Consider the following 57671-nt stretch of genomic DNA (forward strand, 5'->3'; position numbering starts at 1 on the left):
GTTTCACCGAGGACGAGATGACGGATCTGACCGCGAAGGAGCTGTGCGGCGGATGACCTCAGGACTCTGGGACCTCGTACTCAAGGGCGTCTGGGTCACGATCCAGCTGCTGGTGCTCAGCGCGCTGCTCGCGACCGCGGTCGCCTTCGTGGTCGGCATCGCGCGCACCCACCGGCTGAAGTTCGTCCGCTTCCTCGCGGGCCTCTACACCGAGGTGTTCCGCGGCACCTCGGCACTGGTGATGATCTTCTGGGTGTTCTTCGTGCTGCCCCCGGCCTTCGGCTGGCAGCTGGTGCCGCTGTGGGCGGGCACGCTGGCGCTCGGCCTGACCTACGGCGCCTACGGCGCGGAGATCGTGCGCGGCGCGCTGGCCGCCGTCGACCCGGCCCAGCGCGAGGGCGGTATCGCGCTCAGCTTCACGCCCGCGCAGCGGATGCGGCTGATCCTGCTGCCGCAGGCGGTGCCGGAGATGATCCCGCCGTTCTCCAACCTGCTCGTCGAGCTGCTCAAGGGCACCGCCCTGGTGTCGATCATGGGCATGGGCGATCTGGCGTTCAGCGGCAACCTGGTGCGCCTGGCGCTCCAGGAGAGCGCCGAGATCTACACGTACATCCTGATCATCTACTTCGTGATCGCCTTCCTGCTCACCCGGATCATGCGCGGTCTGGAGAAGAAGCTGAAGGCCGGCGTCGGAAAGAAGCCCGTGCCCGAACCGGATCTGGAACTGAAGCGGGCCGAGACGACCGGTGTCGGCGGGGGAGGTGCCTGATGAAGTGGGACTGGAGCGCCGTCTCCGAGTTCATGCCGTACTTCTGGGACGGTCTGCTGGTCACCCTGCAGATCCTGGTCCTCGGCTCACTGATCTCGTTCGTCCTCGGTCTGGTGTGGGCCCTGCTGATGCGGGTGCCGTCCCGCTGGGTGACCTGGCCGGTCGGCGGGGTGACGGAGTTCATCCGCAACACCCCGCTGCTGGTGCAGCTGTTCTTCCTGTTCTACGTGCTGCCCGAGTGGGGAGTGACCTTCTCGGCGCTGACCACGGGTGTCGTCGCCATCGGTCTGCACTACTCGACGTACACGATGCAGGTCTACCGCGCGGGCATCGAGGCCGTGCCGGTGGGCCAGTGGGAGGCGGCGACGGCACTGAACCTGCCGCTGCGCCGGACGTGGACCGCGGTGATCCTGCCGCAGGCCGTGCGCAGGGTGGTCCCCGCGCTCGGCAACTACGTCATCTCGATGCTGAAGGACACGCCCCTGCTGATGGCGATCACCGTGCTGGAGATGCTCGGTGAGGCCCGCCTGTTCTCCCAGCAGCACTTCCAGTTCACCGAGCCCCTGACGGTGATCGGCCTCGCCTTCATCGTCATCTCCTACCTGGCCTCCCTTGCCCTCCGAGCCCTGGAGCGACGCCTTGTCCACTGACAGCACCCAGCCCAGCACCCCTCCCGTCCCCGACGCCGGCACCGAGAAGGCGGCCGACCCGGCTGCCGGCACCGCCCGCGCCGCCGGCAACGAGCTGATCCGGCTGGAGAAGGTCACCAAGCGGTTCGGGACCAACACGGTCCTCGACGACCTGGACTTCTCCGTGGACGCCGGCAAGCACGTCACCCTGATCGGGCCGTCCGGATCGGGAAAGACGACGATCCTGCGGCTGCTGATGACGCTGCTGAAGCCCGAGGAGGGCACGATCACCGTCGACGGGGAGCAGCTGTTCCCCGCGCCCGAGAAGCAGGTCCGCGAGATCCGCAAGAAGATCGGGATGGTCTTCCAGCACTTCAACCTGTTCCCGAACATGACCGTGCTGCGGAACATCACCGAGGCGCCGGTCACCGTGCTCGGCCTGTCCAAGGACGAGGCCGAGGACCGGGCGCGGGAGCTGCTCGAGATGGTCGGGCTGACCGAGCACGTCGACAAGCATCCCGCGCAGCTGTCCGGCGGTCAGCAGCAGCGGGTGGCGATCGCGCGGGCGCTGGCGATGCGGCCGCAGGTCCTGCTCCTCGACGAGGTGACCTCGGCGCTCGACCCGGAGCTGGTCGCGGGTGTCCTGGACGTCCTGCGGGACATCGCCCGCTCCACCGACATCACGATGCTCTGCGTCACCCACGAGATGAATTTCGCCCGGGACATCTCCGACCGTGTCCTGATGTTCGACCAGGGCCGGATCATCGAGTCGGCCCCGCCGGAGAAGCTCTTCAGCGAGCCCGAGCACGACCGGACCCGGGAGTTCCTCAGCGCGGTCCTGTGACGGCGGGGCGAGGTCGGAAGGCGGGCGGTCTCCGGAGCGGGCGGCCTCCGGGGCAACGCCCGAGGTCCACGCGCCGGGGCATCCCCTTGGCATATGCCCGTGGACCGGCACCGCAGTTGGGGGAGCCGCAATCTCGTCAACACCCGCTCTCCGAAAGCCGCTTGACGGCTATCGTGGAGAGGATTCGCTGACCGGATTGCGGCACCATGAGCGAGCGCAGGGGGAAACCGTGGCGCTGAAGCACAAGCCGACCGCCCCGCACCACTCGGTCCAGGACGCCCTGCGCGTCCTGGACACGGTGGCGCGGCACACCACCGGAGTCACCGACACCCAGCTCGCCCGTGAGACCGGCCTCGGCCCGGAGCGACTGACCACGCTCCTGTCGATGCTGCGCCGGGAGGCCTACGTGGAGCAGAGCGCCGACGCCACGTACGTCGCCGGGGAGGCCTTCGCCCGCCTCGGCTCGGCCCAGGAACACGAAGCGGCGCTGCACGGCAAACTCCAGCGCACCCTGGACCGGCTCCGCGACCGTGTCGGCGCCGCCGTCTACATGAGCCGGTACGTGGACGGCGAGGTGAAGGTCACCCAGTACGCCGCCGGGCCGGCCGCCCCGAAGGTCCACGAGTGGGTGGACTTCCGCGACGCGGCCCACGCCACCGCCATCGGCAAGAGCCTGCTGGCCCAGCTGGACCACAACGGCCGGCGCGAGCATCTCGCCCGGCACCGGACGGTCCGGCTCACCTCGCGCACCATCACCAGCGACAAGGTGCTGCTCTCCCGGCTGGCGTCCCATCCGCCCACGGTGCCGGTGCTCGACCTCCAGGAGTACGCGATCGGCACGGTCTGCGCGGCCGTCCCGGTCACCGCCGGCTCCTCGGTGGGCTGCCTGGCCCTGTCCCTGCCCGTCGAGCACGCCCACCGCCTGCGCCAGGCCGCCGACGCCCTCAACCGCAACGCGGCTCCGGTGCTGCTGTCGCTGACGATCTAGGCGGCGGGGCGCCGGGAGGCACCGGGCCGGCGCGCGGTCGGAAGCACCCCTCGGGAGCGGGTAGTATTTTCCGCGTCGCCGACTGCGGAAGCGGACGGCGGGAGTCATGCGCCGCTAGCTCAGTTGGTTAGAGCAGCTGACTCTTAATCAGCGGGTCCGGGGTTCGAGTCCCTGGCGGCGCACAGTGAAGGGCCTCTCGCGGAAGCGGGAGGCCCTTCGTCGTGCCCGGCCGGGGTGCGGCGCCGAGGTGCGGTGCCGGACGGGCGACGCCGGGGAGCTGCGTCAGAAGGTGACGTCCGAGCAGGCGTAGAACGCGTTGGTCGTGTCGGCGACCGACCACACCGCGAGGATGACGTGGCGCCCGCTCAGCCCGGACGGGAGCGTGCCGCTGTGCGAGAGCGTCTGCGGCGGGCGCTGCCCGTTGTAGGGCACCTTCAGGAACGGGGTGAGGTTGAGGTCGGACCGGGCCAGATTGTGGTTCTGGTTCCAGCCCGGCTTGGTGATGTAGTACGAGAAGTCGCTGGTGGCGTGCATGGCCGTGAACTGCCACCGGAAGGTGTAGTTCTGGCCGCCCGACACCCTGGTGGTCGGCCAGGCGCCGCCCGAGGGCGTCTTGGGGCTGTCGAGCTGGGCGAACCGCGTGTTGTTGGCCGAACAGAGCTGACCGTCGGCGGCGCCGGAGCCGGGGAAGCCCTTCGGGCCCTCGACGCTCTGCGGCTCCCACTGGATGGAACCGCAGTTGGTGACGCTGCCGTTCTGGCAGAGCTTCTGCCTGCTGATGGGCAGATCGGTGTAGCCGTGGCTGCTGGCACCGCCGGAGGAGAGCACGAGCGCTCCGGTCGTGGCCAGCCCCACCGCGGCTGCGTACAGCTTGGTCTGTGTGCGCATGCTGCCGCTCCTGGGGAACGTGGGGGGAGTTTCGGTGAGCTGGTGCAGGTAGGTCTAGACCAAGGCTCAGATTAGGGCTGCCGCTTGATCATGTCCATACCAATAACCCAACCCGTTCGGCGCCTCCCCGCACCCGGCCCGCCCCGGCCGCGGCACGTTCTACGGCTCCCTCTCCCCCCGCCCCGCGCAGAACGCCACCGTCAGGTCCTTCACCAGCACCTTGCGCTCGTAGTCGTCCAGGTCCACCAGGCCTCGCAGGGTCAGCCGGGTCACCGTGTCCTCCACCGAGTCCACGACCGAGGTGAGCGCGCTCGCCCGCTGCCGGGCGTCCAGCTCGGCGATCAGGCGCCGGTGTATGGCGGCGGCCACCTCGGGGGCGTACTCCACCCGGACCGGCCGCACCGCGAACACCTCGATCCCCACCGGGCCGGCGTCCGCCGCGACCAGCCGGGTCAGCGCGTCCTGCGCCGTGCCCGCCGTACCGCTCGGCTCACCCGGCGCCTCCACCCGGACCCGGAGCAGCGCCGCCTCGACGCACTCGCGCACGTACCTCTCGTGGTCCTCGACGCCCAGGGCGGCCCGCGCGGTGTCGCGCACCCGCCACACGACCAGGACGACCGCCCGCAACGCCACCCCACCGCGGTCGGCCGCCTGCATCGGCTCACTGCGCCAGTGGCGCAGCCGCACGTCGACCCGGCGGCGCAGCAGCAGCGGGTTCACCCACAGCAGGCCGGTGCGCCGGACGGTCCCGCGGTAGCGGCCGAACAGACCGAGCACCCAGGCCCGCCCGGCCCGGCCGCGCGCCAGCCCGCCGAACCCGAACAGGCCGAGGGCCCCGGCCGCCGCGTACGCCGCCCACTGCGCGGGCCCGAGGCCGGCCGCTCCCGCCTGCGCCGGAAGCCCGAGCGCGACGGTCACCGCCGACGGCAGGACGCCCGCCCACCACGACGTGGCCACGCACCCGGCCGCCCCGCACATCCCGGCGAGCACCCCCGCACCCCCGGGCAGCACCCGGGCGGGCCGCTCCGCCAGGTGGGGGTCGACCCGCGGCACGGGCGACCGGGACGCCTCGGCGGCCGGGCGGCGGAACCACGGCTGCTCCCCCGCGCCCCGCCGGCTCCCGGCGACCGCGGGACGCGGCCGCGCGGGCGCCGGGTCGGGGCCGTCGCGGAACAGCAGATGGACGGGGATCTCGGTGGTGGACTCGGTGCGGATCACCCGCCCGGACCGCCCCGCCACCAAGCGCTCGCCCCCGACCGGTCGCCCGGGTCCGGGGGTACGGGAACCAGGGGTGTGCGGGCCGGGAGGACAGGCGTCAGGGGGGTGCGGAGGGTCGGGGACGTGGAGGGCGTCAGGGGAACGTGGAGGGTCAGGGACGTGGAGGGCGTCAGGGGAACGTGGAGGGTCAGGGACGTGGAGGGCGTCAGGGGAACGTGGAGGGTCAGGGACGTGGAGGGCGTCAGAAGTGGTCAGGGTCATGCCTGCCTCCAGTCTTCACGCCGCCGGCCGTCAGCAGCTCCTGGGTCAGCGAGCCCGGCAGCCCGCCCATGAGGGTTCCCCCGCGGGCGGAAGCGGTCACGCCCAGGTACCGGTACGGGACGTAGCCCGCGGAGTTGTTCCAGTAGGCGTACGGGGTGGATCGCCGGAGCGTGTTCGGGCGGGTCTGCTCGTAGGCGACGTAGGCGGTGCGCGTGCTGTCCGTCCAGCCGCCGAAGAGGGCGACGTGGGAGCCGCCCTGCGGGTCGGCCGCGTTGTGGAACAGCAGCATGTCCCCCGGCTGGAGTTCCGACTTGGTGATCTTCTGCGCGTACTGTCCGAGGCTTCCGGTCCACTCGTTCGCGGGCAGGTTCCACGCCATCGAGACGAAGCCCGAGCAGTCCTGCCGGTAACCGTCGGACCAGTACGCGGACACGCTGTACGGAACCTTCGCAGCGACCCATCTCTCGGCCCGTTCGATGATGTCCGCACGGGTGATCGCGCGGCCCGACGACGGGGGCGGGGGGTCCCCGGGGTCCGCGGGATCGGTCGTCCGGCCGTCGGGGCCGTACAGCGGCCCCCTCGGCCCCTGCGGGGTGGCGGGCCCCTCGTCGGCGGGGGCGCCCGGGACTCCGGGAAGGCCGGGCCGGACGGCGGTGTGCGGTGCGGCCAGGGCGGGGACCGCGCACGCGCCGATCACCGCCGACGCCGCGGCGGCCACGAGGAGGGGGCGGAACACCGCTCGCCGACCGGCTGTACGGACGGCCGGCGGGCGGGGAGGCGCGAGCGCACGCCGCCCGTGAACACAGCCGGGGCAGCCGCAGTCGCTCGCGGGGTCGAACTCCTCGAACACCGGGGACTCCATGCGCTCCATGTGCTCCATGCGCTCCATGCGCTCCATGTGCTCCCCGCACACCCCGCCGTCCGAGCGGTCCATGCGACCCCCCTCACGGTTCCGGCCACATGTCCGCTCACACGCCCGGTGAAATAAGTCACGTCTGTGCATAAAGATCAGCTTCTCAACCGCCCACGGGGCACGCATCCTGACGGTCCGAATGATGCAAGCGCGCCGGCACGGGCGCCGGCGGCGGGCGGAACCCGGAGCTCCGCCCCGCGGGGCGGTCGGAAGCACCTCGCGGGGTCCGGTACAGTTACGGGGTCAGCGAGCGCCGCTAGCTCAGTTGGTTAGAGCAGCTGACTCTTAATCAGCGGGTCCGGGGTTCGAGTCCCTGGCGGCGCACCGACAGCACGGGCTCCTCGTTATCGAGGGGCCCGTAGCTTTTGGCCGGAAATCCCCTCGCACCCGCTGAACGCCTCCCCTTCGCCACACGTATGGAACATGAGCCCCACGCGACTCCCCCAGAAATCACAATGGGACCATATGACCGGCGGGCACCGGATTTCCCACCTTGCGATCATGATGAAACCCGTCCAACCTGGTTCCTTCACGATGCCGCGGATTCGCGGCTGTTGGGGGGCGAAAGACCGGTTGCGGACGGTGCGGGACAAGGCGTCCCGCCCTCCGGGTGATGCCGCGGGGGACGCGTCACGCAACCGCAGGGAGCGCTGTGCCGTGTCTATATGGTGTGGGTGCCGTGGTGACAGCGATCCACCATTGACGCGCCCGGAAAGGTCGAGGGGGACCGGACACGGGCGGAAAGAAGCAACGAAACACGCGGCGAGACCGTGTGTGGGGGGATGACACTCATGACGTCGACGCCGTCGGGCGCCCAAAGGGACGACGACCCGTCCCAGACCACCCAGCTCAGGGTGCCTGCGCACCGGACCGGAAACACGGGCGCTTTCCGCCGGATCAAGAAGACGCTGCCGAGATACGACTACGAGCATTACAGCCGGCTCGCGGGGCCCCTCACCCAGCCCGATCCGAACAAGCCGTACACGGTGCAGTACCGCTCGCTGATCTCGCAGGAGCCGCACCGCATCCGCATCGCGCTGATGCTGGCCGCGGCCCCCCTGCTGTCGGTGGTGCTGCTGGTGTGGCTGCTCCAGCCCGCGCACTGGACGGAGCGCGACTACTCGGCGTTCGACTGGCTGCCCGCCCTCGATGTCGTGATGCTCGTCTCGATCGGTCTGATCGAGCTCTTCCGCTGCATGAACGTGCTGTCCAACGCGCACGCCACGCTGGTCGCCCGCGATCCGATCCCCGTCGTGCCCGAGACCGGCACCCGGGTCGCCTTCCTCACCTCCTTCGTGCCCGGCAAGGAGCCGCTGGAGATGGTGACGAAGACCCTGGAGGCCGCGGTCAAGATCCGCCACCGGGGCACCATGCACGTCTGGCTGCTCGACGAGGGCGACGACCCCGAGGTGAAGGAGGTCTGCGCGCGCCTCGGTGTGCACCACTTCTCCCGCAAGGGCGTCGCGAAGTGGAACCAGGCCAAGGGCCCGCACCGCGCCAAGACCAAGCACGGCAACTACAACGCCTGGCTCGACGCGCACGGCGACGACTACGAGTTCTTCGCCTCGGTGGACACCGACCACATTCCGCTGGCGAACTACCTGGAGCGGATGCTCGGCTTCTTCCGCGACCCGAACGTCGGCTTCGTCATCGGCCCGCAGGTCTACGGGAACTACGACAACTTCGTCACCAAGGCCGCCGAGTCGCAGCAGTTCCTCTTCCACGCGCTCATCCAGCGGGCCGGCAACCGCTACGGCTCCCCCATGTTCGTCGGCACGTCCAACGCTGTGCGCATCAAGGCGCTCAAGCAGATCGGCGGCCTATACGACTCGATCACCGAGGACATGGCGACCGGCTTCGAGATGCACCGCGCCAAGAACCCGGCGACGGGCAGGAAGTGGCGCTCGGTCTACACCCCGGACGTGCTCGCGGTCGGTGAGGGCCCCAACGCCTGGACGGACTTCTTCACCCAGCAGATGCGCTGGTCGAGGGGAACGTACGAGACGATCCTCAAGCAGTACTGGAAGGGCTGGTACTCGCTGCCGCCGAGCAAGCTCTTCAACTACACCATGATGATCATCTTCTACCCGATGTCGGCCCTCAACTGGATCCTGGCCGCACTGAGCTGTGCGCTGTTCCTGGGCCTGGGCGCCTCGGGTGTGAACATCGACCCCGCGGTCTGGCTGATGCTCTACGGCAACGCCTCCGCGCTCCAGATCGGCCTCTACATCTGGAACCGCCGCCACAACGTCTCCCCGCACGAGCCGGAGGGCTCCGGCGGCGTGGCCGGCATGATCATGTCCGCGCTGTCGGCACCGCTCTACGCGAAGGCGCTGATCGACTCCGCCCTGCGCCGCAAGAGCAAGTTCGTGGTGACGCCCAAGGGCGACTCGGCCAGCCCGGACACCTGGTTCGGCACCTTCCGGTACCACTGGTACTTCATCCTGATCTTCGGTGGCTCCATCGCCGCCGGCTTCGTCTACGGGCACGCGCACCCGGCGATGATCATCTGGGCGACGTTCGCCCTGCTGATCACGGCCGCACCCATGTTCGTCTGGCGGCACGGTATGCGCCAGGACAGGAAGAAGCCGCCCGGCGCCCATGCGGCGGGCCAGGTCCCGGCCGACCGGCCGGCGGCGGACCCACCGAAGGACTTCGCCCACGAGCCCGCGACCCAGCAGCTGCAGACGCTCCCGCGGGTGCAGCAGCAGGCGCAGGCCCCTGGTCCGTATCAGGGGCAGCAGTACCAGGCTCAGGCTCAGCAGTACGGGCAGCACGCCCAGCAGCAGCCGCACGCCGCGCACGGCCGGCAGGACCGGCCCAGCTGGGCCGCCTCCCACGGCGGACCGGCGGGGCAGGAAGAGCAGGGCGGCCCGGCGGGACCGGGTGGAGCGACAGATGCCGGGAACAGCTCCGGCAACGACCAGACGATGCAGATCGCCCTGGGTGGACTTGGGGGACGTAAGGAATGAACGACCGTGCAGGCCGCCGTCGCGCCCGTCGGATCGCGATAGGCACCGCGGTGGTACTCGCGCTGGCCGGCATGAACGGGCCCTGGCTGTACCGCGAAGGGTCCGAGAAATACCACCAGTACAAGATCAACAAGCCGGAGTACAAGGCGGAGAACGGCCGCTGGGAGATCGTCGAGTTCCCGGAGAAGTACCGCCAGAACACCATTCACGCGGCGCTGCTGCACACCGGCAAGGTGCTGCTCGTCGCGGGTTCCGGCAACAACAAGGACAACTTCGACGCCAAGCAGTACGACACGCGGATCTGGGACCCGGTCAAGAAGACCATCAAGAAGGTGCCGACGCCGAGCGACCTGTTCTGCACCGGCCACACCCAGCTCGCCAACGGCAACCTGCTGATCGCCGGCGGCACCAAGCGGTACGAGAAGCTCAAGGGCGACGTGACGAAGGCGGGCGGCCTGATGGTCGTCCACAACGAGAACCCGGACAAGCCGATCACCCTGCCGGCGGGCACCAAGTTCGTCGGCAAGGAGAACGGCAAGACGTTCGTCTCCAAGGACCCGGTGCTCGTCCCGCGCGCCAAGAAGAACTTCGACAAGGAGACCGGCGAGTTCCTGGGCAACACCCCGGGCTACGGCCGCACCTACGTCGAGGCGCAGAAGGAAGGCGCCAAGTACCAGACCGGCACGCAGGACAACTACACCGTGCAGGGTCTCAGCGGTGAGGACGCGCAGAACACGTACGGCATCGCCGAGAAGCTCGCCCTGGACAAGAAGGACTTCCAGGGCATCGACGACGCCTTCGAGTTCGACCCGGTGGCGGAGAAGTACATCAAGGTCGACCCGATGAAGGAGGCCCGCTGGTACCCGACGCTCACCACCCTGAGCGACGGCAAGATCCTCAGCGTCTCCGGCCTCGACGACATCGGCCAGCTGGTCCCGGGCAAGAACGAGATCTACGACCCCGAGACCAAGAAGTGGACCTACACGGACAAGGTCCGTCAGTTCCCGACCTACCCGGCGCTGTTCCTCATGGAGAACAGCAAGATCTTCTACTCGGGTGCGAACGCCGGCTACGGCCCCGACGACGTGGGCCGCGACCCGGGCATCTGGGACGTGGAGACCAACAAGTTCACCAAGGTCCCCGGCATGAGCGACGCCAACATGCTGGAGACGGCCAACACCGTGCTGCTGCCCCCGGCGCAGGACGAGAAGTACATGGTGATCGGCGGCGGCGGGGTCGGCGAATCCCCGCTGGCCAGTGAGAAGACCCGGATCGTCGACCTCAAGGCCGACAGCCCGCGCTTCGAGGACGGCCCCTCGATGGACAAGGGCACCCGCTACCCGCAGGCCTCGGTCCTGCCCGACGACAGCGTGCTGATCTCGGGCGGCTCGGAGGACTACCGGGGGCGCGGCGACTCCAACATCCTCGAGGCGCGGATCTACGACACGGCGAAGAACGACCTCAAGCGCGTCGCCGACCCGCTGGTGGGCCGCAACTACCACTCCGGCTCGATCCTGCTGCCCGACGGCCGCGTGATGTTCTTCGGTTCGGACTCCCTCTACGGCGACAAGGCCAACACCAAGCCGGGCACGTTCGAGCAGCGCATCGAGATCTACACGCCGCCGTACCTCTACGGCGAGAACGCGCAGCCCGACCTGGCGGGCGGTCCGCAGACCATCAAGCACGGCGAGTCCGGCACCTTCACCTCGAAGGACGCCGCGTCGATCAAGAAGGTCCGGCTGATCCGGCCGAGCGCCTCGACCCACGTCACCGACGTGGACCAGCGTTCCGTCGCCCTCGACTTCGAGACCGACGGCGACAAGCTGACGGTGACCATGCCGGAGAGCCGGAACCTGGTCCACGCGGGCTGGTACATGATGTTCGCCACCACCGCGGACGGGACACCGAGCAAGGCCCAGTGGGTGCAGGTGCCGTAACCGGACCGGCAGCCCGCGCCCGGCACGTACGGGCACACGCGTAGGGGGCGTCCTCCGTCACGGAGGACGCCCCCTACGCGTGTACGCGGTGTGCGGTACGTGATGTGCGGTGTGCGGTGTGCGGTACGCGGTGTGTGCTGGGCTGTATGGGCGGTGCGAGGTCAGTCACTGGCCTCGGCGAGCTTCACCGCGTAGTCCTCCCACCACGCGCCGGCCTTCGGGCCGCCCTTGCACTCGCCGTCCGACTCGCCGGGCCGCTTCACCCACAGGTACGCGTCCACCAGCGGGTCCGCGGTCTTGATCGTCGGCGTCTCGCCGAGGGCGCGGCCGGGCGGGTTGCACCAGCGCTCCTCCGCGTCGCCCCCGGTGTAGGGGCCGTTGCCGTTGCGGCTGGTGTCTACGACGAAGGGCTTGTCGCCGACCTTGGCGGAGAGCTGCTTGCCGTAGGCGATGGACTCTTCGGTGGAGTAGTAGTTGGACACGTTCACCGAGAAGCCGTCGGCCTGGTCGATGCCCGCCCACTTGAGCGGCTCGTGGATCTGGTCGGGGTTGCCCCAGCCGGCGTTGCCCGCGTCCAGGTACACCGTGGTGTTCTTCAGGCTCTTGAGCTTGGCGACGGCACCGCTGAGGACGTCGTAGCGCTCCTCGTGGAACTTCTCCGGCGTGCAGCCGTCGACCAGGTGGAGCACCGCGTCGGGCTCCAGGATCACGGTCGCCGCCCGGTCCCCGATGCCCTTGGCCACGCCGTCGATGAAGGCGCGGTAGGCGTTGCCGTCGGCGGCACCGCCCTGCGAGTACTGGCCGCAGTCGCGGTGCGGGATGTTGTAGAGGACGAGCAGCGCGGTGCGGCCCGCCTTGTCGGCCGCCTCGGTGAAACCGCGGGCCTGCTCCTCCGGGTTCTCCGGGCTGATCCACTCGGCGGCGGGCTGCTCCGCGATCTTGCGGATCTGCTCGGCCTCCGCCTTCTTCCCGTCCGCCCTCAGATCGGCCATCTGCTGCGCGGCCGTGCCCTCCGGGTTGACCCAGAAGGGGTTCGCGTCCTTGGGCTGCTGCGTGATCTCCCCGCCGGCCGTCCTGTCCGAGCCGTCCCCGTCGTCGCCGGAGGAGGAACACGCTGTCATCAGCAACGCCGCCCCGAGTACCGCTGCCGACGTCCGCCTCGCGGCGAACGCCCGGGCCCCCCTGCTGCCGTACATCCAACCCCCCTTGGGTGCACTTGTTCCGTGCGTGCCGAATCCCAATCCTGACATACGCGCCGCGACAGCCACGAGGCCGAGTCATTCTTGTCCGCGAGCTGTTACAGCTGTCGTACGGTGACAGGTCACCTGGGGCGATCACGGAAAGCGACCGGAAGCGGGGACGGCGTCGACCGCCCCGGAGCCACGTCCGGGGCGGGTGGACGGGATGCTCAGGGCGCTCGAGACGCCCGGAGTGGGGCACGGTTGCGCCCGGGGTGCTCGGGGTGGGGGCACGGTTGCGTCCGGGGCCGGGGTGCGGTGGTGCTCAGGCTGTGGTGCCGGTCAGGTAGGCGGAGACGACCACGTTCGCCGTGTAGCGGTCGCGTGCCGTGTCGAAGGCGCCGCCGCAGGTGATGACGCGCAGTTCGGCCCGGCCCGAGCGGCGCGGCCCGTAGGCCTGCTGGGCGTCGAACCCTTCGCGGGCCAGGACCTGGACGTCCTCGATCGTGAACTCGGCGACCCTGTCGTCCTCGCGGACCACCCGGATCTTCTGGCCGGGCTTCAGCGTGCTCACCCTGTAGAACACGGCGGGCCGGGTCTCGGTGTCGACGTGCCCCACCACCAGCGCGGTGCCGGACGCTCCGGGCGCCACCCCGTCCGCGTACCAGCCGACCACGTCGGGCCGGTCGAACGGGGGCGGATCCAGCGCGCCCCGTTCGTCCAGGCCGCGGGAGACCACCGGGGCCCGGACGTCCAGGCCGGGTATGTCGAGGCGCCGCGGCAGCGCCTCGCCCAGCGGGCGGTGGGCGGGCGGAAGGTCCGCCCGGGGCGGGCGGCCGGCGGCCGCCATGTCACCGGTGGAGGCCCCCGACCCGCCGAAGCGCAGGTCGAGGCCTTCCCCGCCCCACAGCCAGAGCACGAGCAGCAGCACCACCCAGGCCACACCGGTGAGCAGCCGCCCCGGCCGTACCGGTTGTCCCTGTTGATCCAAGTGCTCCGGTCGTCCCGGTCGCATCTCGTCGTGATCGGACACGGGCGGCCGCCTCAGCCGGTCGTTCCGCGGCTCCGTCGTACGCGACCGCGTACGACGGCTCCCGCGGCGACTGCCACGAGGAACAGTCCGGTCACCGTCTGCGCGGCGCCCGGCCCGCCCTCGCCGGCACCGGTCCCTGTGCCGTCGTCCGTACCGGTGTCGGCGGCGGCCAGCGGGGTGCTGCCGCCACCGCCCGCGTCGACGGGGGCGACGGGCGAGGCGTGGGCGGTCGGCTCGGCGGCCTCCGGCTTCGACGGTTCGGCCGTCCCGGAGGGCCGGTCGCGGGCGGGGGCGACCTTGATCGTGCCCTGGCGGGCCCGCTCGCCGCAGTTGACCAACACGGGGTACGTGCCCGCGGTGAGCGTGGAGCGGACCCGGCTCTCGCCGACGAGGACGCCGTCGGCGACGGTGAGCCGGACCTCGGAGACGAATGCCGAGGACACGGCGAGCGCCGTCCGCTCGGCACACTCCGCCACCTTGAGGGTGACGTCGGTGCCGGGGGCAGGGGTCACCGGTGTCACCGAGACGCCCGTGTCGTCCGCCGCGTACGCCGCCGGAGTGAACGCGGCGACGGCCAGGATTCCGGTGCAGAGAGTGAGTCGCAATGAACCCATCGTGTACCTCCAGACACCGGGAGCGTGCCCCGTCGGGTGGGGTACCGCATCCTCAGGGTGCGGTGATTGCTCCACACGGGTGACATCGGAGGGGGAGAGGCCGGGGCGCCCGGGTGACGCTCCGGGCAGCGCCCCCGGAAAGGTGTCAGATGAGGTCGACGAGGTCCGCGATGGAGTCCAGGACCTGGGACGGCCGGTACGGGAAGTCCTCGACCTGCTCGGGCCGGGTCAGGCCGGTGAGCACCAGGAACGTCTGCATCCCGGCTTCGATGCCGGCCAGCACGTCGGTGTCCATGCGGTCGCCGATCATGGCGCTGCTCTCGGAGTGCGCACCGAGGGTGTTCAGTCCGGTGCGCATCATCAGCGGGTTCGGCTTGCCCGCGAAATACGGCTGCTTGCCCGTCGCCTTGGTGATCAGCGCCGCCACCGCGCCGGTCGCGGGGAGGGGGCCCTCGGCGGAGGGACCGGTCTCGTCGGGGTTCGTGCCGATGAAGCGGGCGCCGTCGTTGATGAGCCGTACCGCCTTCGTCATGGCCTCGAAGGAGTAGGTGCGGGTCTCGCCGAGGACGACGTAGTCCGGCTCGTGGTCGGTGAGGATGTAGCCGATGTCGTGCAGCGCGGTGGTCAGACCGGCCTCGCCGATGACGTACGCCGAACCGTTCGGGCGCTGGTCGTCCAGGAACTTGGCGGTGGCGAGCGCCGAGGTCCAGATGTTCTCGATCGGCACGTCCAGGCCCATGCGGCGCAGCCGGGCGTGCAGGTCGCGCGGGGTGTAGATCGAGTTGTTGGTGAGGACCAGGAACGGCTTTCCGGACTCGCGGAGCTTCTTGATGAAGGCGTCGGCGCCCGGGATCGGCACACCCTCGTGGATGAGCACCCCGTCCATGTCGGTGAGCCACGATTCGATCGGCCTGCGGTCTGCCATGTGCGGGATCTCCTGCCTTGCGCGGTCCTGCGTGCGCTCCAGCCTAGACATGCCCGGATCTTGGGGGAACGGCCGGTGCGACTCGGCCCGGCCCGGTTCGGCTCGGTGCGGTGCGGGTGGGTGCGGCCGCCGGGCGGGACCGGGCAGGGCCGGGTCAGCGGCGCCTGCGGGCGGCCCGCAGCAGCGCCAGGCCTCCGACGAGCAGGGCCACCGCGGCTGCGGTGAGGACTGCGGCGAGGGTCCCGCCAACGGTGCCGGTACGGCTGCCGGTGCGGGCGAGTTCCTCGACGAGGGGGAGGGGGGACGGGGAGGGGTTGTCCCGGGGAGCGGGGGTGATGGGTGCGGTGGCTTCCGCGTCGGGATCCGTTGCGGGGCCCGTCCCGGGGCCCGTGGTGATGCGGAACCGGTACTCGTCCGACTGGCCGACCCAGTCGCCGTCGTCCTCGTCCTCGTGCCGCTGGACGATCGCGGCCGTGGTGACGACCTCGCTCGCCACGGCGTCGGACGTGAGGGCGAGCCGTAGTTTTACGGTGAGGGTCCGGCCGGCTTCGACGGTGAATCCCTCGAAGCCCGCGTCGTCGTCGGCGAGGGCACCGACGAGTTCGTCCTCGTCGGTGGTCTCGAAGCGGACGGTGTGGGGCAGTTCCCGGTCCGCCGTGTAGAACTCCAGCACCGGCTGCGAGGCCCGCAGCGCCCGCTTGTCGTCGAAGAGCACGACGACCGGGTGGATGCCGCCGCAGGAACGCTCGGTGGTGTTGGTGAGTTCGAGGTACCAGGTGCCGAAGCCGCCCCCGGCCCGGTAGGAGTCGGGGCCGCCGTGGATACGGATGGTCAACGGGAAGTCCGACTCGTCCGCGGCGGTGCAGGCGGGCGGCGGCGCTTCCGCGTGGGCCGGGGTCGCGGTGGGAAAAACCGCGGCCACCGCCGCCAGGAACAGGGACGCGGGCGTGCAGAGTCGCATGCCATAGGGCCTTGCCGTTCGGCGGGCGGACACCACCGGGGCGCCCCCGATCGCCCCCGCACGGCGGAACGATTCCCCCCGCTCGGCGGAACCCGCCGTCCCACCCGGCCACTCCGCCCGACTCCCCGAGCCCCCCAGCTCCCCGGCCCCCGAGATCCCGGGTCCGCGTCTCCTCCTTCTTATCCGTCCCCCCGTCCGAACACCGGGGCCAGTACCGACTGGGCCGCCCCTTCGGCGACCTGCTGCCCGCTCTCCCGGTGTCCCCCCTCCCCGCCGTCCCGTCCGCCGCCCTGCCCGCCGCCCGAGGCGATCCGTACCGGGACGGGGGTGTCCCCGGTGCGCCGGGCGCGAGCCTCCAGGACCTCGCGCACACCTCGTACGAACGTCTCCGGGGCCGCCTCGACGATCCGGCCGCCGAGCAGGACGCGGTCGATGTCCAGCAGGCCGACCAGGTTCGCCGCGCCGGTGCCCAGGACCCGGGCCGCCTCGTCGGTGTCGCCCCTGGCCACCGCTCCCAGGCACAGGGCTTCGACGCAGCCCCGGTCGCCGCAGCCGCAGCGCGGCCCGTCCAGTTGGAGAACCTGGTGGCCGAACTCCCCCGCCCCGGTCCGCGGCCCCCGGTGCACGCTGCCGCCGATCACCAGCCCCGCCCCGAGTCCCGTGCCGAGGTGCAGATAGGCGAAGGAGCCGCCCTCGCCGCCCACGGCCAGGCCCAGCGCCGCCGCGTTGGTGTCCTTGTCGACGACGACCGGCACCCCCAGCCGCCGCGACAGCGCGTCCCTCAGCGGAAACCCGTCCCACTCGGGGAACCCGGTCACCCGGTGCAGCACGCCCCGGGCGTGGTCCAGTGGTCCGGGCAGCGCGATCCCGGCGCCGAGCAGGGAGAGACGGCGGCGTCCGCGTACGGCTGCCCCGTCCCCCCGCGCTTTTGGCCCTCCCTGTTCTCCCGGCTCCGCGGGTGCCTCCCGCGGTATCCCGCCCCGTTCGACCCACAGTTCCTCGACGACTCCTGCCACCCTGGTCAGTACCGCGTCCGCGCCCGCGCCCAGGTCCAGGGGGGTGTTCCGCTCCCCCACGACCGTCCCGTCGAGGTCGACCAGGACGGCCCGTAGTTCGTCCCGGTCCAGGTGCACGCCCACCGCGTGCCCGGCCTCCGGCACCAGCCGCAGGACCGTCCGGGGCTTGCCTCCGGTGGACGCCCGGCGTCCCGCGTCCGCCGCGAGGCCATCCGCCCGCAGCCGGGCGGTGATCTTGCTGACCGCCTGCGGGGTGAGCCCGGTCCGCTCGGCGAGTTCGAGCCGGCTGATGCCCTCCGCTCCCGCGGTCCGCAGCAGGTCGAGCACGAGCGCGGTGTTGTGGCTGCGCAGGCCGAGCAGGTTGACCCCGGCCGTGGTACCGGTCCTGCCCGCCGTACCCGGCGTGCCCGTACTGCCCGCCGGGCCCGTACCGACCGTCGCGCCCCTGCCGTCCGGTCCGCCGTTCGTCCTGTTCACCCGCCCATTCTCTCCCGTGCTTGCACTTTGGCAACAGCGTTGCCAAAGTAGGACCATGACTGGTACCCCCCTTCGCGTCGGCCTCGTCGGCTACGGCCTCGCGGGCTCCGTGTTCCACGCCCCGCTGATCACCGCGACCGAGGGCCTCGCCCTCGACACGGTGGTCACCTCGAACCCCGAGCGGCAGCAGCAGGCCCGCGCCGAGTTCCCGGACGTCCGTATCGCGGCCACTCCGGACGAGCTCTTCGAGCGCGCCGGTGAGCTGGACCTGATCGTGATCGCGTCGCCGAACAGGACGCACGTCCCGCTCGCCACCGCCGCCCTGAAGGCCGGCCTGCCGGTCGTCGTCGACAAGCCCCTCGCCGGTACGGCGGCCGAGGCCCGTGAGCTGGCGGCGCTCGCCGAGGAGCACGGCCTGCTCCTCTCCGTCTTCCAGAACCGCCGCTGGGACAACGACTTCCTCACCCTGCACAAGCTGGTGTCCGAGGGCACGCTCGGTGACGTGTACCGGTTCGAGTCACGCTTCGAGCGCTGGCGGCCGGAGCTCAAGGGCGGCTGGCGGGAGTCCGGCGACCCCGCGGAGATCGGTGGTCTGCTCTACGACCTCGGCAGCCATGTCGTCGACCAGGCGCTCGTCCTCTTCGGCCCGGTGACCTCCGTGTACGCCGAGGCGGTCGTCCGCCGCGAGGGTGCGCGGACGGACGACGACACCTTCATCGCGCTCACGCACGCGAACGGCGTCCGCTCCCACCTCTACGTCTCCGCGACCACGGCCCTGCTCGGCCCGCGTTTCCGCGTCCTGGGCTCCGAGGCGGGGTACGTCAAGCACGGCCTCGACCCCCAGGAGGCCGCTCTGCGCGACGGTCTGCGCCCCGGTACCGGTTCGGGCGCCGATTGGGGCACCGAGCCCGAGAAGCTGTGGGGCCGCGTCGGTGCCGGGGAGTCCCCGATGACCGGCGGCGGGCGTGTCGAGCCGACCCTGCCCGGCGACTACCCCGCGTACTACACGGCCGTGGCGAAGGCCCTCCTGGAGGGCGGCCCCAACCCGGTGACCGCGCAGGAGGCGGCCGCCGCCCTGGACGTGCTGGAGGCGGCCCGCCGTTCCGCCGACGAGAAGGTGACGGTGACGCTGTGACGCAGCCCGCATCCACCCCCACCGTCGAAGAGCTGGAGGAGCAGGAACGCCGTCTGGTGTTCCGCCGGTTCACCCACGAGGACGCCTGGGCGCTGGGTTCCCTGCTGGTGGAGACGGCCCGGGAGCGGCAGGCCCCCGTCGCCATCGACATCCACCGGGCCGGCCAGCAGCTCTTCCACGCGGCGCTGCCCGGTTCGGCCCCCGACAACGACGCCTGGATCGCCCGCAAGCGCCGGGTCGTCGAGCGGTACGGCTCCGCGTCGTACCTGGTGGGCGCCCGGCACCGCGCCAAGGGCACGACGTTCGAGGAGTCCTCCCGCCTCGACCCCGACACCTACGCGGCCCACGGCGGTTCGTTCCCGATCGCCGTCGAGGGCGCGGGCGTGATCGGCGCGGTGACGGTCTCCGGCCTCCCCCAGCTCGAGGACCACCGGATGGTGGTGGAGGCGCTGGAACGGTTCCTGGCACAGCTTTAGTGCTCTCGGGGGAAGCCGGGGATTGTCCCGGGACGCCCTCCGGTCGGGACGTGCCGCACCCGTGACGATCGGGGACAGCACCCACCCCGTCCGACCGCGGCCCGGCCCCGCCGACCTCCCGTTCAGGCGCGCCAGATCAGCACGATCAGGCTGAAGAACGCCAACAGGCCCACCGGAACCAGGAAGGGGGAGACACCGGGCCGGCGGGAAGCCGAACGGGACAGGGCGGCGATGATCCTGGCGTTCGCGAGGGCCGCCGACAGCCAGAACACCGTCCACAACGGTTCGAACAGCCAGGCGGGCGACTCGTGGTAGAAGTTGTAGCCCAACAGCCACTCCTCGACGTGGCTCAGGGAGATCATCACGAACACCACGAACGTCCAGGGCATACAGAGGATGACGGTCAGGAACCGCACCGTCCAGTCGGAGTACACCAGGCCGAGGCTCCCGGCCGAGGCCCAGATCGCCAGAACGGCGACGATGCCGAGGTAGACCCGTGAGGTCCGGTCGCTTGTCGCATCCTCCATGACACGACGGATTTTCACTGCGCCGGTCACCGGCAGTCCCTTACTCATACTCAAGATGATCCCCTGGAGGCCACCCGGTGCCGGGTGGCCCCCAGGGCCGCTCAACGGTTTTCGGTGGACGCCCTGGCCACCAGATGTGCCGTCTCAGGTTGCCGGCCGGCTTGCTCCAGGTGTTGTGCGCACCCTTTCACTCCGCTGATGAAGTCTCCACGTCTCCGGAGAGCACAGGATCGGCGGTACCGGAAGGCGGCGGTCGGCATCCGTGAGAAGCCGCCACCATGACCCTTTCACGTACTGAACCGTCCCTCCACGGCCGGCCGTCCTTCACCGCGGGCCCGTCTCCGCGGACCCACGCCTCCACGAGCGCGTCACCGGTGGAGCGCGGCCCGTTCCACCACGCCCCACGCCATGCTGGTGACCACGTACAGCGCGGCGGCCAGCGGCACCACGGCCACGGTGACGAGCGTGAAGAACGACAGGAACGGCATCACCTTGGCCACGGCCCCCATCCCGGGCACCGCGACGGGTTCTGCGGCGCCCCTGCCAGTGCCGCTCCCACTGCCACTACTGCTACCGGCACCCGCACCCGCGCCGGTCAAGGCCGCGTTCGCCGCCATCGACCGCTTGGTCAGCCGGTAACTGAAGGCGGCGACCGCCACGACGACCGCGAACAGCCCTGCGTACACGAGCCCCGCCCCGCCGAGCGGCCCCCCGTCCCCCAGTGCGTCGGCCCACCGGCCGCCCAGCGGCGCGGTGAACAGCTCATGGCCGAGCAACTCGTTGGGCCGCCCGCCGATCGTGGTGTTCGAGAACAGGGAGAACAGGAGGAAGAAGGCGGGCAGTTGGAAGAGGCTGGGCAGGATTCCGGCCAGCGGCGACACCTTCTCCCGGGTGTGCAGGTCGAGGAGGGCCCGCTGAAGCTTCTCGGGGTTGCGGCCGTGCCGGCGTCGCAACTCGGCGATCCTCGGCTGGAGTCGGGCCCTCGCCTTCTGTCCGCGCGCCGCGGCCCGGGACAGGGGGTGGACGAGGAGGCGTACGAGCGCGGTGAACAGGACGATCGCGGCGGCTGCCGCGGAGAGGCCGAACAGCGGCTGGAGCAGGTCGGCCAGTTGCTCGACCAGGCTGGCGAAGACGGACATGGGTGAGCCCTCCGAGGGTCTCGTCGTGCCGGAGGCCCCGGGCGTACCGGGACGGGAGAGAGGGATGACGGCATGACGACCCACGCAGGGCGTGGTGGACGAAGGTGAGAACGGGTGCCCTACGCGACGGTCGCCGGGAGGGCGTGTCCGGGAGCTCTGGGGCGGGTGCGGCCTCTGGCGTCGGGGTCGCGCTGCGGCAGGAAGGCGGTCCGCCGGTCGCGGTCGCGGATGGCGGTACGCACCAGGGTGGGCGGCACGACGGGCGCGCTGCGCGCGAGGACGACGGCGCACACGGTGAGCGTGGCGGCGGCCGCGGTGGTCGCGGCGAGCGCGACGGTGCCGGAGAGTCCGGAGAGGCCGCCGGTGACCGGCAGCAGGAGCAGGACGACCTGAAGCAGCGGGAGCAGCACGGCGGCCGTGGCGAAGGCGGCGCGCGCGTCGCCGTGACCGGGCATCGCGTTGCGTAGCGCGGTACGGATCACCGACGCCCCCTTCCCTTCGCCTCGCGCCCGGTCGGAACCAGCACGATCCGGCCCTGCCCACCATCCCAACGTCCGGGACCGGCACAACAGTTCCGCACGGTTCCGCGAAGTTCGCAGGAGTTGTGTCCGCCGTCCGCCCTCCCGGTCCCGACCGTGCGGACCGGGAGGGCGAACCGGGAGGGCGAACCGCACCGCTGTCACACGGTGAACCGGTGGCTTCCCGATCCCACCTCGAAGACGGCGAAGCCGTTCTCCGCACGCACGAAGGTTCCGTGGGTGTGCTTGACGCGGTCGGGGTGGTCCGTCGGGATCCACACCTCGGCGGTGGTGTTCGCCGGCACGCCGCACGACAGCCGGAAGCCGCCGGACCGTTGCTCCCACGCGGTGGACACCGGGCCGTAGAGGGAGGTGAAGGTCGCCCGGGCGGAGGTGACCTCGCCGCCCGGGCGCGGGCGGATGACGATCTGCCGGTAGCCCGCCCGGCCCGGGGCGATGCCCGCGATGTTGGCGTACATCCACTCCCCCACCGAGCCGTAGGCGTAGTGGTTGAAGGAGTTCATGCCCGGGGACTGGAACTCGCCGTCCGGCTGGAGGGAGTCCCAGCGCTCCCACATGGTGGTCGCGCCCTTGTCCATCTGGAAACCCCAGCTCGGGAAGGTGCGCTGGTGCAGCAGGCGGTAGGCGACCTCGGTGTGGCCGGTGTCGGTGAGGACGGGCAGCAGGCGCGGGGTGCCGAGGAATCCGGTCGACAGGTGCCAGTCCCGTGCTTCGATCAGGGCGACGAGGCGGTCGGCCGCGGCCTTGCGCAGGGCGTCCGGGACCAGGTTCATGGACAGGGCGAGGACGTAGGCGGTCTGGGTGTCTCCCTTCACCCTGCCGTCGGCCGTCACGTACGCCGTCTCGAACGCGGTGCGTACGCGTGCGTGGAGGTCGGCGTAGGGTGCGGGATCCTTCCCCAGTTCCGTCGCGATCCGTGCCGCGAGGTCGGCGCTGTGCGCGAAGTAGGCGGTGGCGATGACGTCCTTGGGCGTCTCGTCGGACACGTTCAGCCAGTCGCCGTATCCCGCGGCCGGGCGCAGCAGGCCGGTGCTGTTCTTCTCCAGGTGACGCAGCCAGGCCTGGACGGACGGCCAGGCGTCCTCGAGGACCTGCCGGTCGCCGTATGTCCCGTACAGGGCCCACGGGACCGTGACCCCCGCGTCTCCCCAGCCCGCGACGCCCTTGCCGATGTCGCCGACCTGCGGGGCCACGTCCGTGAACGCGCCGTCGGACGCCTGTGCGTCGCGGAGATCGACCAGCCACTTGGTGAGGAAGCGGGCGGACTCCATCGTGTAGGTGGCCGTGGGTGCGAAGACGTTGATGTCGCCGGTCCATCCCAGTCGTTCGTCACGGGCCGGCGTGTCCGTCGGGATGGAGAGGAAGTTGCCGCGCTGCCCCCACGTGATGTTGCGGTGCAGCTGGTTGAGCATCGGCACGTCGGTCTCGAAGGTGAGCGTGAAGGGTGCGGAGGTGTGCATGACCCGCCCGGTCACAGCCGACGCCGGCGGCGTGCCGGGGAATCCGGTCACCTCGACGTAGCGGAAGCCGTGGAAGGTGAAGCGCGGCTCGTAGACCTCCGTGCCGGTCCCCTTCAGGATGTAGGTGTCCGTCGCGGCGGCCGACCGCAGGTTGGCGGTGTAGAGGGTGCCGTCGGGGTTGAGGACCTCGCCGTGCCGCAGCCGCACCGCGGTGCCCGCCTTGCCCGACACACGCAGCCGTACCGAGCCGACCATGTTCTGGCCGAGGTCGAAGATGAAGACGCCCGGCTTGGGTTCGGTGACCTTCTGGGCGCGGAGTTCCTTCTCGATGCGTACGGGGCCGTCCACCTGCGCGACGATCCGCGGCGGGGCGGCGGCGCCGGTGCCGCGTACCGGCGCCCAGGCTCCGTCGTCGAATCCGGGCGAGGTCCACCCGGCCGTCTCCTTGCGGGCGTCGTAGGTCTCGCCCGCCAGCAGGTCGGCGGAGACGATCGGGCCCGGGGCGGCACGCCAGTCGGGCCCGGTGACGATGCGCTCGCTCGTCCCGTCGGCGTACTCGACCTCCAACTGCGCCAGCAGTCCCGGGTGTTCCCCGTACTGGTGCGGTCCGAACCAGCAGAGGTTGCCCGCGTACCAGCCATGGGCGAGGTGGACGCCGAGGGCGTTGGCTCCCGGGCGGAGCGCGTCGGTCACGTCGTAGGTCTGGTACTGCACGCGCTTGTTGTAGTCGGTCCAGCCGGGCGCCAGTTGATCGTTGCCCACCCGCTTGCCGTTGAGGTGGGGTTCGTACACGCCGAGGGCCGTGGCGTACAGGCGGGCGCGTCCGACCTTCTTGCGCGGCAGCTTGAACTCGTGGCGGAGCTGGTGGGCCGCGAACAGCACCGGCACGACCTTGCCCCACGGCCCGGCGCCCCAGGCGGCGGCCACCCTGGCGGCCTGCCACCCGGTGTCGTCGAAGTCCTGCTCGCGCCAGTCGCCGGCCGGCTCCCGGTCGGTGGACCTCCACGCGCCGTCGGTGACGATCCTGCGCTCGCCGGAGGCCGTGGTCAGGGCGAGTACGCCGACGAGGCCGGCGGGGCCGACCGTGCGGTTGGTCGCGGAGACGGCCAGGACGTTCGTGCCGGGGCGTACGTGCGCGAGAACGTCGACGACGTCCGGGCGGCGCCATCTCGAGTCGTCCGTGTCCAGGGCGGTGCTCGCCACTTCGGCGCCGTTGACGGAGGCGACGTAGGCGTCGTCCGCGCTGAGCACCAGTGTGGCCGCGGTAATGGCGTCGGGGAGGTCGACGGTCAGACGGAACCACCGGGTGTCCGCCGGAACGCTCTGCGTCGGTTCGCCCTCGGGGAACCAGATCCACGAACTGCCTTCCAGGGAAGGGGGTTCCGTGAGGGAGGCGGGAGCGGATATCCACCGCGCGGACCACTCGGCCTCGTCCATCAGGCCGGTCTCCCACCAGGACGGCGCGCTCCACGGCGAGACGGCTCCGCCGGCGTCCCAGACGCGCACCGACCAGTGGTACCGCGTACGCGGCTCGAGCCGGGGCCCGTCGTAGGAGACGAGAACGGACTCGGCCGAGGCGACCTTGCCGCTGTCCCACACGTCCGGGCGGGACAGGCGGGCGACGCTCGACGCGATGCGCACCTGGTAGGCGCTCTGCCGTTGCCCCGGTGCGGTCGCGGTCAACGGCCAGCTCAGACGCGGTCGGGCCGCGTCCAGGCCCAGGGGATGGCGCACGTACTCGACGGTCGGAGAGGTCACCCGTAAGGCGCTCCCTCCCTTACGGGCGGCGGAGGGCGCGGCCATCGCCGGCGCCGCTCCCGCGGCCACGGCTCCCACCGTGGCCACGGCGCTCGCGAGAATGTTCCTTCTACTGATCACAGCGGCTCCATCGGAGAGAGGGTGCGTCGTAGAGGGTCGCAATCGAAGGTGAATCGATTCATGCGAACGTAAAGGGAACACGAGACACCGTCAATAAGCGTGCGCAGCTTTTCGTAAGACCCGTTGAGTAAACGATGGAAATAATGAGGATGGCCCGATTCAGCCAGGTCTAGAGAATTGAACCCTTTCAAGATGATCAAGAATGATGGTGCCGGCGACGGAAACGGCGCCCGAATGCCCCCTCCCCACCGACCTCCTCGACGGGTACGGGCACCGGCTCCGGCACATCGGCACCGTCTCCTCACCTGTCACCGGTCGGCAGTACGGTGTCATCCATGCGCCCCGACACGCCCGCCGAAAACGTCGACCACACCGCCGAAGCGGCACGCCTGGAGCGGACCGCCGGTCTCTATCCCGAGGACGCCGAAGCCCTGCTGCTCCGGGCCGCCGCCCATCTCGAGCTCTCCGGCGACCGCCCCGCCGCGGCCGCCCTCTACGACCGGCTGCTGGCCTCCGACGCGGAGCTGGAGAGCCCGTACCTGGTCCGCGCCCTGAAGGCCTCGAACCTCTGGGAGTACGGCCACGAGGCGGAGGCCCGCGCCATCATCGACGGCATCCTCACAGCGGCCCCGCGCGACGCGGCCCCCTGGGTGATCGTCGCGGAGTCCCTGGAGGCCCACGACGAGCTGGAGCAGGCGCACGAGACGTTCACGGAGGCGGTGCGCCTGCTGCTCACCGACGTGTCGGAGCCCCCGGCTCCCGCCCACCCGCTCCTCTTCGGCCGCCACCGCGTGCGCAGGATGCTGGGCGCGGCGCACGACGAGTGGGACGCCCTGGCGGACTCCGTCCACACCCTGCCCATCACCCTGGACGAGCTCCACGACCCGAAGCGCGTCTGGTCGCTGGGCTCGGAGAACCCGGCGGAGCTGGAGGCGGAGATCTCCCGTCTGCGAGCGGAAGTGGGCGCGTACCGGACGGCCCTGTCCCGCCCCTTCCCCGTGGCGGTCCTCCACTGGCCGGCGGACGAACTGACCGAGCTCCTGGAGGCGTATCCCTCCCTCGCCGCCGAGTACCCGTCGCACGCGGAGCACCTGGCCGCGATAGAGGCAGCCCTGCGCGAACTGGCCTCCTCGGGCACCCCCAACCTGGGCACCGTCCCCGGCACCGTCCCCTCGTACGAGGCCTTCGCCGCCTCCGAGGGCACCACCCCCGACGACGCCGACCTCCTCCCCCAGTACGCGACCACCCTGGCGGCCCGGGGCCGCGCCCTGCCCTGGCCCCCGCAACGGTCGGCCCCCTGCTGGTGCGGCTCGGACCGCCCGTACGGGGAGTGCCACGGCGCGTGAGCGACGGGCGGCCGGGGCGACAGCCCCGCCCCGACCGGCAAAGAACCCGACGACCCTCGTGAGGGATCGGGTCCAGGGCTGTCCCGTCAGCCACGGTGGGCCGGCGCGCGGCGTCGGATGCGGTGCATCGCAAGGCTCAGGAGCGTCCGCGTACCGGATGTACGCGGACGCTCCGACCACGGCCTTGGTACTGGTGGGCTCGCGTATTCAACTGTCGCCAGTTCTCGGATCCGACTCACGCGTCCGCTACGTTGAGTGACTGTGAGGGTGGTGTCACAGAGGCAACCGCCTGTGGCTTAGGTTCTGTCCGGCCGGTCTTGGGCTGTGGGAGGATGCCGTCTATGGCTTGCATCCGAAGGGGCCGTGCCGCGTAGAACACCAGCTTCACTTCGGCTGCAGGAACGTGGCTGGGGAAGACCCTGGGTGCGGTATCGCGATGTCCCAGGTCTGTCGGGGGCGGCGAATGCCGCCGTCCGTGTGCTCGAACGGGAGCGATTGTCTCCGGGCATCGTGTCAGCAGCGCTGAGCGTGTGGTCCGTGCGCGTCCACGGCACCAAGCGCCGGTGGAGGCAGTGGGAGGCTGAGTTCACCTGCCCGTGCTGCGGGGAGGGCTGGGCCCGGGACAAGCTGCAAGAGGCTCTGTTCATGCTGCCACCAAGGGCCGCCGCCGAACTCCGAGTGCAGATCGAGCGCCTGGACGTGGTGCTCCTCGGACGAACGCATCAGGAGCCGATGGCAGATACGGAGTTGGCGTGGTGGCATCGCAGGTGCTGACCGTATCCATGTCGTCCACTGATTCGTTGGCCGTTGTATGACCGGTCGGGGATGTGACAGAGCCGGAGCTGCAGCGTCTGTAGCCTCTTGCCGACGAGCAACAACCGCTGCGGGCGCGGCCTCGGTACTGATGGACTCTCGTATTCAACTATCACCAGATCCCCGAGGAACCCAACCCGCCGGTGCCCGTGTATGAGCACCAGCGGCGTATCGGCTCCATGTCCCGCCGGTCTCCTTGAGTAGGCGACTGGTGGTCTTGTTGTGGTTGCCGAGGGCGTCCGCGACAACGGGAGCGGGCATCTCAAGGAGTTCGGCCTCGGTACTGGTGCGCTCTCATATTCAACTGTCGCCAGTGCCCCGAGGAACCCAGCCCGCTGGTGACCGTGCTTGATCCCCGGGTGCGTATCGGCTCCATGTTCCGCCGGTCTCGGGGAATCACGCAAGATCGCCAGCGGGCTGGGCTCCTCGGGGAGCCGGCGACCGCTGAATACGAAGGTTCACCAGCAAGAACGTGCCGGTGGGCAGACGGATTGGCTCTCCTCTCAGTGGGCCTGCGGATAGCCGATTTCGGAGATGTCTTGGGCCAGGTCCGCCAGGGTGACCTCTACGTTCAACGACGACACGAGTTCCTGGTTCAGCGGCCGCAAGGCATACAGGTCACTCACCACTTCTAGATCCACAGAGACCTCGTAATAGTCCTCGGCGAAGCGCTGGAACGCTTCGGGTGAGCGGTCGACCAGTAGTTGGAACAGACCCGTCGCCCCATCAGGGTCGGCGCGGTTCGAGGGGAAGTCGATCGTGCCGTGGTGCCACTGATCATCCATCGCCTCCCGCCACAAGCAGACCGTCACGACGGGCACGCCGTCCTCGTCGGTGAACGCCGACTCCTCGACGAAGGGCTTGAAGACATCGGGAACGTCGTCGATCACTCCCGGCCAAGGCTCGCCATCCTGGCCATATGGGCTCATCGGCGATTCGTGGCCGAAGCCGCGGACATAGACCCCGGCCTCCGAGAACACGATGGAGTACTCGTCTCCTGACCCGTTGCGCATCGAGGCCATCTCCTCGCCTTCAGCCCAAGTGGCGTTGAAGGAGTAGTACCGGCTTTCCCAGTCCGGGCTCAGGATCGCGTCGAGCATCGCAAGCGAGCGGCACAAGTCCCGCAGGTCACCGGTGGCGGGAAGCTGTCGGGCTACGTCATAGACAGTCACGCGCTCATCCAACCGGATTCCTCTGACATCAACCCCACCCCTGCCAGACGTCACGGTCAGTAGCAGTTCCAGAGTCGGACGGGCCAACACGCGACAGTTGAATAGGCGAGCCCACCAGTACCAAGGCCGGAGAAGCCCGCGAGTTCGCGAAAACTGAAGGGTCCTCAGCGGGAACCCGAGGGTCTGTTGCCTGGATTCTGGGTTGTGGACCCTCGAGTTCGTGGTGAAGTCACGGTATCGGCTTCGGCGGACCGCTCAAGGAGCCGGCGTGCGGAGTTCGCGTAGCGGATCGCGGTCTTCTCGTCCAGTCCGGACACCTCGGCGAGGTGGGGCGGGTCGGGGCCGTGGACGAGTGCTTCTTCGAGCCGGCGGTCACGTGGAGCCGTTCCAGCGTGACGGTCTGGCCGCGAAGCGCCGCCGAGGCGGAGACACCGCTGATCGGGCCGGTCTCCAGCGCGGTCTGCGTGTTGATCAGCAGGTGCGGGCTGGGGGGTGTCGGGCCGGCGTCGGCGCCGGTGTTCCAGCCAGGCACCGACGGTTCGCCGTCGCGCCTCGAGTTACAGCAGGCGTGCGAGAGGCAGCGCCGCGATGTCGGGAGCGGGCCGGGAGACATACAGGTCGGTGTGGTAGTAGCCGTCCGCTTCCTTGTCTGCCGTGTGCAGTCCGTTCACAGCCAGGGCGTCGAACGCCGCGTACCGTTCGGCGCTGTCGGCGAAGCGCCGCTGCCGGAAGGTACGGGTGGGCAGTTTCTCCGTCACCAGGCCCGAGCGGGCGAGCAGATCGGCGATCGGCTGGTAGGGCACGGTGCGCAGCACGAACGCCGCGACCCACGGCGGGGTCGGCATGCAGTCGAGAAGCCTGGTGAAGGTCCGGGTGAAGACGTAGCCGACGCCGCCTGTGACGGTGATGAGGTCCGTGCCCGCCAGTGTGCGGCGCAGGGCGGGGCTCGGTTCGGTGACTTCGAGGTTCTCCGCGAAAGCGTGGTCGAGCAGGCCGACGGCGCGGGCGTATCCGACAGCCCGGGCTGCCGAGTCGATGCCTGTCGCCGTCGCGGCTTCCGGGCGGCAGCGCGCTGCGAAGAAGGTCCGGTCCTCGGCCGCGAGGTGCCGGGCCGGCAGGGCGGAGAGGTGGTGGGAGGTATACCGGGTGGACAGGTCCGCCAGAGTGACACGGTAGTTGAGGAGAGCTGTGTTGATCCCGTAGGAGCAGCACAGGTCCACCACGTTCAGTGGCGTCCGGTCGGGGTACAGCCGGCGCAGGGCATGGGCCAGTGCCCGGAAGACGGCCTGGCCATGGTGGGGTATCTGGTACTCGAGGGATCGCAGGGTCGCGAAGTACGGGCGGGGGTCGGGACAGTCATAGATGTCGTTGAAGTCCGCTTTGCCCCAGTCGGCATTCGCGGTGGTGTTGCTCGCTCCTGCTGCCATAGGCGGTCTCCTGACCTGCGTCGGCCGGCGGGAAAAACCCGATGGCCGCAGGGATACGGCCAGCGCCTGTGCGCTCGGCGGGCCGCGCCACGGTCCCACTCTGCCCTCTCCGGCGCCCGGCGGCAGCCTGGAGGAGCCGACAGGGCGATTACGGTCCGTGACCGGGGTCTTGGTGCAGCCGGGGCCGGCCGGGGCGGGGCAGGAGTGTGTGGCGTCCCGGTTCAGCTCCCGGTCCACGTCATCGAGGAAGAAGTGCCGCTCCAACCCGAGCCTCCTCGCCTTCGGCCGGACCGCAGATCGGTCGGACGAGATGAGAACGCTTCAAGAATCCCGAAATTACCTCACCGAACGGCAGAGCATGCGAAGGAGGAACAACCCCCTGGCTACAGGGGCAAGCATTCAACGGCGCTCAGGAGAACTCACGGAATGTCGCACACCACGCGGCGAGGTGCCGTAGCCGGCGTCGCGCGCCCGCCGGGGGTGACGGGGGCAGCCCTCAGTGCTGAAGCTTCGAGGTGAGTTTCGCCTGCATCTTCTGTGTCGCCTGACGCAGGGCTTGGGTGAGTGCCGTCTCGGACGGGGTGTCGGGGTCGTCGCGTGTGAAGCACAGACGTGCTTGCGGCCCCGAGATGGTGATGGCGATGGGCGGGTATCCCTGCGGGGTGGGGAGGGTCTGCGCGAGTGCCGCGATGCCGGGTTGGGTCTCCTCGATGTTGCGCGCGTAGCCGCGCTGCCGGACGTTCTCCAGTTCGGCTTCGAGGGCCGTGCGGGTCGGGGTGGTGGTCTTCGCCGCGTGCGGGAGCGGTTCGTTCGGGTAGATCCGGCGGAGCTGGTCGGTCGTGAGGGTGGCGAGGAGTGCGCGTCCGCAGGCCGCGGTGTGCGCGGGGAGGATCGTTCCCGCCCGGGCCTCGATGCGCATGTGGTGCTGTGAGGCGATGCCGTAGATGTAGCGCACCGCCTGCCCTTCGAGGACCGCGAACTCCACGGTCTCGCCGGTCGCCGCCTGCAGCTCGAGCAGGTCGTCCTGGACGAGGTGGGTGAAGTCCGTGTCGGCGTGGGCGGGGCGGGCACTGGTCATGGCCGGGCCGAGACGGTAGCCGGGGCCGTCGAGTGAGCGACGCATGAAGCCGTTCGCCTCGAGGGTGGCCAGGAGCCGGTGGGCGACGGAGGTCCCCACACCCAGTTCGTCGGCGGCACGGGCGAGGGTGACGACTGGCTCCTGCTGGGCCAGTGCAAGCAGTCGAAGTGCCCTGTCCACAGTTTGAAGAGTGTTCACGCCCCGATATTCCCACATACAGGGAATGATTGACTAGCCACTCCCTGATAGTGGATTCTCTCGATGTCCGCAGGCGAACGCACACTCGAACGGGTGTCTTTGCGTGGCGCGGACTCCTGGGCGCGAGATCACCCCCTTGCCCGCCCGTGGCGTAAGTGGCCGTTGAGGCGTGAACCGCCGGTCAGCTCGTGTGACGTGCCGCGCAGTGAGGACACCGAGGAGAGTGAAGCAATGAGAGTCAGTGGACTCGACGGGCAGGCCGAAGCGACTCAGCCGGACACGGCGCCGGAGGGCTCCGGGGGCCCGGAGGGCGGGAGCGGGACACCCACCGCCCGGCGCGCGGTCGTCAGCGGCGCGCTGGGTTCCGCACTGGAGTGGTTCGACTTCTCCGTGTACGGCGCGTTGTCGGCCACGGTGTTCCCCCAGCTGTTCTTCCCCGACCTCGCACCGGGCACCGCGCTGCTGGCCTCGTTCGCGACCTTCGGGGTCGGGCTGGTGGCACGGCCCCTGGGCGGCCTTGTGTTCGGCATGCTGGGCGACCGGCTCGGCCGCCGGAACGTCCTCATGTTCACGCTGCTGCTCATGGGCGCGGCATCGGTGCTGATCGGCCTGCTTCCGACCTATGCCACGGTGGGAATGGTGGCTCCGGCCGCGCTGGTGGTCCTGCGTTTCCTGCAGGGCTTCGCCCTGGGGGGCGAGCACACCGGGTCGCAGCTCATGGTGATGGAACACTCGCCGAGCCGGCGCCGCGGTGTCGCGGGTGCTCTGATGTCGGTGGGATCACCGATCAGTCAGGTACTCGCCACACTCACACTGACCGGACTCGCCGCGTGGCTCACCGAGGACCAGTTCACCAGCTGGGGCTGGCGGATTCCCTTCCTGATGAGCGTGGCGCTCATCGCCATCGGGTACTACATCCGGCACCGCGTCGAGGAGACTCCGGTCTTCCTCGCCAACGAGGGCAAGAGCGAGCAGCCGGCCCGCGGGCTGCTGAGGCAGCACCGGAAGACCGTGATGCTGCTGGTGCTCGCGTGGGCTGCGCCGGGAGCGCTGTACTACATCACCGTCACCTTCGCCATCAGCTACCTCACGGGCCAGCTCGGATTCGACAAGAGCTCCACCTTCGGGTTGATGGTCGTCGCGAACTCGATCTCCATCGGGGCCAGCCTGCTCGGCGGCTGGTCCAGCGACCGGATCGGACGCAAGCGCGTCCTCTTCACGGGTCTCGCGGTGCTGCTGGCCTTCCTCGTCCCGTTCTTCCTCATCCTCGACACGGGCAACTGGTGGATGGCCGCGCTCACCATCACGGGTGCGCTGTGCGGTGTGCAGTTCATGACCGGATGCCAGGGAGCCTTCTACGCCGAGGCGCTGCCGACCCCCGTCCGGTACACCGGATCGGCTCTCGGACTCACCGGCGGAAACATGCTGTTCGCCGCACCGGCGCCCCTGCTCGCGACGTGGCTGATGCAGATCTCGGACAACGGAACCCTGCTGATCACCGCCTACGGCCTGCTCACGATCCTGATATCCGCCGTGGCGATCCGCCTGCTCCCGGACCGTACCGGCCGGCCACTCGAGGCGTGACGGGGTCCGCACCCCGCCGCCGTACCTGCTCCCCCGTTCCCCTGTGTGCCCGAATCCCCCACCCGAGAGAGAGAAGCAATGACTGACGATGCGGCTCGCGCCGACAGCGTGGTGACCGAGGAGGACCTTCGCCTCCTGAGGGAACTGAAGGTCAAGGACCGGCTGCACGACCTCGAGGTCGCCTACTGCCGCGGGATCGACCGGCGTGACCCCGAGCTGCTGAAATCGATCTACTTCGAGGACGCCTTCGTCCGCCTGGGCGACATGAAGGAAGGCGGGGTGGACGAATGGGTGGACTGGATCATCGACGAGTTCAAGCCCCGGTTCGAGAACACCACCCACTACCTGCTGAACGAGTGGTACAAGGTGGACGGCAAGTCCGCCGAAGGTGAGACCCACCGCCTCTCGTACCACCGGTTCGGGGACCCGTCACGCGAACTGATCGCCGCCAGCCGCACCTTCAACCGGTACGAGGAGCGGGACGGCGTCTGGAAGATCACCTTCCGTGAGGTGATCCGGGACTGGATCCACGAACGCCCCGTGGACCGGGAGCTGTTCACCGGCGGGTTCGCGATGGAGATGAGCGAGCCCGGTCCCGCGGACAAGAGCTACGAGGTGCTCTCGATGTTCGGCCGCGGCCCGCTGCGGCCCGAGTGAACCCTGATTCCGTATCCGGCCACAGCCCCGCCGACCGCGGGACAGGCCCGGTGGGGGAGCCCCCACCGCCATGAGCACCGATGACCTCGCCCTTTTCCCCCGGGGGCGGGGTCATCGGCTTCCCGGCGCCACCATCCGCTCAGCCGTACCCCGGCCCTCCCCTCCGCCGTCTCCCTCCTGCGGGGGAGACGGCTCCCCCGCGCACGGGATCTTTCCGCCGCGTCCAACGGCTGTACTGGAGGCATCCGACGTCGAGGGAAGGACACCCGATGCACCTCTGGACGAGACGACGCCTGCTGCTCTCGACCGCCTCGGCGGCCTCGGCTGCCGGTCTCGCCGCAATGGCGTCCGCTCCCTCCCACGCCTTGACCGGGACGCCTCCCGCACCCGCCGACGACGACCTCGTGCGCCGTCTGGGCTCCCTGCCGGGTGTGCGGATCGTGGAGGAACGGCCCGGCGCAGAGCCGGGATACCGCTTCTTCGTGCTCGGGCTGCGCCAGCCGGTCGACCACACCGACCCCTCGGCCGGCACGTTCGAGCAGCGCCTCACCCTGCTCCACACATCCGCCGAGCGCCCCACCGTCCTGTTCACGACCGGCTACGCGGCCTCGCTCACGCCCCGGCGCACCGAACCGACCGTCCTCCTGGACGGCAACCAGCTCCACGTAGAACACCGCTACTTCGGCACCTCACGCCCCAGCGCCCACGACTACTCCCACCTGACCGTCCGTCAGGCCGCCGACGACCACCACCGCATCGTCCGCACCTTCCGCCGGCTCTACCCCGGAGCGTGGATCTCCACCGGCGGCAGCAAGGGCGGCATGGCGAGCGTGTACCACCGCCGCTTCCACCCCCACGACGTGGACGGCACCGTGGCCTACGCGGCCCCGAACAACGTCGACGACTGCGACGACTCCGCCTACCTCCGCTTCCTGGAGACCGTGGGCACGGCCGCCGACCGCGAGGCGATCAAAAACGCCCAGCGCCGGCTCCTGCTGCACCGCGCGGAGCTGGTCGCCCGCTACGAGGCCGCGACGACCGCCGCCGGGGACACCTTCCGCATCGTCGGCAGCGCCGACAAGGCGTTCGAGATCGCCGTGCTGCGCGTCCCCTTCATGTTCTGGCAGAACGGCGGCAGCGCGGCGGACCTCGCCGCCGTTCCCGGCCCGGACGCCACCGCCGACCAGCTGTACACCTGGCTGGACGACACGGCGGGCCTGGCCCTCTACGCCGACACGGTCGCCCGCGCGTACATCCCGTACTGGTACCAGCTCGGCACCGAGATGGGCTATCTCGACGTCCCCACCGCCCACCTGGACGGCCTGCTGCGCCACCCGGGCGCCATCGAGCCGCGCTCCTTCGTCCCCCGGGACATCCCCCTGCGCTTCGACCCGGACGCGATGCCGGACATCGACCGCTGGGTCCGCCGCAGCGGCACCCGCCTGCTGTTCGTCAACGGGACACAGGACCCGTCGACCGCCGAGCCCTTCCCGCCCGGCCGCCACGACTCCCGCGTCCTGTGGGTCCCCGGCGCCAACCACCACACCGCCATCGCCGACCTCCCCACCCTGGACCGCACCGAGGCCACCGCCATGCTCACCCGCTGGGCCGCCCGCGCCTGAGCAGCGGTCCTCGTCCCGGTCCCGCGGTCCCGCGTTCGTCGCAGAACCGCGGGACCGGGTGGCCGGGCGACCGGGACGAGGCCGGGGGGGCCGGGACGAGGCCGGGGGGGCCGGGACGAGGCCAGGGGACCGGGCCGTGCCCGAGCAAGGCCTCGGCGATCCGTCAGTCGAAGGACGCGCCGTACATGCAGCCCATCCGGCGGATCTCCTCCAGCGGGTAAGGGGTCTCCCTGCTCTCGCGCTCGAACGTGCGGAAGAAGTCCGCCATCACCGCGGTGAGCGGGGCGTGTCGGGCGAGGATCTCCGCGGCCTCCTCTGGGATTCCCGTGGGACGTTCGCCTTGCGCATACGCGCGCACCTGCGCCTCGCGGTCGTCCCTCCGGTATCCGTACAGGGCGGTGACCAGCCAGTTCACCAGGTAGCTGACCGAGTAGCAGCGGTCGTAGGTCCGATGCCGGTCGAAGAAGCCGGCCTCCTCCGGCGACAGTTCGAACCGGGAGGAGACCGCGAGCCCGTAGTCCGCGAAGAAAAGGCGTCGGCCGTCGGTCAGGATGTTCTCGAAGTGGACGTCGAAGTGCAGGAGGCCGCGGCTGTTCATGAACGAGGTCCCGGCTTCCAGCTCCCTCTCCACCATGGCGCAGGCCCGGTCGGCGGCCTCCCCGCCCGCGTCCATCCGCTCGCCCAGCCACTGGTGCAGATTCTGCGGGATGTACTCCAGGAACAGCGCGACACTCGCCGAGGACTGCTGGAGCGCCTCGATCCGGCGGCGCACCTGCGCCCCACCGCCCCAGTAGGCAACAGCCCGGTCGACGTCGGCCAGTTCCTCGGGCAGGGGCGTGGAATCCGGCAGTACCCGCCAGTGGTACATCAGGGGGAAGCCCCCGTACTCCCCCTCGATCACCCAGTTCGTCGTCATGGTGTGCACGGCGAGTTCCCGCCAGGCCCCGAAGCCCGGCGTGCCGATGGTGCCGATGCCGTACTGGCAGAAGGCCGGCAGCTCGAACAGGTTCGCCGTGGACCGGACGCCATCCGGTCGCCTCTCCAGATCGGTGAGGGGCACCCGCTTCACGAAGACCGGTGTTCCGGCGACCTCCAGCAGGGCCGACGTGCCGCCGATGCCGGAACCGAGCGGCGTGGCGCCCTCCACGAGCTCACGCAAGGCGCGGTCACTGCACCGGGCCAGGGTCGTGGAGACGGCACTATGGACGGCGCGACGCGCGTCAAACGACATGTCCGGGCACCTCAAGGCTGCCTCTCTTGGCCGTCGACCTCAGACCTCCGGTGGCTATGCGCTCCTGCCGAGCGTGACCGCAGCTCTGCGGCATGGCCTCGGAGCGGGTGAAGAGGGTCCAGAACGCGTGCGTGACGACAGACCTGAACACTCGCCCTCTTGCCGGCACTGTACGGGAAGAGCGACGCCATGATCAGGGGAATGCGATGTCCTTGCAGGCCCCCCTCCTCAGTTGGGAGGCGTTCGATCACCCCTATCGCCGACCGGTACTTGGTCGAGGCCGCCGCCCGCTGGGAGCACGACCTGCCGGGTGACCGGCTTCCCTGGAACGTGTGGGACGACGTGGATGCCCTGCACACCGAATGCGCGACGCGGCTGGTCCACCACGCCCCCTCACGGCTGCGGTCCCAGGACGTCCCCGAGGAACTCCTGCACCCGATACGACCGGCAGGCCTCACCGGCCCACCCGTCGGGAGGACCCGCACCGGTCTCACCGCAGCCACTGAGCCGACTTCACCACGTCGCCCGCCCGAAGTACCGATCGCGAGCACGAGAGCTGCTGTTAGCGTCCGGCCACGTGAAGGACGGCGGCGTGTACGTGGGCAACGCGGGCGAGGACGCAGCGCTGGACCGGGGATGGCTCCTGGGCCACTTCAAGGACGTCGGCGATCCGCGTCACAGCGAGGCAGTGGAGATCAAGTGGGGTGTCCACCCCCGCGGGGACGAGCGGCCGCAGTGGGTGAAGGGAGAGAAACGCACAGCTCTCCTGGTTCTCATCAGCGGCCGTTTCCGCGTGGAACTTCCCGACCGCAGCGTTCTCCTGGGACAACAGGGTGATTACGTCGTGTGGGGACGCGGAGTCGATCACTCATGGTTCGCGGAGGAGGAGTCGGTGGTGCTGACCGTCCGGTGGCCGTCCGTGCCCGGATACGCGGTGCCGAAGATGAGCCGGGCGTGACGGCACACCTGACCACGGAAGAGTGAGGGATACAGGGGCCAGGAGGCAGAAGCGCCCTGACAAGCACAGACCACCCAACTTTTCGGGCCGCTCCGGCAAAACTCCCGCTCGGGTCACGGTGCCGCTCTTCGGCTTTGATGAGCTGTAGCGGCGGCGAGGCAGGGGGCCTGATGACAGATCACTGACACGCCCTTCCGCCAAGACCCCGACTGCGAAAGCGTGACCGTATCTCCACGCGAGTGGTCACGCTTTCGCGGACCCCTCACCCGCACCACGCACTTCCGACCGGATCGGCCGACTACATCACAGAGCACGTGCCGGACTTCCCGTAACACGCCACACGCTCGCACAACCCGGGGCCCCTCTGCTCCCGTATGTTCCAGTCCAGCGCCCGCTCAACAGTTTTGGGACTAATCCCCCAACTTCACTACCCAACCGCCTTCATGTCCGACCTTTGCAGTACGGTCACACGAACCAGCCCGATCCCGAGGGCCGCCACTCACCGAGCAGGCCCAGGCCCGTGTATACGAGGACGCATAATGCCTTACGAGCCCGGCACCGTCTGGCAGTACGAGGTCCCCACGACCGGTAGCGCCCACCTGCCACCAGACGCCGGCTACGGCAAGGCTCTGACCAACCAGGGATACGGCTTCGAGGTCGCCATAGCCGACCTGATCGACAACTCGATCGATGCTGGCGCCGACAAGATCGTCGTGCACTTCCTGCGGGACGCCAAGCGCATCCTCACCTTGCTGGTGATCGACAACGGCAAGGGCATGGACGATGCCGACCTGGACGCCGCCATGACCGTGGGGCGGCGCCGCGACTACGGCGAGAGCGCCCTCGGCATGTACGGCACGGGCCTGAAAGCCGCCTCGCTGTCCCACGCGGCGTCCCTGACAGTGGTCAGCCGTACCAAGCGCAGCCGGACCGCAGGACGCCGTCTCACCGCGGAGGGCCTCGAAGACGGCTTCCGTTGCGACACCGTCGATCCGCGCTACGCGCAGGAACTCGTTGACCGCTACGACGGCGTCATCGAGTGGCACGGCACGATCGTGCGCTGGGATCAGGTGCGGGCCTTCGAAACGGTGACTGCCGGCCAGAGTGACCACTACCTGTCCAAGGCGATCGCCCGCCTGGAAACGCACCTCGGGCTCTACCTGCACAGGTTTCTCCAGAACGGCCTCAAGCTCGACATCGCCGTGTGGGACGTCAGCAGTGGCGAAGGGGCACTCGGCGAGGAAGTCGACCACATCGCCGTCGAGGCGCTGGACCCCTTCGGTTACAAAGTCCCGGGGAAGCCGCGCTACCCCCGTACGTTCACGGCCCCCGTGGAGGGCTTGGGGGACGTCGAACTGACCGCGCACGTCTGGCCCGCCAAGTCGAAGCAGGCCGGGTTCCGGCAGATCGGACCTCTCGCCGACCGTCAGGGGTTCTACTTCTACCGCAACGACCGTCTTGTCCAAGCCGGCGGCTGGAACGGTCTTCGCAACCCTGAAGGACACCTCGCTCTTGCCCGCGTGGCCGTCGACCTTCCGCCCCGTGAGAACAGCGTCCTGAGCCTTGACGTGAAGAAGGAGAGCGTCACCGTCACACCTGCCTTCACGCTCGGTGTCGAGAAAGCCGTGGACGCCTCCGGAAACACCTTTCACGGGTACATCGGCGACGCCGAGGTCACCTACCGGGAGGGCGCGAAGCGCACGGAGATCGTCCGCAAGCCCGTGACGCTCCCGGGTAAGGGGATAGACCCGAAGATCAAGCGGATCGTCAAGGAGGAGCTGCCCGAGAAGCCGGGGGAGGAGCCCATCTCGTTCACCTGGGTCTCACTTCCCGGCGACAAGTTCTTCGACCTCGACCGCGAGAACAACACCGTCCTCCTCAACAAGGCTTTCCGCAGCGACTTCAACGACGGCCGTCGCGGCGGAAGCAACGACGCCCCCGTCACGAAGACCTTGTTGTACCTGCTGCTCGAGGACTGCTTCGGTCTCGGACGCTGGGAGCGTGGCCGCCAGGACCGAGTGGACTACTGGAACACCATCCTTCTGGCGGCGGCAGGTACGCACCGCGACCGCCGTGTCCAGGCGACCGACTGATCCGGTACCGCTCTCGCTCCTGGCCCGCTCCGGCCCCTGACTGAGGACAAGAGATGACCGACACTTCCTCCGGTGTGCTCCTCGACATCCACACCTCCGCGCTGGCGGGGATGGGCAGCATGCCACGTCACTTCGAGCGCTGGGCAGCGCTCGCCGCGGACGAGTCCCACCCGGACGCGGACCTGGGCGAGGAATTGTTCCGCTCCCTTCTCATCGGTGGTGACGACGCACTGGCCGCTCTGTGGAGCCGCCACCTGACCGCCTGGGACTTCGCGGAGAACCCGCAGTGGGGAGCGGGCTCCCCGGCACGCACCGACGAACGGCGCGCGGTGGTCTACGAACGGCTCCGGTTCGGAAGTGAGCTGTGCAAGGTCCTGGACGAGGCCGTACCCGTGGCGAAGGTGCCCGGCGCAACGGTGATCACCCGGGAATTCATCCCGTGGTACACCCCTGAACGCGCGGCAGCCAGGTCCTTCTACTGGACGGCGTACGAGCGGAAGCTCCGCGACAAGGGCTGGCCCGAGACCGCCATCGCCGGCCTCGACCAGGCGAGCCGGGCAGTCGTCGAGCGCCTCGCCGATCCCGAACAGCCGGCGGCCCGCCAGGCGAAGGGCCTGGTCGTCGGCTACGTCCAGTCCGGCAAAACGGCGAACTTCACCGGCGTGGCCGCCAAGGCCATCGATGCCGGATACCGTCTCGTCATCGTCCTGGGAGGCACCCTCAACCTGCTGCGCGCCCAGACCCAGAGGCGCCTCGACATGGAGTTGATCGGCCAGGAGAACATTCTGCGGGGCGCGGATGTCACAGACGTGGACTCCCTGGTGGGTGTGGACTACGTGGGTGACGACGAGGACTGGCCGGAGTTCGTCCAGCACGGCGGCCGTCCCTCCACGCTCGGTGCGTTCGACATCGAGCGTCTGACGACACTCGACAACGACTACAAGAGCCTGGCCCAGGGCATCCGGGCCCTGGAGTTCAAGAAGCGCGCCCCCACCCGGCCGCTGTACGATCCGGCGAACCTTCACCACGCCGCAGCGCGGATCCTCGTGGTGAAGAAGAACAAGGCCGTCCTCACGAAGCTCATCAAGGACCTCAAGCAGATCCACGGGACCCTGGGGGAGCTGCCGACTCTCATCATCGACGACGAGTCCGACCAGGCCTCCGTGAACACCTCGGACCCGAAGAAGTGGGAACGGGGAAGCACCGAGCGCACGGCCATCAACGGCTTGATATCCAAACTCCTGGGACTGCTCCCGCGAGCCCAGTACATCGGCTACACCGCGACACCCTTCGCCAATGTCTTCATCGATCCCGGTGACGAGGAGGACATCTTCCCTCGCGACTTCCTGATCTCCCTCCCCCGTCCCACCGGTTACATGGGTGTTCAGGAGTTCCACGACCTGGACGCCGTCGACGGCGATGAGGGCGGGGCCGAGCAGAGGCACGTCCGTGGGATCTACGACTCCACGGGCGACCGCCTTCAGGAAGCCCTGGACGCCTTCGTCCTCACAGGCGCTCTGAAGTGCTACCGCGCCGCCCACGGCGTCTCCTCCGACTCGTTCCGGTACCACACGATGCTCGTGCACGAATCGGTCCGCATGGTCGAGCACACCGCGCTCGCCCTGCGCATCAACACCATGTGGCACAACGCCGCATACACGCACCCGGAGGGGCACGCACGCCTGGCCCGTCTCTTCGAGAAGGACTTCCGCCCCCACGCGGACGAAGCCGCGCTGCCCACCCCCTCGACATACGACGAACTGAAGCCGTACCTCAAAGATGCACGCCGCCTCATCAACCAGGGCGGCGGGCCCGTCATCGTCGTCAACGGAGACAGCGAACGCGACTACACCCAGCCCGACCTGGACTTCGATCGCACCCCGAACGTCTGGAAGATCCTGGTCGGCGGCACGAAGCTGTCCCGTGGCTTCACTGTCGAGGGTCTGACGATCACGTACTACCGTCGTACGACGCAGCAGGCCGACACCCTGATGCAGATGGGCCGATGGTTCGGCTTCCGCCACGGATACCGTGATCTTGTGCGGCTGTACATCGGCCGTGAGGAACAGCTCGGCAGGGGCCGCACCGCGAAAACGGTCGACCTGTACGAGGCCTTCGAGGCGATCTGCCTCGACGAGGAACTCTTCCGCGCCGAACTGGCCCGCTACGCCCCCCTGGTGAACGGCCGCCCCCAGGTCACCCCCGCCCAGATCCCGCCGCTGGTGGCCCAGCATCTGCCGTGGGTGAAGCCGTCGGCGCGGAACAAGATGTTCAACGCTCAGCTGGTGGAGGTGCGATCGCCGGGAGTCTGGGAAGAGCCCACGGCCTACCCTGAGGACCCTGACGCCCTGCGTCACAACACGGAGTGCTGGGAACCGGTTCTCGGGGCTCTGTCGCATGCTCCCGTCTCGCTCGGCGTGGTCGGCGGTCCGCAGTACGACGCGCGGGTGGGCATGGTGTCGCACCAGGACCTGCTCACGGTGCTGTGCGGCCTGCGCTGGTCCGTCCCGGGGCAGTTCTCGCCCCATCTGCAGTTCCTGCTGGACGCCGGGCAGGAATCGGGCACGATCGACGACTGGTTCGTGATCGCTCCGATGCAGACGTCCGCCCGTCGCAGCGAGGTGCGCATTCTGGGGCACGGCCCCTTCTCCCTGGCTCACCGCAAGCGTCGCCGAGGGTCTCTGTTCGGCGCGATCCGCGATCCCAAGCATGTCGCGGTTGCGAAGCGCCTGGCCGGGGCCTCGCACCTGACCGGAAACGCGACCGTCGAGCAGCACGTCCGTCCGCGTCGGGGTGCGCTGGTGCTCTATCCCGTGGTGGAATCCGAACCCCGGATCCTGTCCGACGGGTCGGTCGATCCGCGTGATCTGATCATGGCCTTCGCCTTCGTCGCCCCGCCGTCGACAGCGCGGGGTGACCGTGCCTTGGTACGGTTCCGCGCGATCGACTCGACCAAGGCAGAATCGGTGGTCATCGACCGTATCGACATGAGTTCGTGAGGCTCTCGGCGTTGAACAGCGTGACTCCTTCCTCTCCCGGTGTCTCGGCTCGTATGAGCAGGCAGGCGAGCAAGGACACGGGGGGCGAGTTGGCCGTGCGACGGCTGCTGCACGCGGCCGGGCTGCGCTATCGGGTGGAGTACCCGGTGCCCGGCATGGCCCGGCGCCGGCTCGACGTGGCGTTCACCCGGGCGAAGGTGGCCGTCCTGATCGACGGGTGCTTCTGGCACGGGTGCCCGGTGCACGCGACGCAGCCGAAGGCCAACGCGGAGTGGTGGCGCAAGAAGCTCGAACGGAACATGGCCCGCGACCGGGAGACGACCGAGCACCTGATCGCACAGGGGTGGACAGTGCTGCGTTTCTGGGAGCACGAGGCCCCTGAGGAAGTGGCCGCGCGGGTGGCGGCCACTGTGGAACAGCGGCGTGCAGAGCGCACGAGGGGGAGAAAAGGATGAGTGGTCTGACCTTTGTGGACGTGTGTTCCGGGGCGGGCGGGCTCGCTCTCGGACTGGAGCAGGCGGGGTTCGAGCCTCGTATGTTGCTGGACGACGACGAACTCGCCGTCAGCACGCTGCGGGCCAACCGACCGCACTGGAACGTGCTTCACGCCGACCTGCTGGATTTCGACCCGACCGAGTATCCCGAGAGCCACGACGTGGATCTCCTGTCGGCAGGCCTGCCACGAGTGAAGTCGAGCGCGACCGTCGGACGTCCGGATTCGCGTGCGGAGGAGCGGTTGCTGACGGCCACGATCTACCTCGTCCACGCGATCAGGCCCCGTGCGGTACTCATCGAGAACGTTCCCGATCTCGCGAACTCGGACGCCTACCAGCCCTTCCGTGATTTCGCCCGAGCCGAACTGGCCCACCTGGGGTACGAGTTCAGCTGGTTCGTCGTGAACGCAGTCGACTTCGGAGTTCCCCAGAACCGCAAGCAGGGCGTCCTGGTCGCCATCGAGCGACAGTGGGCCGCGGCGTTCCGGCCACCGTCACCGACTGTGCGGCAACCGGCGACGGTCGGTGCCGTTCTGGGGCCGTCCATGGCATCACGTGGTTGGCGGGACGCCGCCCGCTGGGCCGCACAAGCCGATCGACCGGCTCCGACCCTGGTCGGTGGCTCGAAGAACCGGGGCGGCGCGGACCTGGGGCCGACGGGAGCCAAGAACACCTGGGCGACCGTGGGTGTCAACGGTCACACCGTGGGCGACGAGGTTCCCGAAGCGGACTTCGTCTGGGATCCCGAACTCGGCAGGGACCACATGGTGAAGATCACGGCTGGACAGGCGGCACTATTGCAAGGGTTTCCCGAGACATGGGAGATCACCGGGCGCAAGACCTCCCGCTACCGCCAGATAGGCCACGCGACGCCTCCGCCCGTGGGGAGGGCGCTGGGGCGGGCTGTGGCCGCAGCGCTCGTTCGGGATCCATCAGTCCCCCCGGCCGGCTAGAATTCCGCCACATGACCAGCACGGCGTCCCACAAGCACATCCTCGACCAGCCCTTCGTCCTCGACCTCTTCGCAGGTCCCGGAGGGCTGGACGTCGCCGGTCACTCGCTCGACATCCCGAGTCTCGGCATCGAGTGGGACAAGAGCGCCTGCCTGACCCGGTACGCAGCCGGGCTGGACACCCTCCACGCCGACGTGAGTGCGGTACGCAGGGACGCCTTCGAGTCGCTGCCGCCGGAGATCAACGTGCTCGCCGGCGGTCCTCCGTGCCAGACGTACTCGGTGGCCGGGCACGGCGCCGGGCGCCAGGCTCTGGAGCGGGTCAGGGGGTACATCGAGCGGCTGATGGCGGGCGACTCCGACCAGGAGATCGACGAGGACCTGAAGAACCTCACCGATCCACGTACCGCGTTGGTCCTCGAACCTCTCCGCTACGCGATCCAGGCCACCCGGAGCCCGAACCGGGAGAACCGCCCCTACGACGTGATCGTCCTGGAGCAGGTCCCCGCGGTGGCCCCGCTCTGGGAGCACTACGCCAAGGTCCTGGAGGAGACGGGGCTCCCCGACGGGACCCGGTACAAGGCGGTTGTCGGCGTCCTCGCCACCGAGACCTACGGGGTGCCGCAGACGCGATCCCGCGCGGTGCTGATCGCTCGGCGTGAAGGACTCGGCGAGCCCTCGCTTCCCGCCCCGACTCACAGGGCCTACCAGGCCAAGGAATGGAATCGGAAGAACGGCACCGGCAAACCCGACCGGGCCACGGACCAGGTCCGTCAGCCGACTCTCTACGAGGACGTCAACGCGTCAAAAACTGAAGCGGATCTTCGGCCCTGGAGGTCAATGCGTGATGCCCTCGCTGATCCGGTGGGTTCGCATCCGGGGCGATTCGCTCCCTTCCTGGTCCGCTCGAACTACGGCAGTTCCGGGCACCCGGGGAGGCGCGGAGTGCGGACCGACCAGCAGCCCGCCACCACCGTCACAGGCCGCATCTCCCGTTTCGTCGTCTTCGAGCACCTCGAAGACGACGAGAACATCGTCCACGAGGGACCACGGTTCAGCATGAACGAGGCGGGGATGCTGCAGAGCTTCCCGCCGGACTATCCGTGGCGCGGCACGGCGCAGGCTCAGCAGGTGGGCAACGCCGTACCGCCCCTGTTCGGTGCACACCTGCTGAGCTCCGCGCTCGGTCTTCCCCAGCCGGCCCCGGAGAGCCTGCGGAAACCGTGGCAGCCGGCCACCGAGGAACAGCGGGCCAAGCTGCGCGACAACGGCTGTGGCGACGCCGATGCCTGTACCGACAGATGCCCGCAGGCCAAGGACCAGGTGGCGCCGCCCTCTTCCGTACGCCCACGTAAGGGCAAGAAGACGGCAGTGAAGTAGGTGCGGGCGGGGTGTCCGGGGGCTCTATGACTGCCCTCGCAACACCGGGTCAGCCGTCGCTCTTCCGCCCCCTGACCGGCGTGGTCTCGAACAAATCCGCGAAGTAGCCGGTGAGCGCGGCCACGGACTCCTCCGGGACGGGGTCCTCGTCGGGCCCGATCGGGAGTGCGTGACGCGCAACCGGTGGCGCCGATTCGATCTCCGCGATCCAGTCTCGCAAGTGGGCCGGATCGCGGGGCTGGTCGGGCGCGAGGACGTCGTAGGTCAGAGTCGCCCCGACCGCATTGATCGCGACACTGAGACCATTGATCTCTCGCCCGGTGGTGATCTGTCCGCCTTGTAGAAGGCGGACCAGAGCCTGGGCAGTAGGCCGGTGGTCGATCAGGTCCATCCGAAGAACGGTGTGGATGAGGTCCTGGTTCCCGCAGGCGATCTCGACCGGCTCGTAGTCCGGCCCGTTCCGGAAGAGCTCAGCAGCCCACCACAGGCGGGAGAAGCACTGACGGTCGGCGGGGCCGCTGAAGCGCTGCGCGGCGACACGCGGTTCCGGCTGCTTCGCCGTCGCCTCCGGCAGATGTCGCCAGACGATGTAGTCGGGAGCCACCGCCAGGGCGATGTGGTTCCACAGACGCTTGTCCGCCGCTTCCCGTCGTATCAGGCGCAGCGTGGCATGGAGACGTGGTGCGAGCCACGCGTCCGCTCGGGTGCGGTCCTCCCGGAACTCGAACATGGCGTCTTCCACCAGGCTTCGGATCGGCTCGACCCACCATCTGGGGTCGTCCTCGGGAAGCGGCTCGACCACCTTGGCCAGATCGATGCCGCCGTGGACCTGTTCGCCCCTGAGAAGTTCATCGGTGAGGAACGGATCGGCAGCCGAGGTGTCGAGCAGGGCCAGGCGTTCCGGCACGTGGTTCGGTTGGGTGATCACGTCTCACTCTCGCGGTTCTTCTGTTCGAGACTGCGGATGGCGTAGGCGAGGGCTCTCCCGGCGTCGGCGCGTCTGACCGCCGCGTAGTGGATACGCGTCTGCAGTTCCACCCAGCCGGATTCGCCGGTGCGTCGGCGATGGACCTGTCGCAGTGCCTCCTCGACGTGAACGCCGGGGATCACGTCCGGGAGCATCTCCCTCAGTACCTCGCCCCGCCAGTCGGTCGGGAAGACCGGCCCGCCACCGAGTCCCACCTCCAGATCGCCGATGGCTCCGTGGAACACCGCGGTCCAGGCGTCGGTGGCCATCTGGGCGACAAGGAGATCACGCACCTTGCTCTCCACGCCCGAGTTGTTGCTGTCCAGCAGCCCCATGACGCCTTCGACGTCGGTGTTCACCAGTACGGTGGGAACTCTGGCCGAGGTGTCCACTATCCAGGGCGCGTCGGCGTAGGCGTGGAGCCACTCCCGGGAGCTTCTCCTGAACGACGCATGCTTCACCTCGAGTTGAAGGTCGCGGACCGGCTCGTCGGAAACCGTGTCGATGACCCAGCTCCGGTCGGTCTCGGCGATCGACCTGCCGCGCACTCCGTCCACCGTGCCGACTGCGTACACGGCGAGGGAGGCCCGTCCCCGGTGATCGTCACGAAGCACCTCCAGCGACCCGGACCAGTCGTGGCCGCCCTCCGTGTCCGGTGTGAGGCGCACGGAGGTGCGGACGTTGGTCTCGCCGTCCGTCAGTACGGCGAGGACACACAGCTCGGACCAGGGCGCGTCCGACGCGTTCGCACCGGGTGGCAGCGTCGCCGAGAGGCCGATCGTGGCACTCACCCAGTCCGTGCGGCCCGCGACACCGAGGGCGACGGCCTGCTGCTGGGTCGAGTAGGCGCTGGTCTCCAGTCGGTCGCGGATGCCGTCGGAGAGCTTGAGGGCGACCGAGGTCACCCTGAGCGTGATCGACCGGTTGAGTCGCTCGTACGGGTAGATCTTCACGCGTCACTCCCCCTTGCCGGCACGGAGTTCGAGGACGAGGCGGGTGAGCGTGGTCCTGACCGGATGGCTGCCGGCATCGGTGGTCCCTCGGAACTTCGCGCGTCGAGCGCCGGGGGTGAAACGCAGGATCCCGTCCTCCACTTCGCAGCCCTCGACGCCCACGAGTTCCGCCCAGTCCAGCTTCGGACGGCCTCCTGAGCGCACGTCCAGCTGGGCCACCGGCACCATCGGGGCGATCTCGTCGCCACGGGGGATGGTCACTTCAGCGGTGATCTGCCACTCACCGCCTTCGCCGACGGTCGCGTCGAGTGCGTCCAGTGTCGGGACCACCGGCCCGGTGGGGGCCTTGGCCCTGCTCCTCTTCTTCACCGTCAACGCCTTGCGCAGGGCCTCACCGCCTTCGTGACTGCTCCGCTTCGGCCGTGCGACTAGTTCCCTCACCGCGTTGTTGGCCTCGGTGGTCAGGGCGTTGATCCGCCGATACGCGGACGGCGACCAGCGCAGGGTCAGCTCCTCCGTCTGTCCCCAGCGGTCGTGCTCGGGCGGTTCCGCCGCACGCAGGAACTCCTCGGCCTCCTGCGCGAAGGGCGCCGTTTCCCCCGCCGCCTCGCCCACCAGCAGAACGGCCTGGAAGGGGTTGGTGCCGATCGGCAGTCTCGGGACCGTGGTCCTCTTGACGGTCATGCAATTGCCGCGGAGTGAGTGCAGCAAGTTCTTCGCGCCGTCCGCGTCCGTTTCGGAGTCGGTGACGAGCAGGACCGCCTCGTGGGTGCCGAGCGTCCCCCGGATACCACCGGAGAGCGGCAGCTTCAGTGGGACACTCCGCACCGCGACCTGTCCGGCCTCGGTGAGGCGATCCACCGTGGTGCCCTCGTAATGTGCCCTGAGAGCTCGGGTCCGGGAGGGCTGCTCGACGGACGGGTCGACCTGCTGCTCTTCCACGACCTCCTTGCCGTTCCGGAAGGCACGGACAGAGACCTCCAGGAGAGGCAGCCTGCTGCCCCCGCCGGTCATCGCGGCCCAGAAGTCGCGGCCCAGTGCCTCGACCAGGCGCTTGTGCATCCTGGCGATGTCCCGCGTATCCTCGTCGTCCCTCTCCTCGCCTGCGGATCCGTCGTCGGCATCGGACGAGTTCTCCGCGAGACCCCCCACGTCGTGCGCGCCGACGATGAGGAAGGACGTACCGGGTTCGTCGCTCTCGCGGCGCAGGTACAGGCTCGTCACGGTCTCGTCGTCCGCCCACCAGGAACGGGCGACCTTGGCCCCCGGCGAATCGGGATCGGGGCGCCCGAACCAGGCGGGGCCCGCGTACGTCTCGCCTTCGACCTCACGCCAGGGCAGCTCGAGGCGGCCGATGACCCGTCGCTCGGTACGTCCCTCGTGCGGCACGGACAGAGTGGAGTTGATCAGCACAAGGCCGAGCGCGCTGGTGGCCCACAGCGTCGCCTTGCCCAAGCCGTACGAACCACCCGCACTGTGACCGGACTTGAGACTCTCCAATTGACGTCTGACGACCGCGGCGAACTTACCGTCCATGTAGTCGTCGCCGATGAGCCCGGACGCGTTGTAGTCGTCCACACGCAGCAGGACCAGACGACCCTTCTCGTACATGTCGCGCACTCCGGCGTCCACGACCCGGCCGACCTTCTGGCCGCCCGCGCTCTCGGAGACCGCGGAATAGTGAGGGAACAGGTCGTTCCACCGGATCGCCTCACGAAAGGCTTCGAGCTTCTCCCCGGTCAGCTCGTGCAGGGTGTAGCGGACCCTGACCGGCCGTCCGTTCTCTGTCAGCCGCTCGTCCAGGCTGTTCTGGCAGGTCTCTCGAGCGAGCACCTGTACGTCGGCGTCGAAGGCGAAGGCGGCGGCGTTGCCCAGGTCACGGCCACCGTCGGGATAGCCGGGGCGGTGATACCAGCTGACCGGGAGGCCGGCCTGGGTGTCGGTGGTACGGGTGTGCACCGTGCCGAGGTCCGTGCCCAGCGCCTTGGCGATGTCGGCCATGACCGTGGGGCGCGGGGTCGACCTGCCGGTGATCCACGCGGAGACGGCGGCCCGTGTCAATTTCAGTTCTTCGGCCAGTTCGGCCTGCGTCCTGCCCGCGAGTCTCAGCTGCCGGGACAGCCAGGGCCCGAACTCCTCACCTGTCTCCACCTGCCACCTGCTCCTTCCTTGGAGCCGCAGGCTGGTCGCCTGGGGCGAACAGGAGGCTAATTTGACGTGAGGAGGATTGTCAACTGATGGTTGATTACGGCTGGCCGCCCTTGCAGCTAATCAATATCGACCCATACGTACAGATTTATCCTGTTCCGCCCTATTTCAATTCGCCCGAGCGGTGCCGTTCCGAGCCTCGGTGATCGATGGTTGACAGCCACCCTCCACACCTACTAACGTCCTTAGTGGCGCTAACTCCGCCCCGCTCAACCCCTACACAAGAAGGGGTCGATCGGCCGGGCCAGAAGTGTGTCCATCGACAGATTTCACCCGCTCCCGCAGTTCGAACAAAGGTCGTCCGCCGATGCCCACCCAAAGCAGTGGCGGAACGTCAGACGGACCCGCTACCGTGGTTTCCGAGGAAGCATCTCGACCGAGAAAAGCAGCTCAACCACGGGGCCCTTCCATGCCTAATTTCAATGCCCCGGAATTGAAAATCAGTGGATTCGACACGACAGGGGCATTTACCATCATGGACGGACAGAGCGACGACGATTACATGATATCGTACCGCGACCTGAGCGCTTTTACGATGGCCATCATGATGGCGTGCTGCAAGGCTGAGGTGGCGAGCATCATCAGTTTATTCGAGACGTCGATGGAGTACTTCTCCGACAACTTCCCCGACCTGGCCAAGCACGTTGCTGGCCTGCCCGAAGCCTGCCCCCACCACTGAGTGAAGTCCCCCCACACAACACGTCGCTCGGAGTGTCGTCCGCCCTCCTCTGAAGGTCTTCGGGGACCCGGGCCGGTGGTCGTCCGACGCCGTGGCACGGCGGAAGCAGCTGGGCCGGCGAATCGTTGAATCGATCCGCCGGCCCGCGCTCCCGCTCATCATTCCGGAACTTGACATCAACAGGAGTGCAGGAACAATGTCGACGCCGTCTCCCTCCTCTGTCATCCACACCGTTCTCGAACAATCCACCCGCGTCCTGCAGACCTATTCGGTCGACCCCGGTCTGATCGCCGAGCACGCCAATGGCGAACGTCGAATCACGCAAGGTGGATACGGCGACCGACAGCTCTTCGAACTGGTGCAGAACGCAGCGGACGAGATCGCCGGAGAACCCGGCGGAAAAGTGCACGTGGTCCTCACGGAGACCCATCTGTACTGCGCCAACGAGGGAACCCCTGTCACCCCGGAAGGCGCGGAGACGATTCTCCGGATGAGCATGTCGAAGAAGCGTGGAGGCCAGATCGGTCGATTCGGCGTCGGCGTGAAATCCGTCCTCGTGGTGACCGACGCACCGGAATTCTTCAGCAGCACCGGAAGTTTCGGATTCGACCGTGCCTGGTCGTACGAGCAGATCAAGGCCGTGCCCGGCGTGACAGCGCGCTACGGCCCGGAATTCGACGCCCCCGTGCTGCGGATGGCCCGGCCTCTCGACGCGCGGGCCGAGCGCGCTTCCGATCACATCCTGGACGAGTTGCTGAGCTGGGCCACCACCGTCGTCCGCCTGCCCCTGCTACCGAAGGCCGACGACCGGCTGGGCCGGGACATGCACGGCGGTCGTGCCAAGGACCACGGCGAACCGCGCGAGGAGTTCCCGGTCGGTTTCCAGCTCTTCTCTCCGCACGTCGCGACGGTCGTCCTGGAGGACCGCCGGCCGCGCCCCATGGCACGTCGGACCCTGACCAGCAGACAGACCGGCGACCTGCACACCCTGGTCGAGGAGCGGACCGGAAAGGCCCTGGCAACCGACAGGTGGCGCGTGTTCACCCTCACCCACGAGCCCGGCACGGAGGCCCGCGACGACGCCGGAGAGCTGCACGACCGACTCTCCCTCGACCTCTCCTGGGCGGTCCCCGCACAGGAGAAGGACCCGGAGAGCGGCCTGTACGTCAGCCCGCGGTCACGTGGACGCGGCAAGTTCTGGTCCTTCTTCCCGACCAAGTACGAGATGTCGCTGAGCGGCATTCTCAACGGCGCCTGGAAGACCAACGAGGACCGGCAGAACCTCCTGGACTCCTCCCCGTTCAACCAGGAGATGATCCGGGTGTCGGCGAAGCTGGTCGTCGACACTCTGCCCGCCCTCGCGCCCGCCGAGGACCCGGCCGCCTATCTGCCCCTGCTGCCTGGCCGGGTCAAGGAGGCGATCAGCTGGGCCGACGAGTTCCTGACCCGGGAGATTTGGGCCCGCACCGCGGACCGCCCATCGCTGCCCGATCAGGACGGCGTCCTGCGCGTCCCCACGCGGCTGCGGATCCACCCGCGGTTCGACAAGGACCTGAAGAAGCTGTCCGGTTGGTTGCGCATGTGGCACGAATGCCCCGGGCGCCCTTCGGACTGGCTGCACCCCAGCGCGGAAGCGGACGTCCTGCGCTCCGGAAAGGTCGAGCACATCATCAGCGCGGCCGGACACCGGCGGACCGATGTCAAGGAGTGGCTGGAGGCCTTGGTCGAGAGCGGCACTCCCGAGGCGTCGGCGGTGGCCGTCCGCATCCTCGCCGACATGATCGACGCTCGCTCCCCCTACGCCGAGGAGGCCCGCAAAGCCCGCATCGTGCTCACCGAGGAGCACGGCCTCGTCGCCCCCGTGCCAGGCAGGGTGTTCCGCCGTGCCGACCAGGGCGGTCTGCGCGAGGCCCTGGTGTACGTGGTCGACGAGCTCTCCCAGGATCCGTCGCTGCATCACGCGCTCAACAGCCTGGGCATTCGGGAAGCCGATGCCGAGGGCCGTTTCGTCAGCGTCCTCGACCAGGGTTTCGACCACTACAGCGACTCGGACTGGGAGCGGTTCTGGGAGCTGTTCCGGCAGGCGGGGGTCCGCCGACTGACTGACAAGGTCCTGGAGCGGGTGCCCGACGCGCGTTCCACGCTCCGGGTGCGGACCGCCGACGGTCGGTTCCGGCCGGCCGAGGGCTGCATGCTTCCGGGGCCCGTCGTCGACGCGAAGCGCGACCCGAGCGTGGCCGTCGACATGGCGTTCCACTCCGACGACACCCCCTTCTTCCCCCAGATCGGCCTGCGGGAACGCCCCTCCGGCTCGGTGCGGCCACAGGAGGGCGAGCCGTGGTTCGAGGAGTACCGTGAAGCTGTCCACGCCACCTACCTGCGCAGCCTGGACAGCCGAGCCCCGCGTCCCGCGCTGAACCGGATCAAGGTCGAGGGCGCCCCCGTCGGTGGTTCGCTCCACCTCTTCCGCGCCCTGTCCGAGGAATCCCGCGCCGCCTTCCTGAAGGTGCTGCCCGACGACGCCGTGGTGGACAACTGGACGCGCCAGATCGGTGCGCAGAGCGGCACTCGACAGGCGGTGATCTCGCCAATCCGGTGGATGCTGGTGAAGTTCGGCACGATCGCCACCTCCCAGGGCATCAAGCCGCTCCGGGAGGCCGTCGGCCCGCAGCTCGCCGCCTACCGGGACGTGCTGCCGGTAGCCGACATCTCACCCGAGAAGGCCCGCAGGCTCCGGCTCCCGATCACCGTCGACGAGGTTCCCGCCGACCGCTGGGACGTACTCCTCGATGAGGTGACCCGCAGCGAGGACGACTCCTTCGTCGGCGCCACCTATGTGATGCTGACCCGGTTCGACGCGGACTTTCCCGAGGACTCCCTGACGCGCTGCCGGATCGGCGACGCCTGGGGCACCCGTCCCGACGACGAGATCACCGTCGCCGTCGGGACCGCTCAGTACCAGGCGCTGCGCGCCGAGCAGCTCCCGGCGCTGCTCGTGCCGACCGCCGACGACGCCGAGTTGATGATCGAGAAGTGGGGCATGCTCCGCTACACCGATGTGATCAGCCTGGAGACCCGCGAAGTACCGGCGGGCGAACCGGTCCCCCTGGTCGAGCTGTTCCCCGCCCTGCGGCAGCGCCTGAACAGCGGGAACCGGCACAGCATGGTGCAACGGTGCAGCGAGCTCGAGGAAGTCACCCGCACGCCCAACGGCACGCACGCCTCCCCCTTGGACGCCGTGCGCCAGGACAGCACCGTCAAGGTCCTCGTACCGCTGGAGCCCGAGCCGATGCTGCGCCTGATCGACCGCGAGCTCGGCCTCGGCCTCGGCGCCGCCGGCTGCCGCGCCGTGCTGGAACTCCAGGACCGCATGGCCCAGGACAGCGCCTTGAAGGCGGCGCAGAGGGCGGTGCGTGAAGCCGACGACGTGGTGACCAAGATCGAGCTGCTGATCGGTGCGGACGCGCTCCGGACCGGTTTCCCCGAGGGATTGATGGAGGCGGAACTGCAGGAGACCGGCGGGGTGGAACCGTCCGGGCACCGGATCGCGCAGATGGCGTTCAACGCACACGGCGACGGGGTGCTCAAGGAGCATGCCCGGGACATCCAAGCACGCTTCCCCAACGCACCTGTCTCCTACGGAGGTTCGTCGGCTGCCATCGCATTCGTCTCGGAACTGGGGCTGCCCGTCGCGTTTGCCGGTTCACGGACTCCGTCTCCTCCCCCGTTCGAGACCATCGAGGGCCCTCGGGACTTCCCGAGCCTGCACGCCTACCAGGAGGATCTGGTCCGGAACATCTCCCGGATGCTCGACCGGCTGGCCCCCCAACGCGGAATGCTGTCCCTGCCCACGGGAGCCGGCAAGACCCGGGTGACCGCTGAAGCCGTGATCCGCTGGGTGAAGCGGGTCGGCGACCTCAAGGGTCCGCTCCTGTGGATCGCGCAGACCGAGGAGCTGTGCGAACAGGCCGTCCAGAGCTGGAAGTTCGTCTGGAGCAAGGTCGGCGCCGAACGCCCGCTCACCATCAGCCGGCTGTGGAGCACCAACGAGGTCGGGAACGTGGCGGACCACCCGCACCTGGTGGTCGCCACCGACGCCAAGCTGGAAAAGTGCCTGAGCGCCGACCAGTACGCCTGGCTGCGCAAGGCCACCCTGGTGATCGTGGACGAGGCGCACACCGCCATTTCCAAGCGATACACCGACGTCCTGGGCCAGTTGGGACTCACCCAGTACGAGACGACCCGGCATCTACTCGGTCTGACGGCCACCCCGTTCCGGAACACCAACGAGGACGAGACCCGTCGCCTGGCCACCCGCTTCGGCAACAAACGACTCGACCAAGGAGTCTTCCCGTCGGGTGACCCGTACCGCGACCTCCAGGACTGGGGCATGCTCGCCCAGGTCGAGCACCGCACCCTCGAGGGCGGCCGTATCGAGCTCACACAGGACGAGAAGACACACGCCGATCGAATGGCCATGCTCTCTCGCTCCGCCGAACACCGGCTCGCCGACGACCACGCACGAAGCCGACGCATCGTCGACTCTGTGGTCGAACTGCCGAACGACTGGCCGACGTTGCTCTTCGCCACCTCAGTCGACCACGCCAAGTACCTGGCAGCCCTGCTCAACGACCGGGGAGTCCCGTCCGCCGCCGTGGACTCGACGACCAGCGCTCAGGACCGTCGCACCCGCATCGAGAATTTCCGGAACGGCCGCATCCGGGTCCTCACCAACTACGGTGTGCTCACCCAGGGATTCGACGCACCGGCCACTCGTGCCGTGGTCGTTGCCCGGCCGGTCTACAGCACCAACGTGTACCAGCAGATGATCGGTCGCGGACTGCGCGGACCGCTGAACGGCGGCAAGGAAAGCTGTCTGATCCTCAACGTCAGCGACAACGTCGCCAACTTCGACACGCGTCTCGCCTTCACCCAGTTCGAGCACCTCTGGAGCCGGAAGTGACCGACGTCTACCTCGACAGCCCCACGCTCACCGACGAGCAACTGGCCGTGGTCGAGCAGCCCTGGGACGCACGCGTCCTGGTCACCGCGGGCGCCGGAGCGGGAAAGACCCACACCCTGGTGCGGCGGCTCGACGCGCTGTGCGGTCAGGAGGACCCCGAGCAGACACTGGAGGCCGCAGAGATCCTCGTGCTCACCTTCTCCCGGGCCGCAGCCCGGGAGCTGCGCGAACGGATCTCCCTGCACGGGGAACGAGCACACCGAGTGCGCGCCCGTACCTTCGACGCCTGGGCCTACGAGGTGCTCCTCCATGCGCATCCGGACGGCGAGTGGGGGACTGTCGGCTTCGACGAGAGGATCGCCGCCGCGACCCGCGCGATCGAGAAGGGGGCGCTGGAGACCGGCGACGCGATCCCGCCGGCCCATGTCGTGATCGACGAGGTGCAGGATCTGCTGGGCGTGCGCCGGGAGCTGGTGGAGACACTTCTCGACCGGTACCAGGACAGTTGCGGCTTCACCGTCGTCGGCGACGCCGCCCAGTCCGTCTACGGCTTCCAGATCGCGGACCTGGGTGAACGCGCCGACGAGACCGGCCGGTTCTTCGACTGGCTGCGCTGCTCCTACCCCGAGGACCTGGTGGAACTGCGGCTCACCCGGAACTTCCGGGCCACCACCGCCGAGGCCCGTGTCGCGCTGGCGCACGGCCCTCGCCTCCAGCAACTCAAGGACCCCGACGAGGCGGAAACGCTCTACGACGAACTGCGCGACCTTCTTCTGGACCCGGCGAACAACCTGGGCGACCTCGACGACGAGTTCACCCTGAACGGCCTGCGGGACCTCTCCGACACGTGTGTCGTCCTCACGCGTGACAACCAGCAGGCCCTCGTGGTCTCCTCCCTGCTGCACACCCACGGAGTCGACCACCGGCTGCGGCGCCCGCTCGAAGAGCGTCCGGTGCCGTACTGGGTGGCCGAGCTGCTGCGCCGCACGGAGGCGACCGGCCTCACCGAGGACCGGTTCCGTGCGCTCCTGTCGGAGATCCCGCTCCCGTACGAGCCGAACACCGACACCCTGTGGACGGTGCTGCGCCGGGTCGCACGCGGAGCAGGCCGCGGTGTGCTCGATCTGGACCGGCTGCGCCGCGCGGTCGCCGACGGCAGGTTTCCCGACGAGGCGGCGGACCCGGAGACCGCCCGGGTCGTCGTCTCGACCGTGCACCGGGCCAAGGGGCTGGAGTTCGACCGTGTGATCGTCCTGACCCCGCCGACCGTCGCCGGACTGCGCAAGCGCTTCGAGCGGGAACTGGACCTCCCCGCCGAGGCCCGTGCTCTGTACGTGGCGATGACGCGTGCCCGCCAGGACCTGTACCACGTGACCCCGCCTGAATTGCCCCAGTTCAGGCAGGCGGGGCGCCGCCGCGACGGCCGCCTCTACCTCGGGGGGTGGCGTCCGTACGACCGCTACGGGATCGTCGCCCAGGCCGGCGACGTGTGCCGCGACAACCCGCCCGGCCACGAGGAGGACGCCGTCGCCGGCCAGATGCACCTACTGGAACAGGTCCGTCCCGGACACGAGGTACTGCTGCGCAGACTCCACGATCTGCCGATGGGCGAGACCCAGAGCCCTCCGTACGCCCTGCTGCACGACGGGCGGGAGATCGGTGAGGTGTCCCAGCGGTTCCGCGAGGCGCTGTTCCAGGTGCAGAAGGTCAACCGGACCTGGGACCCCTGGTGGCCCGAAGAGATCCACGGGCTGCGGGTCGACACGCTGGAGACCGTGACGGGCAGCACCGCGGCCGGCGCCAATGCCGGCCTCGGTGACCGGGGCGTGTGGATCGCTCCCCGGATCACCGGTATAGGTCGATACCGCCGAGCCGACGACAGCAAGGAGCAGCACGCATGACACACGTGGCAGGCCGCCACTCCGAGCACTACCGGGTCCGGGACGAGGAACTCCTGGTGGGTCTCCGCCGTGAACTCCTCGGTCCCGCGCAGGACGCCGAGCAGGAGGACCGGGACGAGGTCCTCACTCAGGACGCGCCGATCGACCGCTATCTGACCGGCGTGCTGTACCCGCGTGCCACAAAGGAACGAAAGCAGGAGGAGGCCGCCGAGCAGGACGGCCCGGACGACACCCCCCTCACCACCCGTGGCGACGGCGAGGACTCCGGTACCTCGCCGGAGGTCGGCGCCTCGGGGGACCGACGGCCCTCCACCATGGGGCTGACCTTCGCGGTCAAGCCGGCCATAAGCGACACGATCGTGGTCTCGGCGCGCGCGGCCGTCTACGAGCCCACCGACGCCGACGGCAAGCGGATCCCGGCCCGCCGCGCCGAGGCCCGCACCACCGCCGACCAACGGGAACAGTGGCGGCGCAGGGAGCTCTCGTTCCCCGACCGGCGCTTCGTCGTGACCGAGGCAGCCCCGAAGGAACCGATCAAGCTCACTGACGAAGCCTCCCTGCATGTCAACATCCGCCGCGTCGATCCGACCACCGGTACGGTCACGATCACGGTCACGCTGATCAACACGCAGAAGATCGGCGAATGGGACCTCCAGGACGCGTTCTCCCTGTTCCAGTGCGGTCTGACGATCCGGGCCGCCGACGGTTCCACCGCGTTCGTCGAACGCCCGGCCCCGGCCGGCGCCCACGACCCGGAGATCGCCACAAGTCGGTTGTTGCACCGCCACGCCCCGACCTTCGCCGTCGGGCACGGCTGCGCCGCCGAATGGGACTGGAAGCCGTCGCCGGTCGGCGTGACCGACACCGCCCCGGAGATCGCCGTCGCCGAGGTGCGCAGCCAGTTCGTGCCGACGGTGGAGGTGCTGCTCACCGACTCCAATCCCGAGATCGACAGCTCGGCGCTGTCCATGCTGGGGCTGGCGGAGAGGTCCGACGCCGAGATCCTCACCGCGCTGGAAGCACTCGCCGACGGGTACGGACTCTGGATCGCCCGCAAAGCGGCCGAGACCGAGGAACTGGCCGGCGGGCCTCACGAGAAGGCCGCGCTGGAGCAGGTGAGGGCCTGCCTCGAGGCACTCGACCGGATCCGCCAGGGCATCGAACTGTTGCGGACCAAGCCCGATCTGATGAAGGCGTTCCGGCTCGCCAACCGTGCCAT

At 69.4% G+C, this 57671-nt stretch carries 43 protein-coding genes and 2 tRNA genes (2 of these 45 only partly in view); 25 read left to right on the forward strand and 20 right to left on the reverse strand.

The features are described 5' to 3' along the window. The 6 genes from ehuB to OHB56_RS16305 all read left to right on the forward strand — a co-directional run. Positions 1 to 56: the 3' end of an ectoine/hydroxyectoine ABC transporter substrate-binding protein EhuB gene (ehuB, locus tag OHB56_RS16280; RefSeq protein WP_406354051.1), read on the forward strand. Its footprint begins 880 nt before the window's first position; the window shows 56 of its 936 coding nt (coding positions 881-936); the start codon falls outside the window, past its left edge; the stop codon is at positions 54 to 56. After that, complete coding sequence (gene ehuC, locus OHB56_RS16285) at positions 53 to 769, forward strand: ectoine/hydroxyectoine ABC transporter permease subunit EhuC (RefSeq protein ID WP_326752923.1); 717 nt, start codon at positions 53 to 55, stop codon at positions 767 to 769. Before ehuB ends, ehuC begins: the two co-directional genes overlap by 4 nt. Then, positions 769 to 1419 carry an ectoine/hydroxyectoine ABC transporter permease subunit EhuD gene (gene ehuD, locus OHB56_RS16290; protein WP_055597822.1) on the forward strand — a complete coding sequence of 217 codons (651 nt, stop codon included), beginning with the start codon at positions 769 to 771 and terminating at the stop codon, positions 1417 to 1419. The genes ehuC and ehuD overlap by 1 nt, the downstream gene beginning before the upstream one ends. Positions 1420 to 1513: 94 nt before the next feature. Continuing rightward, positions 1514 to 2242 carry an ectoine/hydroxyectoine ABC transporter ATP-binding protein EhuA gene (gene ehuA / locus OHB56_RS16295; protein WP_326757009.1) on the forward strand — a complete coding sequence of 243 codons (729 nt, stop codon included), beginning with the start codon at positions 1514 to 1516 and terminating at the stop codon, positions 2240 to 2242. A gap of 229 nt (positions 2243 to 2471) precedes the next feature. Then, positions 2472 to 3230, forward strand: coding sequence for an IclR family transcriptional regulator C-terminal domain-containing protein (locus tag OHB56_RS16300; RefSeq protein WP_326752924.1), 759 nt, complete (start codon positions 2472 to 2474; stop codon positions 3228 to 3230). A gap of 108 nt (positions 3231 to 3338) precedes the next feature. Further along, a tRNA-Lys gene (locus tag OHB56_RS16305) sits at positions 3339 to 3412 on the forward strand. A gap of 100 nt (positions 3413 to 3512) precedes the next feature. On the opposite strand, the gene OHB56_RS16310 is transcribed toward OHB56_RS16305, so the two are convergent. The 3 genes from OHB56_RS16310 to OHB56_RS16320 all read right to left on the reverse strand — a co-directional run bounded on the left by OHB56_RS16310 (position 3513) and on the right by OHB56_RS16320 (position 6531). Continuing rightward, positions 3513 to 4118 (reverse strand): lytic polysaccharide monooxygenase, encoded by a 606-nt coding sequence (locus OHB56_RS16310; protein WP_326752925.1) that lies wholly within the window; start codon positions 4116 to 4118, stop codon positions 3513 to 3515. A gap of 159 nt (positions 4119 to 4277) precedes the next feature. Beyond that, positions 4278 to 5360: an SPFH domain-containing protein gene (locus OHB56_RS16315; RefSeq protein ID WP_406354055.1), complete on the reverse strand. Its 1083-nt coding sequence runs from the start codon at positions 5358 to 5360 to the stop codon at positions 4278 to 4280. 217 nt (positions 5361 to 5577) lie between these two features. Continuing rightward, positions 5578 to 6531, reverse strand: a complete 954-nt coding sequence (locus OHB56_RS16320; protein ID WP_406354056.1) for an NlpC/P60 family protein — start codon at positions 6529 to 6531, stop codon at positions 5578 to 5580. Between the two features lie 229 nt (positions 6532 to 6760). Between OHB56_RS16320 and OHB56_RS16325 the strand changes: the two genes are divergently transcribed. The 3 genes from OHB56_RS16325 (at position 6761) to OHB56_RS16335 (ending at position 11419) form a co-directional block, all read left to right on the forward strand. Next, a tRNA-Lys gene (locus OHB56_RS16325) sits at positions 6761 to 6834 on the forward strand. Between the two features lie 467 nt (positions 6835 to 7301). After that, on the forward strand, positions 7302 to 9482 hold the full coding sequence (locus OHB56_RS16330; protein ID WP_406354057.1) for a glycosyltransferase family 2 protein: 2181 nt from the start codon (positions 7302 to 7304) through the stop codon (positions 9480 to 9482). Then, positions 9479 to 11419: a galactose oxidase-like domain-containing protein gene (locus tag OHB56_RS16335; RefSeq protein WP_406354059.1), complete on the forward strand. Its 1941-nt coding sequence runs from the start codon at positions 9479 to 9481 to the stop codon at positions 11417 to 11419. Before OHB56_RS16330 ends, OHB56_RS16335 begins: the two co-directional genes overlap by 4 nt. Positions 11420 to 11580: 161 nt before the next feature. Here the strand turns inward: OHB56_RS16335 and OHB56_RS16340 are convergent, their stop codons facing one another. From OHB56_RS16340 to OHB56_RS16365, 6 genes are all read right to left on the reverse strand, one after another. Continuing rightward, positions 11581 to 12615 carry a glycoside hydrolase family 6 protein gene (locus OHB56_RS16340; RefSeq protein WP_406354061.1) on the reverse strand — a complete coding sequence of 345 codons (1035 nt, stop codon included), beginning with the start codon at positions 12613 to 12615 and terminating at the stop codon, positions 11581 to 11583. Between the two features lie 307 nt (positions 12616 to 12922). Then, positions 12923 to 13612 (reverse strand): class F sortase, encoded by a 690-nt coding sequence (locus OHB56_RS16345; RefSeq protein WP_406359098.1) that lies wholly within the window; start codon positions 13610 to 13612, stop codon positions 12923 to 12925. 29 nt (positions 13613 to 13641) lie between these two features. Then, a complete protein-coding gene (locus tag OHB56_RS16350) occupies positions 13642 to 14244 on the reverse strand; it encodes a hypothetical protein (RefSeq protein WP_406354063.1) in 603 nt (200 codons plus the stop codon). A gap of 145 nt (positions 14245 to 14389) precedes the next feature. Then, entirely contained in the window at positions 14390 to 15169 is a 780-nt protein-coding gene (locus OHB56_RS16355; RefSeq protein WP_406354065.1) for an HAD-IIA family hydrolase, read from the reverse strand. 154 nt (positions 15170 to 15323) lie between these two features. After that, positions 15324 to 16130 carry a hypothetical protein gene (locus OHB56_RS16360; protein WP_406354067.1) on the reverse strand — a complete coding sequence of 269 codons (807 nt, stop codon included), beginning with the start codon at positions 16128 to 16130 and terminating at the stop codon, positions 15324 to 15326. Between the two features lie 179 nt (positions 16131 to 16309). Continuing rightward, the gene (locus OHB56_RS16365; RefSeq protein WP_406354069.1) at positions 16310 to 17680 is read right to left on the reverse strand and encodes an ROK family protein; all 1371 of its coding nucleotides are present in this window, start codon (positions 17678 to 17680) and stop codon (positions 16310 to 16312) included. Between OHB56_RS16365 and OHB56_RS16370 the strand changes: the two genes are divergently transcribed. Both OHB56_RS16370 and OHB56_RS16375 read left to right on the forward strand, forming a co-directional pair. After that, positions 17679 to 18758, forward strand: a complete 1080-nt coding sequence (locus OHB56_RS16370) for a Gfo/Idh/MocA family oxidoreductase (protein WP_406354071.1) — start codon at positions 17679 to 17681, stop codon at positions 18756 to 18758. The genes OHB56_RS16365 and OHB56_RS16370 overlap by 2 nt on opposite strands. After that, positions 18755 to 19234, forward strand: coding sequence for a heme-degrading domain-containing protein (locus tag OHB56_RS16375; protein WP_406354073.1), 480 nt, complete (start codon positions 18755 to 18757; stop codon positions 19232 to 19234). Before OHB56_RS16370 ends, OHB56_RS16375 begins: the two co-directional genes overlap by 4 nt. 122 nt (positions 19235 to 19356) lie before the next feature. Here OHB56_RS16375 and OHB56_RS16380 read toward each other — a convergent pair whose 3' ends face one another. From OHB56_RS16380 to OHB56_RS16395, 4 genes are all read right to left on the reverse strand, one after another. Further along, positions 19357 to 19761, reverse strand: coding sequence for a hypothetical protein (locus OHB56_RS16380; RefSeq protein ID WP_406354075.1), 405 nt, complete (start codon positions 19759 to 19761; stop codon positions 19357 to 19359). Positions 19762 to 20129: 368 nt separating this feature from the next. Further along, a complete protein-coding gene (locus OHB56_RS16385; RefSeq protein ID WP_406354077.1) occupies positions 20130 to 20900 on the reverse strand; it encodes a YidC/Oxa1 family membrane protein insertase in 771 nt (256 codons plus the stop codon). A 119-nt stretch (positions 20901 to 21019) separates the two neighbouring features. Continuing rightward, positions 21020 to 21355, reverse strand: a complete 336-nt coding sequence (locus tag OHB56_RS16390) for a DUF6412 domain-containing protein (RefSeq protein ID WP_406359100.1) — start codon at positions 21353 to 21355, stop codon at positions 21020 to 21022. A 224-nt stretch (positions 21356 to 21579) separates the two neighbouring features. After that, a complete protein-coding gene (locus OHB56_RS16395) occupies positions 21580 to 24777 on the reverse strand; it encodes an alpha-L-rhamnosidase (RefSeq protein ID WP_406354078.1) in 3198 nt (1065 codons plus the stop codon). 335 nt (positions 24778 to 25112) lie between these two features. Between OHB56_RS16395 and OHB56_RS16400 the strand changes: the two genes are divergently transcribed. After that, entirely contained in the window at positions 25113 to 26123 is a 1011-nt protein-coding gene (locus OHB56_RS16400) for an SEC-C metal-binding domain-containing protein (protein ID WP_406354079.1), read from the forward strand. 1316 nt (positions 26124 to 27439) lie between these two features. Here OHB56_RS16400 and OHB56_RS16405 read toward each other — a convergent pair. The 3 genes from OHB56_RS16405 to OHB56_RS16415 form a co-directional block, all read right to left on the reverse strand. Beyond that, positions 27440 to 28108: a hypothetical protein gene (locus OHB56_RS16405; protein WP_406354081.1), complete on the reverse strand. Its 669-nt coding sequence runs from the start codon at positions 28106 to 28108 to the stop codon at positions 27440 to 27442. A gap of 557 nt (positions 28109 to 28665) precedes the next feature. After that, complete coding sequence (locus tag OHB56_RS16410; protein ID WP_406354083.1) at positions 28666 to 29535, reverse strand: hypothetical protein; 870 nt, start codon at positions 29533 to 29535, stop codon at positions 28666 to 28668. Positions 29536 to 30031: 496 nt separating this feature from the next. Next, positions 30032 to 30793, reverse strand: coding sequence for an IclR family transcriptional regulator (locus OHB56_RS16415; RefSeq protein WP_406354085.1), 762 nt, complete (start codon positions 30791 to 30793; stop codon positions 30032 to 30034). Positions 30794 to 31042: 249 nt separating this feature from the next. Here OHB56_RS16415 and OHB56_RS16420 point away from each other — a divergent pair, with 249 nt between their 5' ends. From OHB56_RS16420 to OHB56_RS16430, 3 genes are all read left to right on the forward strand, one after another. Then, positions 31043 to 32395: an MFS transporter gene (locus tag OHB56_RS16420; RefSeq protein ID WP_406354087.1), complete on the forward strand. Its 1353-nt coding sequence runs from the start codon at positions 31043 to 31045 to the stop codon at positions 32393 to 32395. Positions 32396 to 32473: 78 nt separating this feature from the next. Next, positions 32474 to 33052, forward strand: coding sequence for a nuclear transport factor 2 family protein (locus tag OHB56_RS16425; RefSeq protein ID WP_406354089.1), 579 nt, complete (start codon positions 32474 to 32476; stop codon positions 33050 to 33052). 269 nt (positions 33053 to 33321) lie between these two features. Then, entirely contained in the window at positions 33322 to 34674 is a 1353-nt protein-coding gene (locus OHB56_RS16430) for a S28 family serine protease (protein WP_406354091.1), read from the forward strand. 163 nt (positions 34675 to 34837) lie between these two features. Here OHB56_RS16430 and OHB56_RS16435 read toward each other — a convergent pair whose 3' ends face one another. Further along, positions 34838 to 35905 (reverse strand): protein kinase family protein, encoded by a 1068-nt coding sequence (locus tag OHB56_RS16435; protein WP_406354093.1) that lies wholly within the window; start codon positions 35903 to 35905, stop codon positions 34838 to 34840. Positions 35906 to 36464: 559 nt separating this feature from the next. On the opposite strand from OHB56_RS16435, the gene OHB56_RS16440 reads away from it, so the two are divergent. The 6 genes from OHB56_RS16440 to OHB56_RS16465 all read left to right on the forward strand — a co-directional run bounded on the left by OHB56_RS16440 (position 36465) and on the right by OHB56_RS16465 (position 44781). Then, the gene (locus OHB56_RS16440; protein ID WP_406359102.1) at positions 36465 to 36863 is read left to right on the forward strand and encodes a signal peptidase I; all 399 of its coding nucleotides are present in this window, start codon (positions 36465 to 36467) and stop codon (positions 36861 to 36863) included. A gap of 539 nt (positions 36864 to 37402) precedes the next feature. Then, a complete protein-coding gene (locus OHB56_RS16445) occupies positions 37403 to 38956 on the forward strand; it encodes an ATP-binding protein (protein WP_406354094.1) in 1554 nt (517 codons plus the stop codon). Between the two features lie 53 nt (positions 38957 to 39009). Next, the gene (locus OHB56_RS16450; protein WP_406354096.1) at positions 39010 to 41955 is read left to right on the forward strand and encodes a Z1 domain-containing protein; all 2946 of its coding nucleotides are present in this window, start codon (positions 39010 to 39012) and stop codon (positions 41953 to 41955) included. Between the two features lie 53 nt (positions 41956 to 42008). Beyond that, positions 42009 to 42410 carry a very short patch repair endonuclease gene (locus tag OHB56_RS16455; RefSeq protein ID WP_406354097.1) on the forward strand — a complete coding sequence of 134 codons (402 nt, stop codon included), beginning with the start codon at positions 42009 to 42011 and terminating at the stop codon, positions 42408 to 42410. Continuing rightward, on the forward strand, positions 42407 to 43402 hold the full coding sequence (locus OHB56_RS16460) for a DNA cytosine methyltransferase (protein WP_406354099.1): 996 nt from the start codon (positions 42407 to 42409) through the stop codon (positions 43400 to 43402). Before OHB56_RS16455 ends, OHB56_RS16460 begins: the two co-directional genes overlap by 4 nt. Before the next feature lie 11 nt (positions 43403 to 43413). Then, positions 43414 to 44781, forward strand: a complete 1368-nt coding sequence (locus OHB56_RS16465; protein WP_406354100.1) for a DNA cytosine methyltransferase — start codon at positions 43414 to 43416, stop codon at positions 44779 to 44781. 49 nt (positions 44782 to 44830) lie between these two features. Here OHB56_RS16465 and OHB56_RS16470 read toward each other — a convergent pair whose 3' ends face one another. From OHB56_RS16470 to OHB56_RS16480, 3 genes are read right to left on the reverse strand one after another with little or no spacing between them, the layout of a single operon-like run. Continuing rightward, complete coding sequence (locus OHB56_RS16470; protein WP_406354102.1) at positions 44831 to 45709, reverse strand: DUF6339 family protein; 879 nt, start codon at positions 45707 to 45709, stop codon at positions 44831 to 44833. Further along, positions 45706 to 46701, reverse strand: a complete 996-nt coding sequence (locus OHB56_RS16475) for a hypothetical protein (RefSeq protein WP_406354103.1) — start codon at positions 46699 to 46701, stop codon at positions 45706 to 45708. The genes OHB56_RS16470 and OHB56_RS16475 overlap by 4 nt, the downstream gene beginning before the upstream one ends. 3 nt (positions 46702 to 46704) lie before the next feature. Beyond that, complete coding sequence (locus OHB56_RS16480; protein ID WP_406354104.1) at positions 46705 to 48852, reverse strand: helix-turn-helix transcriptional regulator; 2148 nt, start codon at positions 48850 to 48852, stop codon at positions 46705 to 46707. Between the two features lie 466 nt (positions 48853 to 49318). Here OHB56_RS16480 and OHB56_RS16485 point away from each other — a divergent pair, with 466 nt between their 5' ends. The 4 genes from OHB56_RS16485 to OHB56_RS16500 all read left to right on the forward strand — a co-directional run. After that, entirely contained in the window at positions 49319 to 49588 is a 270-nt protein-coding gene (locus tag OHB56_RS16485; protein WP_406354105.1) for a hypothetical protein, read from the forward strand. A 196-nt stretch (positions 49589 to 49784) separates the two neighbouring features. Next, complete coding sequence (locus OHB56_RS16490; protein WP_406354106.1) at positions 49785 to 54551, forward strand: DEAD/DEAH box helicase; 4767 nt, start codon at positions 49785 to 49787, stop codon at positions 54549 to 54551. Further along, positions 54548 to 56452, forward strand: coding sequence for a UvrD-helicase domain-containing protein (locus tag OHB56_RS16495; RefSeq protein WP_406354107.1), 1905 nt, complete (start codon positions 54548 to 54550; stop codon positions 56450 to 56452). The genes OHB56_RS16490 and OHB56_RS16495 overlap by 4 nt, the downstream gene beginning before the upstream one ends. After that, a protein-coding gene (locus OHB56_RS16500) for a helicase-related protein (protein ID WP_406354108.1) crosses the window boundary here: on the forward strand, positions 56449 to 57671 show its beginning. 2023 nt of this gene lie beyond the right edge of the window; only the first 1223 of its 3246 coding nucleotides appear in the window; its start codon is at positions 56449 to 56451; its stop codon lies off the right edge, out of view. Before OHB56_RS16495 ends, OHB56_RS16500 begins: the two co-directional genes overlap by 4 nt.

It is taken from the genome of Streptomyces sp. NBC_01635 (assembly GCF_045209715.1).
Lineage (GTDB): Bacteria > Actinomycetota > Actinomycetes > Streptomycetales > Streptomycetaceae > Streptomyces > Streptomyces hirsutus.

Bases quoted from the DNA above. Each gene is read 5' to 3' on its own strand.
- OHB56_RS16345 (WP_406359098.1), bottom strand. From the start codon at position 13,612: ATGCGACCGGGACGACCGGAGCACTTGGATCAACAGGGACAACCGGTA.
- OHB56_RS16385 (WP_406354077.1), bottom strand. From the start codon at position 20,900: ATGTCCGTCTTCGCCAGCCTGGTCGAGCAACTGGCCGACCTGCTCCAG.
- OHB56_RS16455 (WP_406354097.1), top strand. From the start codon at position 42,009: ATGAGCAGGCAGGCGAGCAAGGACACGGGGGGCGAGTTGGCCGTGCGA.
- OHB56_RS16320 (WP_406354056.1), bottom strand. From the start codon at position 6,531: ATGGACCGCTCGGACGGCGGGGTGTGCGGGGAGCACATGGAGCGCATG.
- OHB56_RS16365 (WP_406354069.1), bottom strand. From the start codon at position 17,680: ATGGTCCTACTTTGGCAACGCTGTTGCCAAAGTGCAAGCACGGGAGAG.
- OHB56_RS16425 (WP_406354089.1), top strand. From the start codon at position 32,474: ATGACTGACGATGCGGCTCGCGCCGACAGCGTGGTGACCGAGGAGGAC.
- ehuC (WP_326752923.1), top strand. From the start codon at position 53: ATGACCTCAGGACTCTGGGACCTCGTACTCAAGGGCGTCTGGGTCACG.
- OHB56_RS16390 (WP_406359100.1), bottom strand. From the start codon at position 21,355: ATGCCCGGTCACGGCGACGCGCGCGCCGCCTTCGCCACGGCCGCCGTG.
- OHB56_RS16450 (WP_406354096.1), top strand. From the start codon at position 39,010: ATGACCGACACTTCCTCCGGTGTGCTCCTCGACATCCACACCTCCGCG.
- OHB56_RS16310 (WP_326752925.1), bottom strand. From the start codon at position 4,118: ATGCGCACACAGACCAAGCTGTACGCAGCCGCGGTGGGGCTGGCCACG.
- OHB56_RS16335 (WP_406354059.1), top strand. From the start codon at position 9,479: ATGAACGACCGTGCAGGCCGCCGTCGCGCCCGTCGGATCGCGATAGGC.
- ehuD (WP_055597822.1), top strand. From the start codon at position 769: ATGAAGTGGGACTGGAGCGCCGTCTCCGAGTTCATGCCGTACTTCTGG.
- OHB56_RS16485 (WP_406354105.1), top strand. From the start codon at position 49,319: ATGCCTAATTTCAATGCCCCGGAATTGAAAATCAGTGGATTCGACACG.
- OHB56_RS16360 (WP_406354067.1), bottom strand. From the start codon at position 16,130: ATGCGACTCTGCACGCCCGCGTCCCTGTTCCTGGCGGCGGTGGCCGCG.
- OHB56_RS16460 (WP_406354099.1), top strand. From the start codon at position 42,407: ATGAGTGGTCTGACCTTTGTGGACGTGTGTTCCGGGGCGGGCGGGCTC.
- OHB56_RS16350 (WP_406354063.1), bottom strand. From the start codon at position 14,244: ATGGGTTCATTGCGACTCACTCTCTGCACCGGAATCCTGGCCGTCGCC.
- OHB56_RS16380 (WP_406354075.1), bottom strand. From the start codon at position 19,761: ATGGAGGATGCGACAAGCGACCGGACCTCACGGGTCTACCTCGGCATC.
- OHB56_RS16490 (WP_406354106.1), top strand. From the start codon at position 49,785: ATGTCGACGCCGTCTCCCTCCTCTGTCATCCACACCGTTCTCGAACAA.
- OHB56_RS16420 (WP_406354087.1), top strand. From the start codon at position 31,043: ATGAGAGTCAGTGGACTCGACGGGCAGGCCGAAGCGACTCAGCCGGAC.
- OHB56_RS16465 (WP_406354100.1), top strand. From the start codon at position 43,414: ATGACCAGCACGGCGTCCCACAAGCACATCCTCGACCAGCCCTTCGTC.
- OHB56_RS16330 (WP_406354057.1), top strand. From the start codon at position 7,302: ATGACGTCGACGCCGTCGGGCGCCCAAAGGGACGACGACCCGTCCCAG.
- OHB56_RS16410 (WP_406354083.1), bottom strand. From the start codon at position 29,535: ATGGCAGCAGGAGCGAGCAACACCACCGCGAATGCCGACTGGGGCAAA.
- OHB56_RS16430 (WP_406354091.1), top strand. From the start codon at position 33,322: ATGCACCTCTGGACGAGACGACGCCTGCTGCTCTCGACCGCCTCGGCG.
- OHB56_RS16435 (WP_406354093.1), bottom strand. From the start codon at position 35,905: ATGTCGTTTGACGCGCGTCGCGCCGTCCATAGTGCCGTCTCCACGACC.
- OHB56_RS16400 (WP_406354079.1), top strand. From the start codon at position 25,113: ATGCGCCCCGACACGCCCGCCGAAAACGTCGACCACACCGCCGAAGCG.
- OHB56_RS16445 (WP_406354094.1), top strand. From the start codon at position 37,403: ATGCCTTACGAGCCCGGCACCGTCTGGCAGTACGAGGTCCCCACGACC.
- OHB56_RS16340 (WP_406354061.1), bottom strand. From the start codon at position 12,615: ATGTACGGCAGCAGGGGGGCCCGGGCGTTCGCCGCGAGGCGGACGTCG.
- OHB56_RS16370 (WP_406354071.1), top strand. From the start codon at position 17,679: ATGACTGGTACCCCCCTTCGCGTCGGCCTCGTCGGCTACGGCCTCGCG.
- OHB56_RS16355 (WP_406354065.1), bottom strand. From the start codon at position 15,169: ATGGCAGACCGCAGGCCGATCGAATCGTGGCTCACCGACATGGACGGG.